The sequence below is a fragment of the Clostridium ihumii AP5 genome (assembly GCF_000612845.1).
Lineage (GTDB): Bacteria > Bacillota > Clostridia > Clostridiales > Clostridiaceae > Clostridium_J > Clostridium_J ihumii.
This window is the reverse complement of the sequence record NZ_CCAT010000087.1, coordinates 1-54,038: the sequence shown is the minus strand read 5'-3', so window position 1 is coordinate 54,038 and position 54,038 is coordinate 1. Positions and strand designations below refer to the sequence as shown.

27 protein-coding genes and 1 riboswitch are annotated in these 54,038 nt (G+C 28.1%); of the genes, 4 read left to right on the top strand and 23 right to left on the bottom strand.

Features of this window, described 5'->3' with window-relative positions; translation table 11 throughout:
- Positions 1-662: 662 nt before the first annotated feature.
- The 12 genes from BN346_RS22290 to kal all read right to left on the bottom strand — a co-directional run bounded on the left by BN346_RS22290 (position 663) and on the right by kal (position 23,610).
- Entirely contained in the window at positions 663-4,472 is a 3,810-nt protein-coding gene (locus BN346_RS22290; RefSeq protein ID WP_051540541.1) for a S8 family serine peptidase, read from the bottom strand.
- A gap of 223 nt (positions 4,473-4,695) precedes the next feature.
- Positions 4,696-8,487: a S8 family serine peptidase gene (locus BN346_RS19545; RefSeq protein WP_051540540.1), complete on the bottom strand. Its 3,792-nt coding sequence runs from the start codon at positions 8,485-8,487 to the stop codon at positions 4,696-4,698.
- A gap of 495 nt (positions 8,488-8,982) precedes the next feature.
- The gene (locus BN346_RS19540) at positions 8,983-9,516 is read right to left on the bottom strand and encodes a hypothetical protein (RefSeq protein ID WP_040330788.1); all 534 of its coding nucleotides are present in this window, start codon (positions 9,514-9,516) and stop codon (positions 8,983-8,985) included.
- Between the two features lie 616 nt (positions 9,517-10,132).
- Complete coding sequence (locus BN346_RS22285; RefSeq protein WP_051540539.1) at positions 10,133-13,372, bottom strand: S8 family serine peptidase; 3,240 nt, start codon at positions 13,370-13,372, stop codon at positions 10,133-10,135.
- Positions 13,373-14,369: 997 nt separating this feature from the next.
- Entirely contained in the window at positions 14,370-15,158 is a 789-nt protein-coding gene (gene kamE, locus BN346_RS19530) for a lysine 5,6-aminomutase subunit beta (protein WP_040330787.1), read from the bottom strand.
- Positions 15,158-16,714 carry a lysine 5,6-aminomutase subunit alpha gene (gene kamD / locus BN346_RS19525; RefSeq protein WP_040330786.1) on the bottom strand — a complete coding sequence of 519 codons (1,557 nt, stop codon included), beginning with the start codon at positions 16,712-16,714 and terminating at the stop codon, positions 15,158-15,160. Before kamD ends, kamE begins: the two co-directional genes overlap by 1 nt.
- Before the next feature lie 346 nt (positions 16,715-17,060).
- A complete protein-coding gene (gene kamC, locus BN346_RS19520) occupies positions 17,061-18,521 on the bottom strand; it encodes a lysine 5,6-aminomutase reactivase ATPase KamC (protein WP_040330785.1) in 1,461 nt (486 codons plus the stop codon).
- 2 nt (positions 18,522-18,523) lie between these two features.
- Positions 18,524-19,546, bottom strand: coding sequence for a lysine 5,6-aminomutase reactivase subunit KamB (gene kamB, locus BN346_RS19515; protein WP_040330784.1), 1,023 nt, complete (start codon positions 19,544-19,546; stop codon positions 18,524-18,526).
- A gap of 32 nt (positions 19,547-19,578) precedes the next feature.
- Positions 19,579-20,877, bottom strand: coding sequence for a lysine 2,3-aminomutase (gene kamA, locus BN346_RS19510; RefSeq protein ID WP_040330782.1), 1,299 nt, complete (start codon positions 20,875-20,877; stop codon positions 19,579-19,581).
- A 61-nt stretch (positions 20,878-20,938) separates the two neighbouring features.
- Positions 20,939-21,985, bottom strand: coding sequence for an L-erythro-3,5-diaminohexanoate dehydrogenase (gene kdd / locus BN346_RS19505; protein WP_040330781.1), 1,047 nt, complete (start codon positions 21,983-21,985; stop codon positions 20,939-20,941).
- 203 nt (positions 21,986-22,188) lie between these two features.
- On the bottom strand, positions 22,189-23,007 hold the full coding sequence (gene kce, locus BN346_RS19500; protein ID WP_040330780.1) for a 3-keto-5-aminohexanoate cleavage enzyme: 819 nt from the start codon (positions 23,005-23,007) through the stop codon (positions 22,189-22,191).
- Between the two features lie 222 nt (positions 23,008-23,229).
- A complete protein-coding gene (gene kal, locus BN346_RS19495; protein WP_040330779.1) occupies positions 23,230-23,610 on the bottom strand; it encodes a 3-aminobutyryl-CoA ammonia lyase in 381 nt (126 codons plus the stop codon).
- Positions 23,611-23,763: 153 nt separating this feature from the next.
- Positions 23,764-23,947: riboswitch (Lysine riboswitch) on the bottom strand.
- Between the two features lie 343 nt (positions 23,948-24,290).
- On the opposite strand from kal, the gene BN346_RS19490 reads away from it, so the two are divergent.
- On the top strand, positions 24,291-25,244 hold the full coding sequence (locus tag BN346_RS19490) for a transposase (RefSeq protein ID WP_040330778.1): 954 nt from the start codon (positions 24,291-24,293) through the stop codon (positions 25,242-25,244).
- 245 nt (positions 25,245-25,489) lie between these two features.
- Here BN346_RS19490 and BN346_RS19485 read toward each other — a convergent pair whose 3' ends face one another.
- A complete protein-coding gene (locus BN346_RS19485) occupies positions 25,490-26,647 on the bottom strand; it encodes a DUF819 family protein (protein ID WP_040330777.1) in 1,158 nt (385 codons plus the stop codon).
- A 135-nt stretch (positions 26,648-26,782) separates the two neighbouring features.
- Positions 26,783-28,261, bottom strand: a complete 1,479-nt coding sequence (locus tag BN346_RS19480; protein ID WP_040330776.1) for a cell wall-binding repeat-containing protein — start codon at positions 28,259-28,261, stop codon at positions 26,783-26,785.
- Positions 28,262-28,711: 450 nt separating this feature from the next.
- On the opposite strand from BN346_RS19480, the gene BN346_RS20780 reads away from it, so the two are divergent.
- Positions 28,712-29,635, top strand: coding sequence for a complement C1q domain-containing protein (locus tag BN346_RS20780; protein WP_051540538.1), 924 nt, complete (start codon positions 28,712-28,714; stop codon positions 29,633-29,635).
- A 164-nt stretch (positions 29,636-29,799) separates the two neighbouring features.
- Here the strand turns inward: BN346_RS20780 and BN346_RS19470 are convergent, their stop codons facing one another.
- From BN346_RS19470 to BN346_RS20765, 8 genes are all read right to left on the bottom strand, one after another.
- Positions 29,800-32,727 (bottom strand): cell wall-binding repeat-containing protein, encoded by a 2,928-nt coding sequence (locus BN346_RS19470; RefSeq protein ID WP_040330775.1) that lies wholly within the window; start codon positions 32,725-32,727, stop codon positions 29,800-29,802.
- 246 nt (positions 32,728-32,973) lie between these two features.
- Positions 32,974-33,186 (bottom strand): hypothetical protein, encoded by a 213-nt coding sequence (locus BN346_RS19465; RefSeq protein ID WP_040330774.1) that lies wholly within the window; start codon positions 33,184-33,186, stop codon positions 32,974-32,976.
- A 1,025-nt stretch (positions 33,187-34,211) separates the two neighbouring features.
- Positions 34,212-36,482, bottom strand: a complete 2,271-nt coding sequence (locus BN346_RS20775) for a cell wall-binding repeat-containing protein (RefSeq protein WP_051540537.1) — start codon at positions 36,480-36,482, stop codon at positions 34,212-34,214.
- 337 nt (positions 36,483-36,819) lie between these two features.
- Entirely contained in the window at positions 36,820-41,133 is a 4,314-nt protein-coding gene (locus BN346_RS20770; RefSeq protein WP_051540536.1) for a cell wall-binding repeat-containing protein, read from the bottom strand.
- Between the two features lie 406 nt (positions 41,134-41,539).
- Positions 41,540-42,784 carry a hypothetical protein gene (locus BN346_RS21825; RefSeq protein ID WP_040330773.1) on the bottom strand — a complete coding sequence of 415 codons (1,245 nt, stop codon included), beginning with the start codon at positions 42,782-42,784 and terminating at the stop codon, positions 41,540-41,542.
- 126 nt (positions 42,785-42,910) lie between these two features.
- A complete protein-coding gene (locus BN346_RS22280) occupies positions 42,911-43,042 on the bottom strand; it encodes a hypothetical protein (protein WP_278245526.1) in 132 nt (43 codons plus the stop codon).
- A 634-nt stretch (positions 43,043-43,676) separates the two neighbouring features.
- The gene (locus BN346_RS19445) at positions 43,677-44,975 is read right to left on the bottom strand and encodes a hypothetical protein (protein ID WP_040330772.1); all 1,299 of its coding nucleotides are present in this window, start codon (positions 44,973-44,975) and stop codon (positions 43,677-43,679) included.
- An 845-nt stretch (positions 44,976-45,820) separates the two neighbouring features.
- Positions 45,821-47,896: a cell wall-binding repeat-containing protein gene (locus BN346_RS20765; protein WP_051540535.1), complete on the bottom strand. Its 2,076-nt coding sequence runs from the start codon at positions 47,894-47,896 to the stop codon at positions 45,821-45,823.
- A 175-nt stretch (positions 47,897-48,071) separates the two neighbouring features.
- On the opposite strand from BN346_RS20765, the gene BN346_RS20760 reads away from it, so the two are divergent.
- Complete coding sequence (locus BN346_RS20760) at positions 48,072-49,715, top strand: cell wall-binding repeat-containing protein (protein ID WP_051540534.1); 1,644 nt, start codon at positions 48,072-48,074, stop codon at positions 49,713-49,715.
- 55 nt (positions 49,716-49,770) lie between these two features.
- Here BN346_RS20760 and BN346_RS20755 read toward each other — a convergent pair whose 3' ends face one another.
- Positions 49,771-51,537 (bottom strand): cell wall-binding repeat-containing protein, encoded by a 1,767-nt coding sequence (locus BN346_RS20755; RefSeq protein WP_051540533.1) that lies wholly within the window; start codon positions 51,535-51,537, stop codon positions 49,771-49,773.
- 614 nt (positions 51,538-52,151) lie between these two features.
- On the opposite strand from BN346_RS20755, the gene BN346_RS20750 reads away from it, so the two are divergent.
- Positions 52,152-53,783, top strand: a complete 1,632-nt coding sequence (locus tag BN346_RS20750) for a cell wall-binding repeat-containing protein (protein ID WP_051540532.1) — start codon at positions 52,152-52,154, stop codon at positions 53,781-53,783.
- Positions 53,784-54,038 lie beyond the last annotated feature (255 nt).

The following is a 54,038-nucleotide window of genomic DNA, read 5'->3' as shown; positions in this document are numbered from 1 at the left end:
ACTTTACCAATTGACAGTTAACAATGGACATTTGACAATTATTGATGATATTATTCATAATACCTTTATTGGCACATTTAAATAGGTAGAATGAATTCCACACCCTACAAAAATTTTAATAAATATGTGGCACATCAATCTCTTTCCCCTTTGTAGCTGAGACTTTAGTCTTGGCGGTCTTCAATATAGCTACAATACTTAAAATACCACCGTGTAACAGCAAGGTTGAAACCTCGCCTACAGAGGTTAGGACAAGTTCTCTCTTACACCTTCGTAGCTGAGGTTTTAACCTTGGTGATCTTTGATTTGAATATAAATACTTAAAAACAATATATCCTAATAACGTTTGGCAAGAATAAATTCTCACCTACAAATTTAGTAATTACATTTAAAAACAGCAATACTTAGAAATTCAATTTTAATATTAACTTTAAGATTTCTCATTTGATATTTGAACAATTTCATTTTTCAGTTTGAAACCCTATATTAACTCCTAAAAAATATAATTTCAAGAATTTTCTTTTATTTTATACTAATTATATAATTTTTACCTAATATATGTAAGGTGTTTTAACTTTTAAATTTATTTATCTAAAAACATTCAAACTATTAATCATATAAAACATATAAAAAAAGGCACTAAAATGTGCCTTTTTCATTTCTTATTTACATACTTCTAAATTTATTACTGTAGAATTTTCCATAGCATCTACAGCTTTTACTTCTATAACATCTCCAACATTTACATCTGTAAGTTCTATTTCAAAGTCATATTTATTTTTCTCTGGTTTTGTAATAGTATTATATTCCTCTTTATGATATGCTTTTCCATTTACATAAAATGTATATCCAAAACCTAAATCTGCTACATTTCCTTTTAAATTTATCTTTCCATTATTTAATTTGATTTTTCCATCCTTAATATTTGTCTCTTCTAAATTTATAATTGGAGCTGAACTATCACATCTGATTTTTATTCCATGATCATATATAACTTTATTATCATAATCTACAGCTTTAAATCTCATGTTATAATAACCAGTTTCTAATTCTAATTTAGTAGCAAATGAAACATTTCCCTTTTCATCTATATTTAAATTTATTTTTTTCCCATCTAATGTCATCTCTTTTATTGGTCTATTAATAGTTCCACTTACTGTGTACTCATTAGCATTTAACTCAACCAATCCTTTTTTATCAAGTTTAGGGTCATCAAAAGTTATTCCTGCTGGTTCTACATGTCCAAGTAGAATTGTTGATTGTGTACCACCTAAGTTTCTAGCGTTATCAAACAAACCTACTTCAATTAAATTCACTTTATTATCCTCTAGACCTTTAACAGTCTTATAATATAATCCAGAATTTTTATCATATTGTACTGGTGCTTTTGTTGATTCTTCATCAACCTTTCCATTTACCATAATTGTAACTGTATTCATCATATTTACACCTGAATAATCATCATTTGCTGTAAAGTAAACTATAGCTTCATCTTTACCTGTTTGTTTAATATTAGTTATTTCTGCTGTTGGTGCTACTGTATCAATTTTAACTGGCATATCAATAACTTGTTCCTTAGCAGTTTCATAGTCAACTTTCAATTTAACTCTATATGTGTATTCTCCATCATTAACCTTTTCATAATTACCTTTTTCTTTATTATAAACCATTCCATCCCATGCAAGAGAAGTTACACCTTCAGGTACATATTGATTCTTACCTAATAATCTTTTTCTAACACTACCGCCATTACCTAAATCTCTAATAACTTTTCCATCCTTATCTATAACTTCTGCGGATGTTTGTTTTGAGTTTCTTAATGAATACAAACCTGGATAAATACTATCGTTTAATTTATCATTATTTGGACTTATTGCTATTGCATTTTTATCAACGATTATAGAACCATCTTTATTTGTACCAGTTAAGCCCAAAATTTCATCTTTGTTATTGATTCCTGTAAGTGCTAAATTTTCAATTAATACACCTGGATACATTCCTTTTTCTTTCAATATATCTATAAATACATGTTTATTACTATCCCAAGCATTGTTAGTAGTGATACTCTCCTTACCCCAATCTCCATAAAAGCCCATGTATGGAATAGATAAAGAAGGTGCATTACTATCTTTTGACTCTAATTTAATAAAGCCTTCAATAAACTGTTCAGTATCAAAATCTCCTATATTTAGTGTTACATCAAATTTAGCCTCTCCCTTAGCTGGAACTTTCACAGTGTCAGAGCTAAATTGCAATTTAGCTTCTTTATCAGTTAATTCTCTATCATGAATCATAACTCCAACATCCTTAGCTTGAGTCATGATTCCACCTATTGTTCCAAGAGTATATACTGCATCTTTATCTCCATGATTTTTTAAATCTATTGTAAATGTAACTTTTTTATCTTTTATTTCTCTAAGTGCAACAGATGACTCACCCTTATGTGTTGCTGTTACTCTGTTTCTAACTGCATTTTCTGTTTGAATAATTCCAGCTCCTTGTCTTCTTGGAGAATATGGCATATTATCTTTCTTATCTATTTTCACCTCAGCAGTATTCATTGCCAGTTCCTTTGCATATTCAGAAAGTTCCCTACCTTTCATTTCTGGTGCATATTCTTTTATTGATTGAGCTATAAGTGTCATGGCACCAGCAACATGTGGTGTTGCCATTGATGTTCCCCCAATAGTTCCATGATGTCCTTTATTAAATGTAGAGAATATATTTCCACCTGGTGCTGAAATTTGAGGTTTAAATTCTAGACTTGGTGATGGACCCCATGCTGAAAAATCAGACATCTCTCCACCAATTTCACTTGGAAGAAGTTCATTCATAGTCATTTGTCCATTAAATATCACTTTTCCATTATGCTTAAGTATCTCTTTACCACTTTTATTTGATATTGATACTACTGGAATTTTTACTGGTGAACCTTCCGTTGTTATTCCTTGAACTCCACCTTCTCCATCTTTGTTATATATAATTACACCAATAGCACCTTTAGCTTGTGCATTTGTTGCTTTTTCTCCAAATGTCAATCCACCTCTTTTAATTAATGCAATTTTTCCTTTCACATTATTCAAGTCTTTTGGATTTCCTAAACCGCCATCTACTATTTCATAATTTTTATTGTATATATTTTGTATTTTATAATTTACACATGCAGCATCCCCATTGTCTTTAAAGCTTATAGGAAGTATAACATTACCCTTATCATCTTTAACTTCAAATTGATTTTGAACATAACCATCATTTTCAACACTTGCAACCATAAATGCATCTCTTGGAAGTCCTGGATCACCTGATGTTGATTGGTCATTTAAAGTTCCTATATTATATGGATTAGTTGAAGAAGATTCATTACCTGCTGACTTAGCTACTATAACTCCTGCATCTGTTGCTCTTTTTATAGCATCTTGAACTGGATCTAAGTCATTTCTAAATCCATTTGGAGAACCTAAACTCATATTTATAACATCCGCATTTAATGCAACTGAGTCTTCTATTGCAGCTAATATATCATCATCATATGCTCCACCAGCAGGTCCATTTGAAAATACTTTCATTAAAAGTATTTGTGCTTCTGGTGCAACACCTTGTACTGCTTTATTTTCATCTACTAATTTTTCATCACCATTAGCTCCAACAATACCTGAAACGTGAGAACCATGGGGTTGAACTGGATCATCTAAATCCCTAACTTCACCATTTTTATCTACATAATTATATGCAAATGGTACTTTTTCTGTAAAATATGTTTTTACATTAGTGTCTATATTTAAAGCTCCACTACCCTTAATTGATTCTATATCACTTTCTTTCAATTTTAATCTACTAGAATCTTTAGGATTTCTTAAATCTTCATGACTTGGATCTATACCACTATCAATTACAGCAACAACCATACCTTCGCCTTTTAAGCTATACTTAGACCAAGTTTCATATACCTTTGTCATTTTTTTAGCAGATTTCATATCTAAATCATATTTTGTTGCTTCTATAACATTTTTAACACCATCAATAGCTTCAATTTCCTTTATATCTTTTCTCTTGGCTTCTATACTAAATCCATTAAACATATTAGTATAACTATGTCTTAAAGATATACCTTGAATATTTTCAACTGCTGCTCTAATAGGAGCTTGATTAGCTTCAACAATTGCAGATTCTTTTGCACTTACCTTATTGCCTTTTCCAACTAAATCTTGAGCTGCTAATCCGTCTACTTGAACTATCAATCTTATAACTTCTTCCTGATTTTCTTTTTCTTCTTTATTTAATAATTCATTGGGCTTAAATCCTTCTTGAAAATTTTTCAAAATCTTTTCTTTGCTTTCTACTGATAATGGCATATTCAAAAGTTTATTTGTCTCCTCTGCCATAGCTATATTAGGCACTGACCCTACTGCAACTGAGGTTAATAATGCTAAACTCATAAGCTTTGCAAATCTTTTTTTTAGATTATTTTCCAAATTAATGCCCCCCTTTTTTATAAAAAACTAAAATTAATTTTTAGATTTTAAGTTTTAATTCATATATAATTAAATATTTTGCACAACGCAAAACCTTAATCAATATTATACATTAATGTATAATTATGTAAATCCATTTTAGAATTTTATTACAGTTTATTAATGATTTATATATATTGTTTACAAATATAAAAGGAGGTTTCCACCTCCTTTATATTTATTTTTATTCTACTATTTGAATTTTTAATAATTCTGTATTTCCCATTCCATCAACAGCCTTAAGTTCTATAAACTCCCCAGCTTTTACATCATTAAAATCTAATGAAAAATTAAATTTATTCTTTTCCGGTCCTACAGGTGTTGAGAAATCCATATTTTTATATAGCTCTCCATTCACATAGAATTTATATCCCCATAAGTTATCAGATACATTTCCTTTTAGTGTAAGTTTGCTACCATCCATTTTAACTGTACCATCAACTAATTCTGGTTCAACTACATTTATAACAGGTTTTTCACTGTCACAATAAATTTTATATCCATGATTAATTAATACTTTGTTATCATAATCAACTGCTTTTACATTAACTATTGTTATTCCTTGTTTCAAGTTTAATTCCTTAGAGAATTTAACTACTCCATCTTCTCCAACAACTAGTGGAATTCTTTCATCATTTATTACTAATTCTTTAATAGGCCTATTCATAGTACCACTTACAACATATTTATCTTCATTTATTTCTATTTGTCCAGCCTCAAATGTTTTATCATCGAATTTTATAGCTACAGGTTCAATTTTTCCTACTGGCACCACTACTTGAGTTCCACCTAAGTTTTTAGCATAGTCAAATGCACCTATTTCTATTTGATTTAATTTATCATTAAGCAGTCCTTTTACAGTTTTATAATATGTGCCAGTTTTTTCATCATATGAAGCTTTTTGTTTTGTTGCTTCTTCATTTAATTTTCCATTTAAGAATATTGGGAAATTAGCATTTGAATTAACACCTGCAAAATCATCTGTTACTGTAAAATAAACTTTAACTGTATCATTAGCTACAGTTTCAAATTTGTTAACTTCAACATTTGGACCAACTGTATCTACTTTTACTGGCATATCTACAACTTGCTCTTTTGCATCATTGTAGTCTATTTTCATTTTAACTCTATAAGTGTAATTTCCATCTTTAACATTTTCAAAATTACCTTTTTCTTTATTAAATACTGTTCCATCCCATGCAAGTTCTGATATTGAATCTGGAATTTTGTTTGCATCTGAACTACTTATTATTTTCTTTTTGTGTTCAGTTACATTACCTATATTTCTAATAGTTTTACCATTTTCATCAAGAATTTCTGCTGATATTTTTTTAGCATTTCTCATTAAATATAATCCAGGGAAAACATCATCGTTTGCTTTATCTCCATTTGGACTTATTGCTATTTTTCCGCCCTCATATTTATTGCTACCATCTTCATTTTTACCAGTAACACCTAATATATCTTCTTGATTTTCAACATGAGTTAATGCTAGGTTTTCTACTAATACATCTTTATACTGTCCTATTTCTTTTAATACTTCAACTAAAACATGTTTATTATCATCCCATGCATTATTAGTTGTCATATTTTCTTTTGACCAATCTCCGTAGAATCCCATATATGGAACTGTTAATGAAGGTATTTTGCTATCACTTGAAGTAAGTTTAATATATCCTTCTAGATATTGTTCCTTTTCTAGTTTGCTTCCAACATTTAGTGTTACATCTACTTTAGTTTCACCTTTTGCTGGAACTGTGATTTTATCTGTACTAAATGTTAAATTAGCTTCATCACTACTTAATTCCTTATCATGAATCATTGTTCCATTAACTTTATCTTGAGTTAGTACTCCACCAAGACCTGCTATTTCGTACTTAGCTTCTTCATTTCCATGATTTTTAATATTTAAAGTAAATGTAGCTTTATCGCCTTTTATTTCCTTAAGTTCAACAGCCGCTTGACCATTATTAGTTACTGTAACTTTATTTCTCACTGCATCTTCTACTTGAGTAAGTCCTGCTCCTTGTCTTCTTGGTGAGAATGGTATATTATTATTCTTCTTATCTATTTCAACTTTAGCTGTATTCATTATTATTTGTTTTGCATAATCTATTTTTTCTCTACCTGAAAGTTCTGGGGCATACTCTTTTATTCCTTGTAATAAAAGTGTCATAACTCCAGATGTATGAGGCGCTGACATAGATGTTCCACTCATAACTCCGTGACTACCAGCATTTAAAGTTGAATAAATTTGTCCACCTGGAGCTGCTATTTGTGGCTTAAATTCAAGACTTGGTGATGGACCCCAAGATGTAAAGTCAGAGTAATCTCCTGAGTGCACATTTTCACTTAAAGCATTTTTAACTTCACCATTAAACAACACTTTATTTTGTGATTTTAATATTTTGGCACCTGTAGAATTACCTACAAACAATGCTGGTATTTTTATATTTGGATCTTGTGCCATACTTATTAAAGTTTCATCACCATCATTGTTATAGATAATAACTCCAATTGCACCCTTAGCTTGAGCATTTAATATTTTATCTATAAATGATAATCCACCTCTTTTAATAAGTGCTACTTTACCCTTTACATTGCCTAATTCTTCTGGTTTTCCAATTCCACCATTCACTATTTCATAATTTTTATTATATATACTTTTGTAATCTACTTGATGTTCTGCAAAAACGCCTTCTGAAGCAAGTGTACCCTTTGCATCTTTAAATGACATTTTTTGATTAGCTACATGTGTATTTTCATAACTTGCAACCATTAAAGCATCTTTAGATGTTGCTGGATTACCTACTGTAATTTGATCATTTAATTCACCTATTCCATATGGATCTGTTGAATTTGATTCATTACCTGCTGAAACTACAACCATAACTCCAGCATCTGTTGCTCTTGTTATTGCTTCTTGCACTGGATCTACATCATTTCTAAATCCAGCTGGTGAACCTAAACTCATATTTATAACATCAGCACCTAATGCAACCGCATCATCTATTGCCGCTAATTCATCATCACTATAACAATATTTTCCTAATGGTCCATTAGAGAACACCTTCATTGCTAATAATTGTGTTTGTGGTGCTACACCTTTTATTGCATCATTATTTTCTAGTAATTTTTCATCACCATCAGCTCCAACAATACCTGCTACGTGAGCTCCATGAGGTGCTTTTGAATCTCTTAAATCTACTATTTCATTATTATTATCTGCGTAATTATATCCAAATGGAATTTTTTCTGTAAAATATGTGTCTGCATCTTTATTTGCTTTTAAAACACCACTGTCTTTTATAGTTTTTATATTATTTTCATTTAACTTTAATTTACTAGTATCCTTTGGATTTGCAAAATCTTTATGTTTATAATCTATTCCTGTGTCTACTATTGCAACTACCATACCTTCGCCTTTTAAGCTATGATTTTTCCAAACATCTTCTACTTGAGTAAGTTTTTTGGCTTTATTCATATCCTCAGTGTATTTGCTAGCTTGTCTAACACTTTTTACACCATCTATTGCTTTTATATTTTCTATATCCTTTATCTTTGCATCTACACTAAAGCCATTAAAAACATTTGTATAACTATGTCTTACAGATATACCTTCAAGACTTTCAACTGCTGCTCTAATAGGTGCTTGATCTGTTTCTACCATACTAGCTTCTTTGCCAGTTGCTCTTTTACCTTTTCCCACCAAATCCTGTGCAGTTTTACCTTCACACTCAACAATTAATCTTACGGAATCTTCTTGATTCTCCTTATTTTTTATAATTTGATTTTCAGGTAAATTTTCCTTAAAGTTTTTAAGTATTTTTTCCTTACTCTCAGCTGTTAATGGCATATTTAAAAGTTTGCTTGTCTCTTCTGCCTTTGCCATACTTGGAAATGATCCAACAGTAACTGATGTTAAAAGTGCTAATGACATAATTTTAGCAAATTTTTTCTTTAAACTATTATTCATATAACATATCCCCCTATTTTGTTGAAATATTCAGTTTTATTGCATGCTTTTTTATTTTATCAAACTTGTAGTACATGATTTCAATCTCAAAGTTAAAGTAATATCTTTATTGAATCAAAATTCAAAAGTTATAATTTATTTCTATTTATATATTTAAAATTAATTAAGAATTAACAATGGTGGTGAATATCACCGGGGATTGAAATCCCCGCTACAATGTTTTATTTGCACTTCAGATAAAACTAATATAATATTTATCCATAAAACGTTCATCTTGGAGAATAAATTCCCCATCATAATATTCTTACTAACCATAGTTTTGATAGTATATATAACTATTACTTTGTATATCTTATAAAACTTAGTTTTTATGAACTTCTATTTTTAGATATTAAGAACAAGGTGAGTAATATTTACCATCACTTTTCATTTTTCACTCTTACTTCTTACTTTGGAATACTATCTTTACTTACAAGTTCGTATTTAACTCAATTTTTATTTGTATTCAACAACATTACTTTCTACATATTCAAATAGTATGTCACCCTCCATAACAGGTTGCACTGGACTATTTGTTACTACAATTTTTGCCCCAAAATTATCTCCAACTTTCCACATTTTTACATACTTATCTGTACTTTTTTCAGTAAATTTCTTTTGATTAGAAACATCATAATCTACAACTGTTATTTCTTCTTTGTCATAAGTTATTTTTTTTAATGATGTAACTATTTTTTTATTCTCATTTTTCTCATATTCTATAATAAAAACTTCATCTTCTTTATGATTTTCAACATTTTTTATAAAATCATCTATTAAACTCATATTTATTACTTCTTCATTGTATCCTTCTTTTACTTTTACTAAATAATTCTTAGATGCCACATTTTTCAACTCATATTCTTCCTGTTCTACTGTCCTTGGATTATTAGTAAAAGAACTTTTACCATAATAAATACCACCTATTAGTAACAGCACTATAACTCCTCCTGTTATCCAAATTAAGATTTTTTTCTTATTTTGTTCCAATGTAATTCCCCCTAAATAACAAAATGCTTATATTTTTAAGTTGTTTATAAATAAATTATTAAATAATTTATTTAATTCGCATTTACTCAATTATTTTAAGTAAAAATTTTCTTAACTAATTTATCATCATATTATATATTGTATTTATATTTTTAATTTCTATATTAAATAGATTTAAAGGCAATTATATCTAAATATTGTATTTAATTACTATATATATTTAATATATTACTCTACTTTTTTTATATACTAAATATATAAACTTTAAATTTCCTTTAATAATTCTTTAATATTAAATATCATTGTTTACAATTTTCATAAGTATATATTTTATTGCTAATTTAATTTACACTTATAAATAATGTAAATTCATCATTACTTCCTTTACATTTTCAACTAACAAATATAAAAAAATCCCCATATACCAGTAACTAAATGCTAGTAACTAAGCCTTTTAATACAATTTTAATGTAAATTGTCTTTTAAAACCTAATTCTACAAATTACTACATATGGGGATTTTACTATTTATTTAAGTTTAGTTTTTTCTATTAATATTATTCTAATATTATTCACATTTTCTTTTTTTTGTTCATTGATTTATAGTAATATTCACTCTATTTTACATTAATCTTCATTGTAGTTCCGCCTAAATTATTTGCATAATCAAATCCACCAATTATTATTTCATTTTCCTTGTCTTTATCCAAGCCTGTTAGAACTTTGCTATACAAGCCTGTTTTTTCATCGTAATTTGTTTCTGATTCTGTATCTTTCATGTTTAATTGACCATTTATCATAATTGGGAATTTTGCATCTTCTCGTATTCCAGACTCATCATCGCCAGCTTTAAAGTATACTTTAACATTACCATCATCTAACTTTTCACATTTTTCAAAACTAAACCATGGTGATGAAGTATCTACCTTTACTGGTATATCTACTATTTGTTCCTTAGCATCTTCAAAGTCAATTTTCATCTTTAATCTATAAGTGTATTGTCCATTTGGTGCAGTTGTATATCTTCCTGTTGAACTCTTAAATATTTTTCCATCCCATGCTAGATCCTTCATAGGTGTTGGTATCTTTCCTTGTTCTATAGCTATCATATTTTTTCTAAAATCTTTTGCTGAACCAACACTTCTTACAACTGTTCCCTTTGAGTCTAATACTTCTGCTGTTATAGTTTTAGCATTTCTCATTAAATATATAGCTGGGAAAATTATATCATTTACTCTGTCTCCATTTGGACTTATAGATATTTTACTACCATTATAGATATTAGTTTTATCAGGATTTTGACCTGTAACACCTAGTATATTTAGAGATTCTTTACCTAATCTTCTAGTTGTACTTAATGCTAAATTTTCAACTAAAACTTTAGGATATTCACCTGAATTCTTAACTGCTTCTACAAATGGATGTTTACTCTCATCCCATGCATTATTAGTCATCATACTTTCATTATCCCATTCTCCATAAAAACCTATATATGGCATTGTTAAAGAAGGATTATTGTTCTTTTTAGAATTTAATTTTATAAATCCTTCTAAATATCTATCTTTTGATACATTATCTCCTACATTTAAAGTTACTTCTATAGTCTTTTCTTGTTTTGCTGGAACTTTTATACTATTCTTATCAAATGATATACTAGCATCATCCTTAGAAAGTGATATATCTTTTATCATTTTTCCATGTTCATTACTTATATCTTGTGTTAAAACACCACCTATACTCTCTAATTCATATTCAACTTCTTCATCGCCATAATTATGAATATTTAGAGTAAATTTCTTTTCTTTTCCATCTATCTCTTTAAGTTCTGCACCAGCTTTTCCGTTGCTAGTTACTATAACTTTATTTCTAACTGCATCCTCTAATTGTACAAGTCCTGCACCTTGTCTTCTTGGTGAATATGGTATATTTGTATTTTTATCTATCTTTATAGCTGAAGTATTCATCATTATATTTTTTGCATACTCTATAAGTTCTCTTCCTTGCAATTCTGGTGCATATCCTTTAATAGCTTGAATTAATAGTGCCATTGATCCAGAAACGTGAGGAGCTGACATAGATGTTCCACTCATAACTCCATGCTGACCTTGATTTAATGTTGAGTATATTTGTCCACCAGGGGCAGCTACTTGTGGTTTAAATTCTAAGCTTGGTGATGGTCCCCAAGATGTAAACTCTGAATATTGTGAACTACTTGGATTTTCACTACTACCTAATTTTGTTTCTCCATTAAAGTATATTGGATTAGATTTTAAATAATTTAAAACTTTAGTACCTACTGAATTTGATACAAATATGGCTGGTATTTTTATACTATCATCAGTTGCCATATTTATAAGTGTTTCATCATTATCTCCATTATAAATTATTACTCCAATAGCACCTTTTGATTGAGCATTCTTTATTTTATCAGTAAAACCTATTTCTCCTCTTTTTATAAGAGCTACTTTTCCTCTTACATTTTCTAATTCCTCTGTTTTTCCTAGTCCACCATCTGCTATTTCCTTATCTTTATTATATATACCTTCAATATCTACTTGATGCTCTTTAAATGCTCCTTCTACTATAACATTACCTGATTTATCTTTAAAATTTATAACCTTATCAATTATTGTACTATTTTCATAACTTGCTACCATAAGAGCATCTTTTGCTAATGCTGGATTGCTAGCTGTTATTTGATCATTTAAGGAACCTAATCCATATGGCTCTGTTGAATATCCACTATTTCCAGCTGAAACTACAACCATAACTCCTGCATTGGTAGCTCTTGTTATTGCATCTTCAACTGGATCTGAATCATTCCTAAATCCAGATGGTGCACCTAAACTCATATTTATAACATCAGCTCCTAATGCAACTGCATCATCAATAGCTGCTAGTTGATCATCTGCATAAGTATATTGTCCATTTTTGCCATTTGAAAATACTTTCATAGCAAGCAATTGAACATTTGGTGCAACTCCTTTTACAGCCTTATTATCTGATATTTTACTATCATCACCATTTGCACCAATGATTCCAGAAACATGCGCTCCATGAGGTGCTTTTGCATCTCTTGTATCAACTATGTCATTATTCTTATCTGCATAGTTATATCCAAAAGGTACTTTATCACTAAAGTAAGTTTGAGAATTTCTATCTGCCTTTAAAACACCAGACTTCTTAATTCCCTCTAACTTTTCTTTATTTAATTTTAATTTTGAAGCATCTTGTGGGATACTAAAGTCTTCATGTTTATAATCAATTCCTGTATCTACTACAGCTACAACCATGCCTTCACCCTTTAAGCTATATTTTTGCCATACATCTTCTATTTGAGTAAGCTTTTTAGCATTGTTTATATTTTCTATATATCTTTGAACTTCTGTAACTTTTTTTACACCTGGTATTTCTTCAATTTTTGAAATATCTTCCCTTTTAACTTCTGCACTAAAGCCGTTAAAAACATTTGTATAACTATGTCTTACTTCTACACCTTCAATATTACTTACTGCATCAACAATTGGTTTTTGTGCATCTTCTATGCTTATTTTTGCTTGTTCTGTAATAGTCTTACCATCCGTACTCATCTCTTGAGCAGATTTTCCTTCTACTTCTACAATTACTCTAATAACTTCTTCTTGATTAACTTTCTCTTCAAAAGTGTTATCTAATTTTGATAAATATGAACCATAATCATTTAGTATCTTTTCTTTTGCTTCAACTGTTAAAGGCATATTTAGAAGTTTATCTACTTCCTGTGCTTTTGCAACGTTAGGAACACCACCTAATGTTAATGATGCTATAAGTGTTAATGTCATAATTTTAGAAAAAGTCTTTCTTAAATTTTTTTTCATAAATAATCCCCCTTAAATATTAACTAGAGTTTAATGCAATATATATATTGCATTAGAAATTAAGTAATACTTTTCTGCATCATTTTTCTTTAATGTTTTTTTATTTTATAGTTATATAGAAGCAACAATTTTTTAGTTGAAGTATAAATTATAAATTTATTTTATAATATACATTTTTCTCACCCCTACACAAATGAAACAAATATTTTTATTTCTGTTACAATTTATTATACTTTTTAAATAACTATATTCAATGCTTTTTTCTTGCAATTATTAGATATTTTACAAATAAAAGTAATAACATTTCTTAATTGAATATTTGTCAATTTTTTTTAAGAAATATAGATATATTAAATTGAATTTAATATTTGTTCTATTTTCTTAAATTTTTAAGATGTTTTTTTAGTAATACAATAATTTCATTTTTTTCTACTTTTCATAAACCTTAATATTTATTTTATTTAAGTAAATTTACTAAGCATAAATAATTTATTTATATATGCATATTTCTTATATTATTCAACATAAATCTTCATCTGAAAACTATTTCATTTACTTTTGCCCTAAGTATAAAACCTTTACACTTATAAACTTTATATTAATTATAAATTTAAATTTATATTATTTAACTAAATCTAAATTCAACTTTATATACTATTAAATTTACACATGAAAATTGATAAATTCACCTAAATTTACTTCATATTATTAAATATATAACACCTATATTTTATGTTTTATAATTTATTTTCGAATGTAAAAAAGTTTTTTTATCTTTTTAAATTTAAATTTACTTATATAGTAAAATAATCTTTGTTAATATTTTATTCAAATTTAGTTCTATTTTTTATTATTGTTGTATCATTTTTATATAAATCGCTCTTATTTTGTATAAGTCTATATTTTTTAGCCTGCATTGTTACAATTTTTTATACTTCTATGAATCAAAAAAAGCAAAGAACATATTTTTTAGTTCTTTGCCTTTTATATATTTAATTTATATTAAGCCTCTTTCTACTATTTCAGTTACTGCAAAACTTGCTACATCATCTGCATATTTTCCTGGACCAAATCCAGCATCATATCCAAGTTCTTTTGCAAGTTCATGAGTAATTCTTGGACCTCCACATATTAATATAACTTTGTCTCTTAATCCTTCTGCTTCTAAAAGTTCTACAAGATTTGTTAAGTTTTTAATGTGAATATCCTTTTGTGTTACTGTTTGAGATACTAATAGTACATCTGCTTTTAATTCAATTGCTTTCTTTATGAATTCTTCATTTTCAACTTGGCTTCCAAGATTATATGCTTCAATCATTCCATATCTTTCAAGTCCATAATGTCCAGCAAAACCTTTCATGTTCATAATAGCATCTATTCCAACTGTATGAGCATCAGTTCCTGTACTTGCCCCTACTATTACAACTTTTCTCTTTATGTGTTCTTTTATATATTCACTTACTTCTGCCATATCCATAGTGTCAACTTCAACAGTTTGAACATGAATTTCTTCATAGTTTACTGTATGAACTAAAGAACCATAAACTACATAAAAAGTGTATTCTTTATCTAATGGTTCATGATGTGCAACGTTAGGATTTTCAAGTCCCATTGATTTTGCAAGTTGAACAGCAGCCTCAACACCTCTTTCATCATCTTGAACTGGAAGTGTAAAACTTACTTGAACTTTACCATCATTCATTGTATCTCCATATGGTTTTAATTTAGTTAAATCAAGAGTTTTATCAAAGTCTTTATTTTCAGTTGAATATAATCCGCCACTCATTATCTTGCACCTCCTAACATTAATTCTATGAATGGGTTAAAGTATTGTTCATCTTTTTCAACAACACCTTGAAGTCCCTTTCCTCCATTAAGAGGTCTTTTTATGCCTGCAAATTTTCCTTGTTCTATTGTACTAAATAGTCCTTCTTTTTCTATTTCATGTAATAAATCTGCTGCTTTAGTTAATACTTCTGCAGCTCTCTTATCCATTATTCCGCCATCTTTAAATCTTATTTCATCGCCTAAATCTTTCATTGTATTAAAAATATATTGAGCATTTTCTATTGATAAAGCTCTATCACTCATAAATGGAGTGTGTATTGCTTCTGTTAACATTCCAAGTAAGTGAAGTTTTTGTCCTGTTAGTATAGTAACTATGTTAAATAAAGCATCTTGAACATGACCTTTAAATATATTACCAGTCATAAATTTAGTTGGTGGCATATATTTTAATGGTGCTTTAGGGAATATTTCTCTTGCCATTTGTGCTTGTGCAAGTTCATATAAGAATCCATTTTCAACATTTGGATTTATTTCAAAAGCATGTCCAAGTCCCATTTGTTCTTCTGGAAGTCCAGCAAATAATGCAAATTGTTCATTTATAAATTGTGAAGCTAAAACTGTATGTGCTTCTTCAACTGCATCTGCTGTTGTTAGGTAGTTATCTTCTCCTGTATTTATTATAACTCCTGCATATCCATTTATTATTCTTGAGAAGTATTGGTCTACTATTGTTCTTTGCATATTTATATCTCTAAATAATATTCCATACAATGCATCATTAAGCATTACATCAAGTCTTTCTAATGCTCCCATTGCTGCAATTTCAGGCATACAAAGTCCAGAACAATAGTTACATAATCTTATGTATCTTCCAAGCTCTTCACCAACTTCATCTAGTGCTTCTCTCATAAGTCTAAAGTTTTCTTGTGTTGCAAATGTTCCTCCGAAACCTTCAGTTGTAATTCCATATGGAACATAGTCTAAAAGACTTTGTCCTGTTGTTCTTATAACTGCTATGATATCTGCACCTTGTTTTGCGGCTGCCCTTGCTTGTGTTATATCTTCATATATATTTCCTGTTGCTACTATTACATATAAATAAGGACCCTTTTTATCTCCAAACTCATCTAAATAAGTTTCTCTTTTTCCTCTATTAACTTTTATTTTTTCAACATATTCCTTAGCAACTTTATTTATCTCCATTTTAACTTCAAAGTCATCATGCATAGGTATTTTAGTTAAATCCAATTCACCTTTTGAAACTTTTTCAGCGATTTCTTGTGGAGTAAGACCAGTTTTAATCATAGCATTACCTATAAATCTAGCTGCTCCTATTCCTAATCCATTATTATTTTTTATATTATCAACAACTACATTTGGTAGTGGTACTCCAAACTCGTCTACATTGTCTATTCCTAAAAGTCTACAAACAGTTCTCTCAACTGCAACTGTTGTATGTCTATCTATAAACTCTTGAGTCTCTTTTGCTATGTTTCTAGCTGATTCCCTAGCGCTATTAACAAGAGCTTGATCTAAACTTAATTTACTTTCCATCATGCCATACCCCCTACTTTAATTTAACAGATAATAGATAATAAAAACTAAATAATTAATATAAAAAAACAAACCTAATTTCCATTTAATCTTAAAATTTTTACCTAACATTTTAATACTCTAATCTATCTTTACACATTTACTTAAACTAAATGTTAATCTTGTTTATTTTTTTAATATATATCACTTAATTTAAATCATCTATTATCTATAAATAATCTATTTAAAATAACCCCTACAAGAAGATAACTTATATCTTTTATCTTTCTTGAATTTTTAAAGCTTTTAGTCACTATATATAGTATAATTCTATATTTGTCACTTTTTATAAACTTATTAATGTGTTCTACTTATAATACTCTTTAGCTATGTCTACAATTTCATTATCTAACCCTAAAAGCATAGCTATATTAAGCGCATCCTTAGGAACTTTGTTTTCCCTGGATACTTTTTCTATTCTATATTCCATGTGTTCTTGTATTATTTCTACTGATTTAGTTTTATTTAAATCAATTTTAAACTTTAAATTATTAAAGTTCATATTTTTAAGTCCTACAACTTGGTAATGTTCCATATTTTCTTCAACTACACCATCATAATGTGTTGAAATTAAGCTTATGCTATTCATTTTATTTAAATATAGTGCTACTGATTTTACTAAATAAAATCCTTCTTTAGGATTTGTCCCTCTTGCAAATTCATCCAAGGCTATAAACCCATCACCTCGTTTTGCACACTCAACAACTTCCTTTAGTTTTATAATTTCAGCTCCAAAAGTACTTAATCCCTTTGAAATTGACTGCATATCATCTGATATAAAATGTATAAAATCCAAAATTGGAAAACATGCTTCCTTTGCAAAGACGAAAAATCCCATTTGACCTAATAATAAATTTAAAACTATAGTTTTTAGAGTAACACTTTTTCCACCCATGTTAGCTCCAGTTATCACCGTAGTCCCTTTCTTTAAATCTATAGTTTGACTAGTAAAAACTTTGTTCTGTTTTGACAATATAGATTTAACTTCTGGATTGAATGCATCTACAAACTTAATCTCCATATTATTTATTATTTTAGGCCTAACCGCATTATATTTAATTGCCATCATAGCTTTAGCTATAATAAAATCTAGTTTTCCTATGCATTCCATGTTTTTCAAAATAGACTTCCCATAGTTACAAATTTTTGATGTTAGAGTTCTTCTTATTTTTAATTCTTCATTTTCTTCTTCTATAACTATAAGTAACCTATCTTCTTTTAATCTAGCTATTGTCTCTTCATCAGAAGATCCAAATATTCTTTTTTCTATTTCACTTTTTCTTTTTCTTATATCTTTTAATTCTTCTGAATAACTGTCGTATATATAAAATGTTGATAATCTCTTATTGTCTGGATCCAAAATCTCCAAAACATCATTTAATTGGTCAAGATTTAATTCTTCGATTCCTAAATTCAAACTATCAACTATGATTTTTAAATCTTCAACTATCATTGAAAAATATTTTATTTCATATAATTCAACTTCATCTAAAACTTCATTATTCATAGCTCTTTTAATTGAATTTTTGATGTCTTTAACTCTCATTAATAGTCTTAATATCTTTTTAAAATCATTGTCATTATTTTTTATAGAATTAATAACTTTCTCTAAATTATCAAAGCCTTCTATTAAAATATCTTTTTCACATCTTTTATAGGTTTTTATTTTTTTCTTTTCTTCTATTCCATAAAAAGTTATGGTTTGAAGTTCTTCCATAAGGAAATTAAAGCCTATTTGACTTCTTTGCTCATTATCTAAAAACTTCATAACTATATACCTCCAACTACATCAAAAACTGGTATATCAATTTTTTCTTTCAAGGCTTTTACAAATTTAACCTTATCAAATTCATACCCATATGGCGACTTTGGATTTGTAGTAACACATAGAACTTTTATTGATTTTAAAACTTTGATACATCCACCTTGCTTTGTAAATTTATATAACGTTTCCTTTGATATAAACAGTTTTGTTCCATCTTCACAAAGAAAAATAACATTTTTATACATAGGTGTTAATTTCATAATATCTTCTATTAAGCTTTCAGTAAAAACGCCTTTTATACATACATACACTGAATTTTCGTCTAAAAGCGATACAATTTCCTTAGCTGCATCTAAGGATGTTTTAACATCTAAAGTTTTAAAACTTAAGTCCTTATATATAACACCAACTCTTACATTTTTTAGCTCTTCCTCACATATTCTTAAAACTTCCTTATCTGTTTCATGGGGCAAACTCAAAAGTTTTACCGTATGTGCTGTTTCTTCTACAACATTTAACATGCTTCTTGAAAGTGCTGCACCAGTAGATAAAATAGTAGCTTTTGTTATTGTGGGAGATGCAAAAGTTTTTCTATTTAATGCGCCGTCAACAATTACAAGATTACACCCTAAGTTTAGAAGTTCATTTTTTATATCAGCCATATAAGAGTTTACTGAAGGACCACCTAAGTCAACATATCCATCACTTAAAGCTCTACATATAACAATTTCTCCCATTGGAGTATTAATATTAGTAGTTTTTAGAATTTCCTTTGTAATATCACTATTAAGTAAACATTCTTTAGCTGTTGCTATAATTGTGTTTTTCTCAATATATATTCGTGGTTTTTCAGTTGCTGTTACTCTGTCCAGTTCTTCTCCATCTCGCCCTATTGAAGTAAGCCCTAGGGAATATTTTCCCCTAGACTTATTCAATATTTCATTTAATGTAGTGGTCTTACCTACATTTTTATTCATGCCGATAATGGATAAACTATCATAGTCTTTAATTAAGTCTAAAATCTCCATATTTTAAAGCAGAATAAATTATTCTGTAGCTTCTATTTTTCCTTTACCGCTGCAGCTTCACAGCATGAACCACATTCTGAACTGCAACTACTGTGTCTTTTATTTCTTTCAAGACCAACTGGTTCCATAGCCATTGCTTGTCCGTTTAATAATCCAGCAACTCCAACTTTATGAACCTCTTTTTCACCTCTACAAACTTCACAGTGACACTCTGATACATATTCTGTTGGTTGTGTATAAGTTGTTATAACACCTTCAAAGTTTCTTAAGATTACTTTTTCTGGGCTTTCAGATATAACATAGTTTGGCATAACTGGAGTTTTTCCACCGCCACCAGGAGCATCAACAACAAATGTTGGTATGCAGAATCCTGAAGTATGTCCTCTTAAGCCTTCTATTATTTCTATTCCTTTAGATACTGGTGTTCTAAAGTGTTCTAATCCCATTGATAAATCACATTGGTAAATATAGTATGGTCTTACTCTTATCTTAACTAATTCATTAACTAATTTTTTCATTACATGTACGCAATCATTAACGCCTCTTAATAAAACACTTTGGTTTCCTAATGGAATTCCTGCATCAGCAAGCATTGCACATGCTCTTGAAGATTCTTCTGTTATTTCATTTGGATGATTAAAGTGAGTGTTTAACCATACTGGATGATATTTTTTAAGCATTCCTACAAGTTCTGGAGTAATTCTTTGTGGTAAAACTACAGGAGTTCTTGAACCAAGTCTTACTATTTCAACATGAGGAATCTCTCTTAATTTTTTAATGATATACTCTAAAACATCATCATCAACTAATAAACAATCTCCACCAGATAATAAAACATCTCTAACTTCAGGTGTATTTCTTATATACTCGATAGCTTTATCAATTCTTTCCATTGGCATAGCATTATCGCTTTGTCCTGCAAATCTTCTTCTTGTGCAGTGTCTGCAGTACATTGAACACATATCAGTTATTAGTAATAATACTCTGTCTGGATATCTATGTGTTAATCCTGGAACTGGTGAATCTGTATCTTCGTGTAGTGGATCCTCTAAATCAGCACTAGCTTTATGTAATTCCAACGCTGTTGGTATTGCTTGTTTTCTGATTGGATCATGTGGATCATTTGGATCTATTAATGATAGATAATAAGGAGTTATAGCCATTCTTAATGTTTTTAAACATTGTCTAGCTCCTTCTTCTTCTTCTTCAGTTAAAGGTATATATTTTTTTAATTCTTCAACTGTTTCTATTCTATTTTTAACTTGCCATCTCCAGTCATTCCATTGTGCGTCCGTAACATCTTTAAATAATTCAGCTCTTCTATTTACCATGATTTTTGTACCCCCGTTTTTAACTAAAATTTACATATCCCCGTTTTTTAGTTTTTTTATATTAATTAGCATATAGCTCTTTAAACATATTTCTTAAATTTTCATTTTCTCTTAATTCTTGTAATGTTATTTCTGCATGACCTTTAGTGTATCCATTACCAACCATCATAGTTACATCTTTGCCTACACCTTCAGCTCCTAATGCAGCTTTTGCAAAACCTGTTGCCATTGAGAAGAAGTACACAGTTCCTTCATCTCTAACTGGAAGTATTGTTGACATTTCAGTATTTTGTACATTTACGCAGTTAAATGATACATCAACTTCTTTTCCATTATTATTAGCTAATGCTTTTTCCATTACATCAACTGGTTTTGTTGCATCGCCTATAACTATTTTTAATGTTGGACCGAAAGCTAATTTTTCAAGTCTAGTTGCTTCTTTTTCATCTCTAACTATTGCTATTACTGTTCCTGTTGGTCCTACTCTTTTAACAGCTTCATAACAACAAAGCATTCCTGATTTTCCTGCTCCACCTAGTATTAATACACTTTCACATGGTTTTACAAGTTTAGCAACTTGAGCTGGTGCTCCTGCTACGTCTAATGCAGCTAATGCTAATGTTTCTTCCATATCATTTGGAAGTTTTGCATATATTCCACTTTCAAATAAAACAGCTTTTCCTTTTATAGCAACTCTATCTATTTCTGGTTTTATGTCTATAATTTCATCTATTCTTAATGGTGTTAATGATAATGAAACTAAAGTAGCTATTTTATCTCCAACTTTTAAATCTATGTTTCCTTCTAATGCTTCACCTATTTTTTCAATAGTTCCTATTAACATTCCGCCTGAACCTGTAACTGGGTTTTGCATTTTTCCTCTTTCAGAAACAATTTCTATTATTTTAGCTTTTACTTTTTCTATATCATGTCCTGCTTCTTCTTCTATTTGAGTAAAACTTGCAGAATCAATATTTAATGCTTGAACATCTATTAATATTTCATTATCATAGATATTCATATCATTATCTACTTTTATTGCTGGTTGTGGTAAAACACCTTTTGGTTCTATAACTCTGTGTGTGCCGTATTTACATCCTTTTTTCATAACTGTACCCCTTTCAAATCTCTGTTACATTTTTTTCTAATTATCTTCACATAACATAAAATATATCCGTAATTTATACAAAATAATTCTAAATAAAAGTTTTTAATTTCTCATATAGTTCAAAATAATCTAATGGCTTATTAAATTTTTAATATTTATCCCCTAATATTAAATTTAATAACATCTCCAATTAAACTTTTGCTCTATATAAGTCCTAGTATTTCTCTTGCTTCCCTAGGTGTTGCTATTTCTCTTCCTAATTCTTTTGCAATTTTAGCTACTTTTTCAACTAATACTGCATTAGACTCAGCTAAAACACCTTTAGAAATATATACATTATCCTCAAATCCAACTCTAACGTGTCCCCCTGCTAAAATTGACATTGTAGCTAATGTAAATTCATTTCTTCCAATTCCTGAAACAGTATAAGTACTTCCACATGGAATACTATCTTTCATGAACAAGAAATCTCTCATATCTGCACTAATTCCGCCATTAACTCCCATTACAAAGTTAAAATGCATTGGTTTCTTTATAAAGCCTTTTTTCTCAAGTCTTATAGCCATGTCTATCATGCCCTTATCAAAAACTTCAATTTCTGGCTTAACATTAAGTTCTATCATTTTAGTTCCAAATTCTTTAATTGTATTTTCTGTGTTAACGAATATCTCGTCTCCACCAAAATTACAAGTTCCACAATCTAAAGTTGCCATCTCTGGTTTTAAATCAACTGGTTGAAGTCTTTCTGCATTTGACATCCCTACAGCCCCACCTGTAGATGGTTGTACTATTACATCACCACAACGCTTTTTAATTTCCTTCATGCAAGCTTCAAATCTATACTTACTTTGTGTTGGTGTTCCATCATCTTCTCTAACATGAAGATGAATTACACTTGCACCAGCTTTATATGCTTTATATGCTTCTTCACCTATTTCTTCAACAGTATAAGGAACATTTGGATTATTTTCTTTAGTTACCTCTGCACCGCATATAGCTGCAGTTATAATTAATTTTTCCATAACTTTCCCCTTTTCTATTTCAAATTAATTATATTGTTAAAAATTTAACAAATCCATCTTAAATTATTATTCTATTTATTAGCTCTACTTTATAAAATGTTAATAAAAAGAATTTTTTTCTATAAGTTCTATTGATTTTGTCTTGGTATATTGTATTTATAACTTGATTTTTATAATATGCAAAATAAGCTGTAATTTAAAATTTGATTTTATTTCTAGAGTCTATTTTCTTTTTTTATCTTTTGGTACTACACAAGTACCACTTGCTCTACAAACAACTATTGGTTCTTCTAATACATCACAAGCTGAATCGTTTACGTCTGGTCTTGGAACTATAACTTTTCTAGCTTCAAAAACCATTTTCCTTGAAGTATTTCCTACTTTTACGATTTCTCCAACAGCTTCGATATAATCCCCTGCATAAACTGGTGCTAAAAATTCTACGCTATCATAAGCTTTGAATAATCCCTCATCACCATCATTTTGGATTAATAATTCTGTTGCTACATCTCCAAATAATTGTAACATACGTGCTCCATCAACTAAGTTTCCACCGTAATGAGCATCATGTGCACTCATTCTTAATCTAATTAAAGATTTCATTAGTATCCCCTCCCCTATTGGTATTTCTAATTTTGGTCATAAAAAAAGATACTGAAATTTTCAGCACCTACGCATATAGAGTATTATGTTTTATCAATTAAACATTAAGCTTCTTAATACTCTATGAATGTAATGAAAATTTCTTAAACTCACTACATAAACAGCGCATCATAAAAAAACTTATGACAGTGATAGAAATATTCCTCTCTACCCCCAAGAATATGTTCAAGGCCAAACATACTCTTTCGGCAAATAATCCCTTCATAAAATACCGTCAGGTGTCCCCTTACCTTTCACATGTACTTACTATCCTATTATTTGCTCCTCTATTCATGTTTAATATTTGCTTATATTTTGCTTATACACAGAAGCATTTTCGGCTTCCTAAATATATTATAATATCCATTTTTTTAAAAATCAACAACGTTTTCAGAAAATTTTATTTTATTTTGATAATTCATAATTTAAGTAAAATTCCATTAGAAAATACGACAAAATATTACTTATAATTCCTTATTTGTAATTATATTTATATAACTTTCAAAATCATATTTTATTTCATCTTAAATTTTAAAAATACTATTCTTCTAATTGACATCAATTATCATTTTTCATGTTTAAATAAAATCCCATTGTCAATATTTATAAATAAGTATAAATATAAAAAAGGAGCGATTGTTTTGTCACGTCAAGCAAGAGTAACAGATTTAAATGGAATATATCATATAGTAATCCATGAATCAAAATCAAAACCATTATTTCCATCAGAATCAGATAAAGAAATGATGATGGAAAAAATAAGAGAAAGTCAAATAAAATATCAATTTAAAATCTATGCATATTGCTTAATGGACACCCATGCACACTTCATAATAGACTCCAATGGAGAAAAAATCAGCACAATAATGAAAAGTATAGGACTTAGGTATGTAAAATACTATAATCCTAAATATGACACAAACGGACCACTACTAAAAGAAAGATTTTTTAGTGAAGTAATAAATACGGATGAATATTTACTAAAAGCATCACTATACATACATGCTAATCCAAAAGACATATTTGGATACAGTGAAATGCCTGAAACATATAGATTTTCAAGCATGCGTTGTTACCTCGGAAATGAAGATGAATTTGGAATATTAGATACAGACTTTATACTAAGTATATTATCAATAAACTCTAGATATGCAGTAGAATCATACGTAAAACTATTCAAACACACATTAATACAAAAAGTATCACACTTTAAAGAATTAGATCTATCAACCACACTAACAATCAACAACAGAAAAATAGAAATAAAAATAAACGATAAGAAATTTGGAATAACAAGAAAAATACTAAAAAGAAACTTTGATGTAGAACAAATAATAAACTTCGTAGAAAAAGAAACAGGAATAACAAGAAGTTCATTCCTAACAAAAGCAGATCATGGAGTAAAAACACCAAAAGCACTATTCATACTACTAACAGGAATATACACAGAAAAAACAACCTATGAAATTGGACATATACTAGAAGACATGTCCATAGAAGAAGTAAATGCCCTAAGCAATGAAGGCATTCACTTAGTACTACATGAAGATAAATACAAAAACATAATTGAAAAATTTTATAGTGAAAATAAATAGCAAAAAAATTTCACAACTAAAATAACGCTAAAAAATTTTCAAAAAATAGACATACTCTAATTACCTTTTCTGAAAGTGTACAAGCTATGCTAAATAACATATTAATCTCTCTAAAATTCATTTTCCCCTTAAAAATTACCCCTATTAAAGGTGACAGTCATCTAATATTCATCTAATATTGATTAATATTGATGACTGTCACCTTTAAATTATGACTGTCACTTTTAAATTAATGACTGTCACCTTTAAAGTAGAGATAGTATTTTGGCAACTAAAAGGCCTCCCCCTGTTCCTAGTACATATCCCATTAACGACATTAGCACTCCAATTGGTATTAGTGCTTCGTTATATGAAGCTGCTAATATTGGAGCAGATGCTAATCCTCCTATGTTTGATAAGCTAGCGATTCCACAAGTAAATAAATCTAATCTAAATACTTTTGCTATTAGTATTAATAATGCTCCATGTATTAAAAGTATTATAGTTCCTGATATTATATATATTGGAGCACCAGATATTTCTGTGAAATTTGCTTTTGATGCTATTAATGCCACAATTATATAAAGCATTAAATTTGCAAGTTCAGATGAGCTAGGTATTTTGGATATGGGTGTCATTGCAATTATTACTCCAATTAATGTTACCAATAGAATTGCTACGGTATTTCCTTGTATTATTTGATTTTCAGGAATAAGTTGACCAATTTTTGTAGCTATAGATGCTACACTTAAACTCATTCCTAGCATAAATATTAAATTTGTAAATGTTACTTCACCTTTTTTGTTATTATTTTTCATCGGATTATAACCTATATTATCTATAGATTTTGTATCTGCTTTTGTCCATTTATTAAACTTTGGTGCAAAAGATACCATCCATAGTAAAAGCATTACCCATAATGAGTAATTTACTGAATCCATAAGTAATGTATAACCTAAAAGTGAATCAGGGATACTTAGTGCATTTTGTACTGCAAGCATATTGCCTGTCCCACCTAACCAAGTTCCTGCTAATGCTCCAAATGCTTTCCATGCATTAGGTTCATAATAATTTTTAAATATAGAATATGTTAATATAAATGCTATAACTATTGTTGTTGCTGAAATTAGAAATGCAAATATCATCTTAGGTCCAAGTTTTATAATTTCTCTTATGTCACATTTTAACAGCATTAAAAATATCATCGCTAATAATAAATTATCCTTAACATTTAAATAAATAGATTGTATTTCTAAATTATCTTCCCATAATCCTAATGTTGAAAGTATCATTATTAAAAAATAAATTAATACTATTGAAGGTATATACTTAAAAATTTTAGATTTACTTTCACTTGTTATCATAATTACTATTGCTGAAAAAAATATTAAAAAGCTAATATACCCAGCTGCTGATTTAATCAAACTCATCGCCTCCAATATATTTAATTGTTTACCCTTTAAATATAATCAAGTTCTTTATGTTTTATTCTATTTAAATTTCAATTACTTACATAAAAAAAGACTTAATAGAATTTAGCATCTATTAAGTCTTTAAAATTATCTTATATCTATTACCCTAAATGGATCTTTTACTGCAACTGTTAATGTAACCTTATTTCCATATCCTTCTAAAGTTCCAGTATATGTGTATGTTCCAACTTTTCCAGTATCTATAGTAGTACTATTCCATTTTACCGCTACATCCTTCACACTTCCATCTGTCATTGTCGCTTTTACTGTTGTTGGAAATGTAAATTTATCACCTTTAGTTATCACTGTGTTAATATTATCTACTTTAGCTATATTAGCTATAACTTTAACTGTTAATGTAACATCATGTCCCATTGCTACACCTGTATACTTTTTAGTTCCAATTTCACTTGTATCTAGCTTACTTTCATTCCATTTAACTTCAATCTCTTTTTTGCTATTATCAGCTAAAATGGCCGTAACTGTTTCTGGTAATTTGGCTTCTGATTTATGCTTAACTTCAATGGATTTGTCCTGTACTTTAGAAACTTCACCATATCTCATTTCAACTTTTAAAACATCAAGTATATTATCACCAACAATCGCTTGTCCACCTAATGCATATATTTCTTTAGACATTTTTCCTACAATATATTGATATGTAACTTCTGGTACATAATTGCTTTCAGTTAATATAACTGGTGATTCATTTATTGCAGCCAATGAACTTCCTGCTAATGCATCAGGATAATTTCTACCAGTTGATAAATATATTTTATTATAATCTATATAAGTATCAAATCTTTTCATAACAGCAACATTAGTTTCATATCTATCAATACCAAATACTCTTTCACTATTTGGGAATTTGCTCATTACAGCATTATTAACTACTCCCTCACCACCGACAATGTAACTCTTTTTTATACTATTTTCATTTATAAAAGTACTTACTTCTGCTGGTAGATTATCCGTAGCTGTTAATATTATAGGCATTCCCATACTTGCAGCAATTGAACTTATTGATAATGCATCTGCATAATTGTATCCATATGCAACTGCAACTCCATTCTTAACACCAATTTCTTTAGCTACATTAATTGCAGTTTCATATCTATCTTTACCTTCTATTCTCTCTACTTTTCGACCAAATTTACTTAGTTCTTCAGAAATACTTTCACTTACAACTCCTGAACCACCTACAATAATCACCTTTTTAGGGTTTAATCTCTTTATTTCATCTTTAACTACTTCTGGCAAACTATTTGTTTCTGTTAAAAGAATTGGCGCTTCATTTTTTTTAGCTAATGGTGTAGCACTTAGCGCATCTGGAAAATCTCTTCCAGAAGTTAAAATAACAGTATTACTTCCATTTTTCCATCCTTTTTGAGATATTGCTACAGCGGTATCATATCTATTTCCAGTATCTCCGCCTGATAACCTCTCTGTCACTGAGTTCTCTATCTTAGATTTTTTACTTGCAGCATAAGTAACATTTATTCCACTAGCACTTATAACCATTGATAATGCTAACGCTACTAATAAACTTTGCTTTTTATTTATCATATTATCTCCTTCATTATAAACATGCACAAAGTATTTAAGTTTTAACACTTAGAGTTTCTATATTTTTTATATTAATTAGTAAAATTAACTCAATAAGTATTAACTAAACAAACTTAATTTATAGTTATACTTGGTCCATCTTATATCTTCATTCAATAGTAATTTAAATTTAAATTTTAAAAGTTAAATCTAAATTTGATTTTATATTTTCATATAATAATATTAATTATACAAAACTTCCCTATATTTATCGTATATAGTTATATATATTTTATCATTTTTTATTGTTTTTACAAAATGTTTTTATATTTTGCTTTAAAATTTATATTTTTATATTTAATTTTTCTTTTTAAAAGAATATGTAACAATTTGTTTTTTCAAGTCATAGTATATATAGAAAACATTAGAAAATAATGTTAAAGAATGTTAAACCATAGGAGGAGATTACGTATGAGTTTTAAATCACCTATAGATTTAAGTAGCTTAGATTGCAATACAAGACAAAAAATAGAAGCTGTTATGAATTTTATTAATTCTCAACAAAACAATGATTCTTGTGATAATTCTAACTTAGATGACAATACAAATAACTGTGAATATACTGACGATTGTTATCAAAGTGATTGTGATAATGACTATTGTTATGAAGATGATGGATGTCACTGTGGTGACATAGACCCTAATTGTGGTGGTTGTGCTTGCCCTGACAATCTTGTAGGTCCTAGAGGCCCTCAAGGTATTCCTGGACCTCAAGGTCCTCGTGGTCCTGTTGGCCCTCAAGGTCCTCAAGGTCCTAGAGGTTTAAGAGGTCCTAAGGGTTGCCCTGGTCCATGTGGTCCATGTGGTAACTGTGGTGCTTGTGGTGCTACTGGTCCTACTGGTCCTCGCGGTCCTCAAGGTCCTCAAGGTATACAAGGACCAGCTGGAAGAGTTCCTGCTGGATATGGAATATCTTTAGGTGCTGCTGAAGGTACTACTGGTCAAACAGTTGCAGCTAATAGTCCTATATCATTTAATAGAGTTATAACTTCAACTAGAAATGCTCAAGTTAACACTCCAACTAATCAAATTAGAATAAAAGAGCCTGGTTTATACTATGCTTCTTGGAATGTAAGTAACTTAAGTAATTGCCAAACAGCAGTAGGTTTATCTGTAGATAATTGTGTTATGGGTTCAAGTTGTTCAAGTGTTCCTGGTTCTGCAGTATCTGGATCAACATTATTTAGATCAAATGGATGTACTGTAGTTCAATTAAAGAACCTTGGCTCTGGTCCATTACTAATAGGTTGTTGCAATAATGGATGTTGTTCTACAAATTGTTCACAAACTATACCTTATGCTGCTAATATAACTATTTTTAGAGTTTCATGCTAATTATTTATAAGTGTCAATTCAAAAACTTGGATACTATTAAACGTGAAACTAGCTTTATATTGTAAATTATAACTTATTTTACAATATAATTTATTAAATAAATATTTTAGCTATTTCTAATTTAATCAAATAAAAAAGGTAGTTCATTTTGAACTACCTTTTTTTTAATTTATTATAATTAGTGCATCATTATCTGAAGATGGCTCTATTTTTCTTCTAAACTTAACTTCATATGGTTCCATTTCTAAGCTTCCAGAATAAATTCCTGTTACCTTTAATGTATAAATAACACTTGCTTCTATCGGTTCATCTAATTCTAATAAAACCTGACTACCTAATGATTTTACACTATTTACGTTTATAATTTCTTCATTTTGATAAGTTAATGAGTAATTGCTAGGAGTTTTTTCTCCACCGTCCATTAAATCACTGAATACTATATTTAAAGTTGAATAATTATCTTTCTCATCTTTTCTTGCTATAATTTTTTCTACTCTAGGTCTAATATTCGTTATATTAATTAAAGATTCATTTGGTAATATACTTACACCCGCAATATTTTTTAGATTTTTAACGTTCAATATATAATCCCCATTTTTATTTATTTCATCCGTTACAAGTGTTACATATCCGCCCATATTAGTACTTGTATATTTTGCAGACTTTATCTTAACATAATCTGATTCATCACTACTATTAAATAACATATAATTAGATACTAATTGTACACTACTACTATCCATCTTTTCATCAAATTCTATAATTATAGTTTTATTTCTTCCTTCTGAATCTTGTAGTATGGGTTTAGTCATACTTGGCCTAGATATTACACCTGTTTCTAGTGATATTTTTGTTGTTTCTATTTCTACTCCTGTAGAATCTTTTATTCCTTTAACTTGAAGTGTATATAATCCCTCTTCAGTTAATGTCTTACTTGTCACTGTTGCAATTTTAGTAATTTCGTTATATTCTGCACTTTCCATTTGTATGACAACATTATTCTCAGAAACTAATGAATAGTTTTTAAGATTTTTAACATCTTTTTCATTCATTGGTCTATCAAATTCGATTCTTATAATAAAATTATTTTTCCCGATTTTTCCTGGGTTATCATATGGCACTGGTGTAATTATCAATGGTCTATTTAAATTTAATACTAATTTACTTTCATATTGTTCCATAACATTTCCAATGGTATCTTTAACACCTTTTATTGTCATAGTACAAGTTCCATCTAAAATTACATTTTGTAATACAATTCTAACACTATCTTTGTTTAATGTGTCAAACTGTATTTCTCTAATCATATTTGCATCTGTTTTTCCTGTTGAATCTTTTATTACATAATTTGTTTTTGTTGTAGCTGTCTTTTCATCCATTCTTTTACTAAATGTAATATCTACAAATTTTACATTTTCATCAGATGTATTAGTAATTTCAAAATGTTTTACAACTGGTTTTGTAGTATCCTTTAAACTAATAGTCTTTGAATATGGCTCCATTATATTATTTGATAAATCTCTAATACCCTTAATTTCTAACTTATAATTTGAAGTATCATTAACACTTGGTGTAATTAAATGAATTTCTTCAGGATTTGTACTACTATATTCAGCTCTATATATAGTTAAAATATTGCCCTCTTTATCTGTTATTCTAAAATTAGTTTTATCTAATGCATCTTCTTCCTTTATAGCTTCATTAAATTTTACAGTAATTTTCTTTTTAACACTATTTGCTCCAGTTCCATCAACAATATCTAATACACTAACTGCTGATACTTTAGGCTTAACCTTATCTGTAACCTTATCCGTTACTTGTATATTCTTTCTGTTAAAACTTATTTGTATATTTTCTCCAACTACATTGCTAATTCTACCTTCTAAATGACTTATTTTGCTTTCAGTTAAATCACTTTTAAAAGTAAGTTGAACCTTATCATAACCATCTATACATTTAGCATCTATAATAGTTGTTCCTAAAATCTCATAATTTTCTTTATCTGATGCTGGCGTTTCCTTAACTATTCCATCAAATTCTAATATTATACTTCTTTTATCTTGAATAGTTAATGCTTTAACTTTAGTTGCTATTCTATCATCAAATATTTTAGAGTATTGAAGTAATATATCATTTGATACTGCTCCACCAACTCCAATAACTCCATTGGAAGTTATTCCTTTTAAATATTGTGATTGAGACGAGTTTACTTTATCTGAAACTAATATTAATGGCGATGACTTTTTAGCTGCAAGAGGTCCTGTTGTAAGTGCATCTACAGTTCCTGGTGGTGTACCTTGCGCTACATAACAATTTTCATATTCTAGATAGAAATTAAATTTTTGGAGTACTTTTAAGTTAGTGTCATATCTATCTTTCCCATAAACCCTTTCAACTCTTGGAAGCTCATTTACTACTTTATCATTTATGGTCTTATCTGATGCTATGACATAAGTTGCATCAGGATTTTTATTCAATATCCATTGCTTAACATTTGGAGTTATAGTCTTTTGGGATGCTAGTAGCATAGGCATGTTATTTAGTGCTGCTAAAGGTGCTGCTGATAAAGCATCTGCTCCTTGTGTACTTTCTTCACCAGATATAAGCATAACATCTGTTATATTTACAAATCTACTTAGTTCATTTGCTATTGCAATTGAAGTTTCATATCTATCTTTACCACCAAGCCTAGTAACCTTAATTCCCATAGATTTTATTTCATTTTCAACATTTTTATTTACTACTCCAGCTCCACCTGATATGTAAACATTATTTACTTTTAACCTTTTTAATTCATTTTTAGTTGCCACTGGAAGTTTGCTTGTTGTTGTTAAGAGTATTGGTCCATCAACAGCTTTAGAAAGTGGTGTACTACAAAGTGCATCTGAAAATCCTTCTCCATTTGCTATTATTGCTGTATTAGCCTTGTCCCATCCTTCTTGACTAACTTTAGCTGATGTTTCATATCTGTCTTTACCATATATTTTTTTCACTTCAGTTCCAATGTCAACCGCTCCAAATGTCGGTGTAGAATTGGCTATTATACCAATACTTAAAATTACTGAAGAAACTATTTTTGCTATTTTTTTCACATCATACTCCTCCCTTTTATTTTATAAACTATGCTTATTTTGTCTTTAATATTGCTTAAATTTTTAAATATGTTTTATCTTATAATTTAATTACAATATCTACATTATAATACATAAAAATATAAAATTTCATTTTAAATTTTCTTTTTTTGTATCATTATCACTTATTTTATCGTATTATTAATTTAAAAATTTACATAAATCTAAGCATTTACAGCACTTTTATAAGTTTTTAGTCAATGTAAATTATACCAAAAAAAATATAATAATAACTAAAATCTGTGCAAATATAGCACCCTTAACTTGTATAGGTAATAGTTTAAATTTATTTTTTAAACTTTTTACTTTATTAAATATCCAATCTTTTGTAGTATTATCAAACTTTCCAAGGAAAGCTCCACAATTTTCACAATAACTGTTTGCCTTATTCATCTTACATTTACACTTTATACATATCATAAGAAAATCCCCCATTTTAAACCCTAAATATAATAAAACCATAACTGTAGTGCTGTAAATGATTAAACGTTTTCAGACAATTCTATTATATCACCAAATATATGTAAATTTAAGGTTATTATATTTAATGTAGTTTTTGTGTAATATTTTGCAAAATAAGAAAAGCTTGTTATTCCCATATAACAAGCTTTTCACAGAATGGATTAAAAATAATTTAATTTTTTCAAATCGATTCGGGTCAACTGATATAAACCCGCATTTTAAATTCATTATTATTATAATCCTTTTATCACACTTATTCAATACAATTTTCTAAATATTTTAAAATATAAAGCTAAAATTTTATTTTTTGTATTTATTTTAATTTTTTAGAAAGTTTTCTATATTTTTTCATGTATGAACATTGTAACTTTAATTTAACTTTAAGCTTTCTGCCACAGTTCTTTTATTGTTATACACTATAAAATTATTGTTTTTGTTCTTTTTTGTAAAATAATTTTTTATTTTTTTATTTATATCTTATATTTTTCTAAATTATTTTTTATGCATGTATATATATTTGCTTAATTAAGTACAAAAATTCTTCAATATTGAAAAAAATTTTTTTATAAATTTCATTTTATATGCTTCAAATTCACTTGTTAATAAACTTAAACCTTAGTTTTTACATAATATATTAAAGTAAAAAATTAATGCCCTATTAAATAAGGCATTAATTTTCGAGATTCAATTTTAGTGAAGTTTCCTTCCAATACGTCTCTGTATTAGTAAAGTTATTTTAGTGTTAGTTTGGGTTTATTTGTAAATTTATTTTATACATTTATAATATCATATCTCCTATTAGTTGTTAGTCGAATTATGTACTATCAATATTATTATTTTCCTTTTTTATTTGAGTTTTTAATTGCTTTTTTTACAAAGTTTATTTCACAATTCTTTTGAACTTAATTGTAAAAAATATATTATCATATTAAATTAAAAAGGATTATGAATACATTGAAAACATATCCATAATCCTTTATATATTATTGTACTATCTCAAATTCTACAGTAGTTGGATCCATTTGGTATCCACCTTTATTTCTTATTCCACTTACATTTAAACTATGTTTTCCAATATTAACATTGCTTAAATATAATGTTACTGTTGATTTACTTCCATCATAACTATATCTTGCATCTTCTATATTAGTATTTAAAATACCTCCACCTGCATAGCTAAGTGAATAATTAAGAATATCAGCTGCATCTCCACTATTTAATTCTTGATTAAATGTAAGAATTACTTGTCTTCTTGTTAAATCCGTATCTCTTCTTACATATGGAGTTTCAGTTATTTTTGGTTTTTCAACAATTAAATTTCTAAGTTCTAGTGGTGTTCTCGCTAAGTTATTTCCTGATAAATCAGCTATTCCTGCAATCTCTAAAGTATAGTCTCCATCATATTTTAAGTTTATAACTTCAACAACTACTCTATCTCTAGAATCTTCATCAAAATCAATAGAACCAACTGCTCCATTTATTGGTTTTCCTTGTGCATCCAATAATGTATAATTTCTTTGTTGAGTAGCACTTATTTTATCTAGCTTCTTATTAAAGATAATATCTATTTTCTTACTATTATAATAAGTACCAGCCCTAGCATTATACTCTATAACTTTAAGTGATCCAGTATCAAATATATCTAAGTATTCACTAAATGGTTCCATAGTATTTTCTGCAAGGTCTCTTATTCCTGAAATCTCAACAAGATATCTTCCAGCATAATCTAAACTTTCAGTATATAAAGTAGCTTGATCTTCATTTTCTACATCAAACTTAACATCTTTTATTGTTACATATGTTCCATCAGTTCTTCTTATTTTATAGTTTGAAATTCTTCTAACATCTGCTTCTAATACTTTTTCTGAGAATCTAACAAGAATTTTGTTTCCACCCTCATCTACAGTATCTAATGTTTCTACACTTGTAACCCTTGGTCTATCTAAGTCTGTAACATTGTCTACTATATTTGTGTTTCCCTTGTTAAATACTACATCCATATTTATACCTAATATGTTTTTAGCTTCTCCTTCAAAATTTAAAAGAGCGCTCTTATCTAAATCATATTTAAGTCTTAAAACCACTGTTCTATAATTTGGTTGTATTGTTGCTGATTGAACCATACTTCCACAAATTATATAATTTTCTATTTTAGAAGCTTGATAACCATTAAGTACTCCATTAAAATCAACAGTTATTCTTCTTTTATCATTTATTGTAACTTTACTTATTCCTGTGGCTATTTCAGAATTTAAAACTCTTCCAACTTGAAATACAGTATCATTAGCAACTTGTCCACCTATAGCAACAAGCTTAGATGGTGCATATTTTTGTAAAAAGTTTTGTAAGCTTGGTTCAACTCCATCATTTATTAAAACTAAAGGATTCCCTTCCTTTGCAGCAATAGGTCCTGATGTTAATGCATCTATAACCGCTGCTTGTTCTCCTTTTGCTAAATATACTTTTTCAAAATCAATATAATTAGCAAACTCTTCTAATATCTGAAGATTAGTTTCATATCTATTTCTTCCATATATTCTTTTTGAGTTTGATGCTTGTTTATATACTGTGTCTGATAATACACCTGAACCACCAATTACATATGAAACATGTATATGATTACTCTTAATCCAATTTATTGCTGAAGTGGTCAAAGATGATTTTTTACTTAATATAATTGGCATTTTAGCTTCTCCTGCTATAGGTGCTATAGACAATGCATCCACACCTTGAGAAACCTCTTCTCCAGATGCAATTACAACATCTTTTATTGCTGTATTTCTTTTTATTTCATTTGCTACAGCTACAGATGTTTCATATCTATCTCTTCCAGCAAGTCTTGTAACAGTTAATCCCATACTTTTCAGTTGTGATTCTATACCTGAACTTACAACTCCACTTCCACCAACTATGTATGCTTTTCTAGCTCCAAGTCTTTCTATTTCCCTTTTAGTTGTTGTAGGCATGGAATTTGTTTCTGTTAAAAGTAATGGTGCATCTACAATTCTTGATAATGGTGCACTACAAAGTGCATCTGCAAAGCCATAACCATTTGCTATAATTACATAATTACTGTATCCCCAACCATCCTTACTAACTTCAACTGCTGTTTCAAATCTATTTCTACCATAAAGCTTTTTTAATGACAAAAGGTCATTATTTGCTGCAAAAACTTCTGTTGATGTAAAAATAAAACTAAAAACCATCATAATTGTTAGTAAAATACTAGGCATACGTTTTAGTTTTTTACTCATATCCGCTCTCCCTTCAAATAAAATTCTTAATTTGAAATATAATTTTTAATTTAATTTGAACTACATAAATCATTAACATTTTAAGATTTGTTCCATTTTGTCAAATAATTACCATAATAAATAATAACACATATTTCTAATGAAATAAAATAAGCATTACTTTTTACATTAAAAATTCTTTACATGTCATCATTATATTATTATATTCGATAATTATTATGATCTAATGTTTTATAAAATTACATATAAATATTATCGAATATAATAATGCATTATTAATACTTACTTCATGGAAAATAAATCAAAAAAAGCTAGCAAATAATGCTAGCTTTTCTTATTAAGGAGTATCTGTACTTTCTTCTAAATTATTAACATTAATTATTAAAACTGAACCTGGCTTTTTAGAATGAATTAAAGTTCCAATATTATCTGTAATCAAATTATATGCATTCCTTTCATTTGCTTGCATTGGATAGTATCCTGTAGTTGCACTTATTGTAGAATTTACTATCATAAAGCTGTGGAATGCATCTAAATTTCCACCTGCTAATGTTAATTTAACTTTATTTTCATCTATTTTTTCTGAACTACTTGTTGGGAAATTTATTAATCTCTCATTTCCCCTATTTATTTTTATTGTGTTCATCCATCCATTCTTTACAACATTTGTATCAACTGGTGATGTAAATGTAAATATAAGATATTTTTCACTACTATTATATTCATAATCTATACTACTTATCTCAACATCAGATGTGGCATTTATATTTTCAATACTATATGCCAATTTATTATCTTGGATAATATCAATATTTGTATCTGGTTTAATTTGCCATCCCCTAGTATCCTTTATATATCCTTTTGAAGTACTACTTAGAGTTTTCAATTTTAAATCTTCATTCATTATAAAATTTAAAAACTCATCTCTACTTGCATTTTTAGATTCTGTTGAAGCTAAATTTAAATCAAATTTTATTGTTATCTCCTTAGCTGGCACATTAGCTGGGTTAACACTTTCTATTATAGGATATTTAGTTAAAGAGCTTCCATTACTATTCATATTCATAGAATTTGCAAAGTAATTTTTAACTGTTTCACTATCAACATTATCGCTAAACTTTAATTCTAAGCTAGATGTACTAGCGTTAAATTTTGCGTTTTGTAATACTACTTCCATGTTATCTCTTAATTTAACCCTATCTATAGGCACTGAATTTAACATATTGCCACTTCCATTTTTTGAATATACGTCTTTTATAATCATATTACCTTCTACAGAATTCCCTATACCACCTAAATTTATGCTATTTTTCTTAAATGAAAGTTTTCCTATATTCTCATCTTTTGAATTATACTCTATATCCTTTTGATTTATTCTATTATCAGTGCCCTTATAACTATATTCTATGTCTACAGTTGATCCATAAATATTAGGTTGTTCACTAAACCATATATTATATCCAAGCTCTCCATTAGTCTCTCTATATGGATCATTTTGTGATATATATCCTATATATATATTTTTTCTTTTTACTTCTACAGATGTTGGTATATCTTTGTCTTTTAATTCGTTTCCATCCTTATTAGCATTAAAGCTAACACCATTTTCATCCTTAAAACTTTTTCCAGGTCCAGCTATTACTTTAAATCCACTTCCTGCTATAAGTTGATTGAATCCTTTAACATTATTTACATTATCAATTATTTCCACATTATCTTTTGTAAATTTATAAGTTATACTTTCTTTATCATACACTGTTTCTTCTAAATCATTTAACTGATTAGTTCCTAATTTTACATTTGATACTTTTCCAGTGTAATCTAAATATTTAATTTCAGATTCAAAATCAAATGTTTGTTGTAATGTAGTAAGCTCATCCATACTTGTATCCTTTAGTTTAACTGGTTCACTAAATCTTAGATTCAACTCAACAATATTATGATTACCTGAATTATCTTTTAATGTTGCTTCTATTAATTTAGGAGATGTATTATCTCTAACTGTTACATTCGCAACATTTTCAGCTAATATAGCTCCACTTTGCGCTTTAACATCCTTAATCACCAATGTTTGATCTGCAAGTCCTGTTATTGTGTTTCCCTTATTTACATAACCATTTCCAAAGATAACTTTTGCAACTTTTTGGTCAGATACATTCGTTTCTGGATTAGTTACAAGCATTACATCAGATGCTTTTTCTGCAATTCCTTCAATAGAGAAATTATCAACACTAGGTCTAAATATTTTTTCATTAAAATAAACTAAATATTCATTTATACCTGGTTTATTATCTGTGTTTAACTCAACAACCTTGTCTACTTTAAATCCTTCATAAATAGGCTTTATATGAATATCTCTGTCAACATACTGATCTTCAACTTGTTTATTGTCTTTAAAGTCTGTAGCATTTTTTATTGTAAGTTTATATGTTGTTCCATCTGGATAATCTGTGTCCACTAATCTATGAATCTTTAAAGCATTGTAGCTTATTGTTATCATACTTTTATTTGTTTCATTTAAAAGTAATTCTGAAGTAGTATTAAATTCTTCTGCGGGTTTATTACCTAAAAGCCCACCTTTTATTGTTATAGTAGGCTTAGTTTTTAATGGCTCACTAAATATTATCTTAACAACACCATTTACACTATCATACATTGTACTTATTACTTCTGGATTTAAGTTGTCATGTAATTCTATTGCACCATCATATGGTACAAAATCAGCCCCATCATTAGTTCTTACACTACTTGTAACCACAACTCTATATTTCCCGTTAAAATTCTTGTCATTATTAAATTCTCTTTTTACAGTCAATGTTCTCTTATCTGGAGAAAATGTTCCATATAATTCATCTCCACTAGTTATTTGACTGTTCTTATCATGTCCAGTCCCCTCAGAAGTAATTTTTAAATTGCTTTTCAATATTTTACCATTAGCATCTACAACTGTTGCTTGATCTACTGGTGATGCAAATGTTATTGTAAATTCTTTAGCATTTTTAATTTTAACTTCTTCAACTTTTCTTTCTTCACCTGGCTTTACAAGTCTTAAACTACTTGCATGTCTTATCATCTCTAAATTTCTATAATCTGTTCCACCATATACTATAACTTGAACTGTTTTTCCAATACACTGTAATTCATTAAGTTTCTCTCTTTTTAAAATAACTTTATCTCTAGTTTCTAAAAACTCAACATTATTATCTTCAGTGACTTTTTTCCCATCTATAGTTATAACAGGAAAATTCTTTATTGGTTTTGTAAATGAAATTGAAAGATTTCCATATACATCATCATAAATTACATTTTTCACCTGTGGTCTAACAGTATCTCTTATCTGTAATTCAATTACATAAGGTTCTACTGGATAACCTTTTTCAGTTCTTATTTTATCTGTAACTCTTATAGTATAAGTTCCATTAAATATTTTTTCTGTACTTAAATCTCTAGTTATTACTAACTTTTTATTATTCTCTTCAAGTCTTGCACTAAACTCATCAAGACCTGTAATTTCTCCCTCAACAGAGTTATCTCTTGCTGTAATTTCTATTGCATCTTTTCTTAATTTTCCATTTTGAATTACTGAATCTTTATCTATTGAACTTCCAAAATAAATTTCTATCTGTTGACAATTTAAGTAATCAACATAAGATACTTCTGTTTCATTTACTTCCTTAAAGTTTAATGCTTTAATAACTCCTTCAATAGAATTTATACTAACTCCTCCACCAACTTGAGTTATTGATTTAGCGTTTCTTGGTTTTAAGTATTCTTCTTGCCATACATCTAATTTGTCTCCAACTAACATCACTGGTGAATTTTGCTTAGCTGCAATTGGACCTGCTGCAAGTGCATCTACAAGTTCACTTGTTTTTGCGGCTCCATCTTTAGCTAGATATATATTATATAATTCTGTTTGATTAAAGAAGTGTTCTAATACTCTAGCATTTGTCTTCCATCTATTTACACCATATATTCTTTGAGGATTTTTTAAGTTACTTTCAAGATATCTTGAAATAACTCCTTCTCCTCCAATTATGTAGCTTTTTTTTATGCTTTTACTATTTATCCACTTTTCAGCGCTACCTAACTCATCTATAGATGATAATATGATTGGCATATTTCTAATTGCAGCTGGTGAAGCTACAGATAGTGCATCTGCCAAACCATTGTATCCATTAACTACTGCTACTTCACTCACACTCTTAATTTTATCTATTTCTTTTGCTACATTAAGTGAAGTTTCATATCTAGTTTGACCATAGATTCTATAAACATTATATCCTATTTTCTTAAGCTCACTTACAACATTATCAGAAACAACGCCTTTCCCTCCAACAATGTATATATTACTAGCTTTTAATCTTTTAATCTCTGACTTTGTAACATCTGTTAACCTGTCTTTTTCAGTTAAAAGAATAGGTGCTTCTTTTAACTTAGCAAAAGGTGTAGCTGAAAGTGCATCAGCAATTGACTCACCATTTACTAATACTATATTACTGCTTTGTTCGAATCCATATTCACTAACCTCAGTAGCAGTTTCAAATCGAGTATTTCCAACTAATACATTTTTATCTATAGCATATGCAGTAGTTGATATAATCATCATAGAACAAACAGCTACCATTAGTGATTTCCATCTTGTTTTCATATAATCCCCCCATCTTTAATAGATTAATAATTATTATGTATAATTAAATACAATTTTTATCAAATATTAGACTATATAAAATTATCGTCTAATATTGAATAAATTTTAGCTTAATACTTAACTTTATTCCATTTTACATTTTACAACATATTCCAAACAAAATTAACCCCCCTTGACCCATTTTACTTTCTATAACTAAATTATATTTTCATATAATAGAACATAATATTAAAATTCTCTTTTTCTTTAATCTGTAATTGATGTGTTTTGTAATCCAAAATCCATTGTGATATATTTCCTTTTTATTTTGTATAAACTCAGCTTATATAAATATAATTTCAAATAAAAAAATGAAGCCTTACCCAGACTTCATTTTTAAATCCCAACGGAATACTATTATCTAAACTCAATTTATAGTTTCTGTTGCATTATGTCTTTTTTCATTTTTGTTATCTTCTTTATTTTCTTCTTTTATTGTTGCTTTTTCTTTATCTTCTTTGTTTTCTTCCTCTTTTATTGTTGCTTTTTCTTTATCTTCTTTATTTTCGTCCTCTTTTATTGTTGCTTTTTCTTTATCTTCTTTATTTTCTTCCTCTTTTATTGTTGCTTTTTCTTTATCTTCTTTATTTTCTTCCTCTTTTATTGTTGCTTTCTCTTTATCTTCTTTATTTTCGTCCTCTTTTATTGTTGCTTTCTCTTTATCTTCTTTGTTTTCTTCCTCTTTTATTGTTGCTTTTTCTTCACTGTAATTTTCTTTTATCATTGCTTTATCTTTGCATTTTTCTTTAGCTTTGTTTTCTTCTTTCTTATTTTTCTTTAAATCTTTTTCTTCTTTATTTTTATCAATTATTTCTGTTTTTTCTTTAGTTTTTATTTCTATATTTGAACCGTCTTCTTTATCTTTAATTTTTAATTGTTGTTTCTTCTTTTGACATTCACCATCACATTTATCCTTACAATCTTTTTTTGAATTTTCTTTGCATTTATCTATGCAACGCTTTTCTGCATCTTTTCTTGGATCATCTTTGCATTTTTCTTTACATTTTTCTTTGCATTTTTTTTCAGCTTCTTCATTACATTTATCATTACATTGTTTTTTATATTCCCGATTCTCTTTATCTTCTTTTTTCTTTTCTGGATTTTTATCTTCTAATATGTTAGATGTTCTTTTAGTATTTTCTGAAGAAATATCTGTTTTAAAGCTTTCAATCTGTGCTCCTTTAGATGATCTAATCATTTCGTTTACTATTATTTGATATTCACCATTAAATGGTGTTCCATCAGCTTTTGTTATAACTAATTTTGTTCCATCTTCAGATAAAATTGCTTTTAAATCACACTTTTTATCTTCACCTTTTAAAATTATTTTAATATTTTCTCCTATTAATCGTCCATCTTTATATAATATGTAATCCTTATCAACCTTATCTGTAAACACTACTTCTATTTCTTTATCACTCTTAAACTTAGCTGAACTTACTTTAAAACCTTCACTATTATTTACATTCATCATATAAATAACTTCTATGGCATTTTGTCCTTTTAATGTACCTAAATTATTGCTATCTTGTGCTGCAAAAACTATTGTATTGCTACTTAAAACTACGCTCATAGCTACTGTCATTGCTTTAATTAAATCATGTTTTCTCATTGCTTTATATCCTCCCTTTCTGTAAAACAATACTATTTTAGCTTTCCAAAATATCAAATATTTATTCATTCCCAATTATATTTTCTATTTAATCAATTTTTCTTCACCTCTCCGTAGTTAGGAAACCTATGTAGCTAAGACTTTAGTATTAGTAGTCTCCAACTTGGCATAATTTTCTTTTTTCTTCATAGCTGATGTTTTAACCTTGGCGATGTTTGATATATCTACAACATTAAAAATAATATCGTGTAACAGCAAGGTTGAAACCTCGCCTACTTTATCAATTGACAGTTGACAATGTACATTTGACAGTTATTTGTAATATTATTCATTTCATTCATAATACCCTTATTTGCATATTTAAATTGGTAGAATAAATTCCACCCTACAGAAAAATATTTGAATAAATATACGGCACAAGTTTTCTTTTACCCCTTCGTAGCTGAGACTTTAGTCTTGGCGGTCTTCAATATGGATATAAAATTCAAAATAACATCGTGTAACAGCAAGGTTAAAACCTCGCCTACTTTATCAATTGACAGTTGACAATGGACATTTGACAGTTATTTATAATATTATTCATTTCATTCATAATACTCTTATTTGCATATTTAAATTGGTAGAATAAATTCCACCCTACAGAAAAATATTTGAATAAATATACGGCACAAGTTTTCTTTTACCCCTTCGTAGCTGAGATTTTAGTCTTGGCTATCTTTAATATGGTTACAAAATTTAAAATAACATCATGTAATTGCAAGGTTGAAACCTGGCCTACAAGAATTGACACTACATATTTATTGACACATTAACACCATTTTGAAAAAATTAATTCTCATTTCATATTTAAAATTAAACTCCATAAAAAAAGAGAGAACATTAAATTCTCTCTTTATCCTACTGATATTGACACTACATCTTTAATTTTCATATAATTTATAAACTCATCTGAAAATGAATTTTCATCCCATATAGCTATTACTGCATGTTCTAAAAATTTAAAATATAAATTTAATTGTTTTTTTATTCCCGTAGGTAATTCTAAATTTATTTTTGCTTCTTTAAATCCTATATACCCTTCATACTTTTCCTCAGTATCTTCAAATTCAACTTTTTCATTTCCTATTGCTACGAAATATTTATCTTGTTCCTTTGATACTGTTAATGCTTTATATATAAAATTCATTGGCATATCTTCAAAACAAATCTTAAACTCATTTACATTACAATTAAAATTAATTTCCTCAACAATTTTTTTCATATCTAATCCAAATATGGATTTCATAATATGATGTTCTTTTTTTATATAATATTTTTCAAACTCAATTTCTAATTTATCATCACTAACTAAATAGTTGTATTGCTTTTCCATATATCCTTTATTAAATTTAATGCTAATCTTTCTACTTAAATCTAAGCTTTGAGAACTTTCAAATTTTATTTCAAATTCTGTATTAACCTTACCTTGTTTTATATCCTTTACCTTGCTCATAAATTTAAGCAATTCGTCATCATACTCTAGTAAGCTTATATCAAATATATCAAAAAAATCCTTTTCTAAGATATTTTTATCAATAGGCTCATTAAATCTTATAATCATAACTTTAGTTAAAATATTGTAACTAGCCTCTTCTATTTGTATCTTCAGATTTTCATGAACTATATCTTCTTCTACAATCTCTTCTAAAAATTCTTTATTCTCTTCTAAATTATTTTCACTATATGTTTTAGCAATTTGTGATTGATACTGTTCTATTATATTAAAATTATATTCTTTCGTTTCAATTAATTCATCATTTTCATTTTTTAAACTTTCATCAATAATTTCTTCTAATTCACTTTTATTAATATTTATTTCTTCATTTATTGGATTTTTATTTTCTTCATCTATTACCTCATCCACAAATTCATCTATATCTGTGTAAAGATTATTTCCACTTTCTTCAACTAATTCTTCTATCTCATCTACTTCACATTCTATATTTTCATCTATTTTAATAGATTCTTTTAATCTATTGTTATTTAAACTTATCTCAACTTCATTGTCATTTTTCTTAAAAACAAGAATAATATTTTCACCTTCATATCGAAACTTTTTAAAAGAAAAATCTTTACCTGAAAAACCAATTTCTATTCCTTCATCTAAACCTACTTTTGATTCTTTTATAATGTCTTTCAAATCAAAATACATAAAATGTCACGCCCCTTTCTAATAGGTTACTATTATGTTCCTAAATTTATCGCATTTTACCTATATTTAGATTATAAACTATAATTTCATAATATTATAAACTATTTATTACAAAAATCATAAAATTTACTATAAAATTAGAATATTTTTTTATTTTTCTACAAATTATTCATCATAAATGGATATTATTAATTTCATTCATATTATTTTTATTTTCATATTTAAATAGTTGGAATGAATTACACCCTACAGAAAAAAATCTGAATAAATATATGGCACATCAACATCCTACCCCTCCGTAGCTGAGACTTCAGTCTTGGCGGTCTTCAATATGGATATAAAATTCAAAATGACATCGTGTAACAGCAAGGTTAAAACCTCGCCTACAGGAGTTGGGACAAATTCTCTTTTACTCCTTTGTAGCTGAGACTTTAGTCTTGGCGGTCTTTGATATGGCTATACTCTAAAAAAAACACCGTGTAACAGCAATGTTAAAACCTCGCCTACTTTATCAGTTGACAGTTGACAATGGCCATGTGACAGTTATTGATGATATTATTCATTCCATTCATAATACCTTTATTGGCATATTTAAATGGGTGGAATGAATTCCACCCTACAGAAAAATATTTAAATAAATATATGGCACATTAACCTCTTTCCCCTATGTAGCTGAGATTTTAATCTTGGCGGTCTTCAATATGGCTACAACATTCAATATAACATCGTGCAATCGCAAAGTTAAAACCTCGCCTACAAGAATTGGAACAAACTTTCTTTTACCCTCCGTAGCTGAGACTTCAGTCTTGGCGGTTTATAATGATAATATAAAACTTAACCCTTGTTTACATTTCATTATAAATTAAATTTTCACCTAAATATTTTATTCCATTACAATTTGGAAATGTTTGCTCAAATTTATTTCTTATGTGATTTTCATTAAAAATCTCGCTTTTCATATTAAAAAACTCATGTGAAATATGATTTTCATTATTATTAGAATATATATATGTAGGGTCATCCCAAGTTACATCTAGATTGTACCATTCTCCATCATCAAGCTTAACTATATTCCATGCATGACCTTCACCATTAACAACATTCCCTGTTACAAATTTGCACTCAATTCCAACTCTATTTAAAAGCTCATATGTAGCTTTTGCATATCCATCACAAACACCTACACCATTGATTAAAATACCATAAGCACTGTGACTTTCTGGTGCTGCTTGTCCACTTTCATATCCTGCAACATCATACTCTGCATGACTTACTATGTAATCATGAATTGCAAGTTCCTTTTCAATATCACTCATATCCTCTTTTATAATTGACGTTACTATTTCCTCTACTTTATTTTTTACAGCATTTTTTTCATATATCATCGTTTCCTTATCTAATTCATATAAAAAAGTTATTTTCATTATTCTTTCTTGGCTATCTTGATACCCTGAAATTCCTGCCTTTGCACCTGAATATGCATAGTTTATATCTGGATTCGCAACTAATATATCATTAATAACTTCTAGATTATACTCTTTATTATTATAATTTTTTATATCTAAAGTTAAATTTTCATCAAATTCTCCTAATGAATTTTTTATTGCATCATAAAATTCATCTAATGAGTTTATTTCTATGGCATCATTTTTTTCTATGTATACAGTTTTAACATTTGCAACAAATTCTTTAGTTTCTTTTATTTTTCCCTTTGTTAATGTAGCTGTAAGTATCACCTTTACATCATTCTCTGTGTTAGGTCTTTTAACTTTCCCATTTGCACTTATTACACTTTCATCACTTGATTTCCACTCTATGTCCACATCATTTTCACCCTTAATAGGCAAATTTAAATCATAAATAACCTTTGATAAATCTCCTAAATCAAGATTTTCTTTTGCTCCATTTACTGCATCTAAATCTTTATTTTCATTGTACACGAAGCTTTGAACTACCCCATCTGACATAATAGTTTCTCCACCAAGTGCTATTAATGATGTATTTGAATCAATTTTACTATCTATTATATTAGCTGTATTAATATCTATTGAATTATTATTTAAAACTATAGGTGCATTGCTATATCCAGCTAAAATAGATGTTGTAAGTGAATCTACTAAATGTTCATTTTGTCCGTTAGCAATATAAATTCTTGATAATTTATCTTTATATAATTTTTTTATAACTTCCCTATTTGTATCATATCTATTTGCACCAGCTATACGTTCCCCATTTAATTTAGAAACTAACTGATTTGATATTATACCTTCACCGCCAATAACATAAACACTTTTTGCTTTACTTGAAGCATCTACAAGTTCTTTACTTATTTCATCTTTACTTTCTGTTAAAATTATAGGCATCCCATATCTTGCAGAATAAGATGATATAGATAATGCATCTGCAATACCACTACCAGACACAACAAAAGCTTCGTTCACCTCTCCACCAAACTTTTGAAAAGTATCTAATATATTTCTTGCAGTTTCATATCTATTATTTCCACCAAGTCTATTTACTTTTATATTATTAGCTCTTAATTTTTCTTCAACTTTATCTGAAATAACACCTTTTCCTGTAGAAATATAAACTTCTTTTATATTATTTCTTTTTAAACTTTCTAAAGTTTTATCATTTAATTTATCTTTTGAATCATTTAAAAGAATAGGTGCTCTAAGTTTATATGCAAGTGGTGCAACTGTTAGTGAATCTACTAAATTTTCATTGAATGCTGGAGCTAAAATTGCTACACCTGACTTTTCTTTCAAGTTATTAAAATAATCTTCACCAACTTTAATAGCAGTTTCAACTCTATCTTTTCCATATATTCTTTCAATATTATTAGTGTCTGCTAAAACTTTACTATTTAAACTAATAAGCATAACTATCAAAATAACTATACTTCTCTTATATTTTCCCATATAAATATCAACTCCCTTAATTAAATTATCGAATAAAAATCACATTAATAAAACTAATTCATTATTATAAACCATATGTAATATTTTGTATTCAATTTGTAATACACTATTTTCCATTTATACTATACTTATACATGAACTAATAATTATTTTATTTATAAAGGAGTTTAATGGTATGAAAAAGAAAATTTTTATTTTAACCCTAGGCTTACTATGCCTGACTTCTTCAGTAGCTTTTGCTAGCTCATCAGAAAAAAGAATTTATGGAGATAGTAAATATGAAACTTCTGCTAAAATTTCTTCTTATGGATTTGAAAAATCTAAATATGCGATTTTAGTTAACGGTGAAGACTTTGCTGATGGATTAAGTGCATCTCCTCTTGCTAAAAAATATGATGCGCCACTATTAATAACACCATCTCAAAAAATAGACAACTCTATAAAAAGTGAACTTCAAAGACTTGAAGTTAAAAATGTAATTATTGTTGGTGGTAATGGTGCTGTTTCAAATAGCGTTGAAGATGAAATCAAATCTTTAGGAATTAGTACAACAAGAATTTCTGGAAAAGACAGATATGATACAAGTCTTGAAGTAGCAAAAGAAATAGGTTGCTCTAATGGTGCATTTATTGCAGTTGGAGATAATTATGCAGATGCTTTAAGTGCTTCTAGCATTGCTGGCATAAAACAAATGCCTATTCTTTTAACACCTAAAGATAAGTTACCAGATAAGACCTATAGTTTTATTAAAGAAAATAATGCTAATAAAAACTATATTTTAGGTAGTCCTCTCATTATAAGTGAAAATATAGATTATTCCCTAAAAAATACACTTAGAATATATGGTATTGATCGTTATTCAACAAATCTTAGCATAATCGATGAATTCTCAGATGTACTAGATATCTCTAATACTTATATAGCATCTGGTCAAAACTTTCACGATGCTTTATGTGTCTCTTCATTAGCTAGTAAAAATAATGGTGCTGTTATTCTTGGACCAATAAAATCATTAGATTGTTCTAACTTTTTAACTTACAATAATGATAAAATTAAAAATTTGATAATTGTTGGAGATGAAAATGTTATTGATGAGAATTCTATAGGCAATTTGTGTAATACTAAAAGTATCAAAGATTTCTCTTCTGAAGAACTTATGAATATATTAACTGAAGGTTGTATGTTTTATCGCAATCGTGGTGAATATAGTGACTCAAACAATGGGGTATATTGCAAAGATAATCCTGCATACTTCAATTATAAATTATTAACTCCTTATGAAACAAAAGAAAAATTACTAAATGTTTTTGGTTCATATTTTTCTCATGATTTTTTATCTAAATTTAAATTTAATAAAATTGATAATAATGATTATATAGAACTTCCTCAAGTAAAACCTATTACTGATAATTATTTTTCAACATTTTTATTAGTTAATAATATTGATTATATTTCTGATAAATATTGTGTTGCTTCTATTTGGTCAAACAATGACTTAAAATACAGTTTTACACCTGTTATTTTTACTGTTGAGGGTTCTAAACTTAAAATTGATAAAGTTCTAAATGCTGAATCTTATTATGATTTATATGATATATTTATTTCATTCTTTGATAAAATTCAAGCTTTAGATAAAGAAACTGCTCTATCTTCATTAAATAAACTTTCTTCTTATGTAATAATTGATTCAGCAGATAAGAACTATATAGAAGATATTAGGACTGATCTAAATTCATTTAATGGTACTAAAGATCAATTTAAATCTTATGTTGAAAATATGAAAAATAAATTTATTAAATCTTACAATGAAAAAAATTAGCACTTGTTAAATTTAAATCCCATACTCTAACTTAAGAGTATGGGACTTTTTTATATTATCTAATTGATGGATTAGCTAATATAACATTTCCATTTTGAGGTTGTTCATTTATTACGAATTCTAATTTATTAACACCACTTAAATTTATATTCAAATTAACCTTTGCTGCAGTTCCATTAAATTCTACTAATCTTTTAGATTCTCCGTCACATAATATTTCTATTTTGCACGCATTACCTGAGCTTACTCCAAGTATTCCATTTAAAATAGTATATCTTCCATCTAAATTAAATGAATATCTCTTTTCACAATTATCAAATTGGAATCCATTTGGATAAACATCCTCACCAATTTGTATGCCAGTATTAACCTTGTAATATTCGCCACAGTAAGGTTTTAAAACATCACTTAAATATCCACTATTAAATGCAAAGTCATCACTAACTTTTCTAATTTTAAATTGATCATAATCTACAACAGTATTAGCTAATACTATTTTTCCTAGCTCTGGTGCATTATGAATAACAAATTTAAGTTCTTTTACACCTTTTGTCTCGATATTGTAATTAATTGGTAAGTCCCCATCTTTAAGCTCGAACACACCTTCTGATACATTGTCACAGAACACTTCTACCTTGCATGCTTTTCCATTACTAGCGCCAATTAGTCCACTAACAACATTAAAGTTTTTATTTAAATCAAAAGTGTATTCTTTTAATTTATTTTCAAATATATATCCCTTAGAGTATCTTTTTCCTCCTAACATTATGTTTCCATTAACTTTATAATTACCATTATTACAATTAGGTAAAATTTTATCACTCATAAAAAGTATTTCATTAAGACCTAATTCTTTTAATGTTGAATCACTAACAACTGATTGTCCTCCAAGTATAATTGGCTGCTCAACTCCTGGTCTTTCTACGGTACTAATCAAATTGTTTGATATTAAATTTTTAGTACTTTGTTTAACATTAGGTGCTGTTAATATTATTGGTGATTTCTTTCTATTTGCAACTCCTGCTCCAGATAATGCATCTGGAAATGCCTCTCCTGTTGCAACGTATGGAATTCTTAAATCTAATGAATTCTTAAATTTATTTATTACATTTTCATTAGTCTCATATCTATCTTTACCTTGAATTCTTTCTGAATTTGGAAACTCATTAAAAACTTTTTCACTAACTACACCAGTTCCTCCAACCACATAAGTTTTTTCTATTTTATTTTTGCTTATATAATCTTTAATATCGTTAGTTAAATTATTTTTTGGTGTTAATATTATAGGACTTTTATTAACACTTGCTACTGTTGAAATTGAAAGTGCATCCGCAAATCCTTCTCCTGTTGCTACAAAAAGTTTACCTTCATTTCCAACATCATTTGCAACCTTTATAGATGTTTCATATCTATTTTCTCCACCTAATCTTCCAACAGCAATATTGTTATTTTTTAATGCTAATTCAACTTCTTGTGATACAGCACCATCTCCACCAATAATATAAGCACATTGGACTTCTAATCTTGATAATTCATCAATAACTTGTTGTGGCAAATAATCCTTTGTTGTTAAAAGAATTGGCGCCTCATATTTTTTAGCTAGTGGTCCTGCCGTTATTGCATCTGGAAAGTTTTCTCCCGAAACAATAATTGCATATTTAGATTTCTCCCAACCCTCTTTTGAAGCTTCTACAGCAGTTTCATATCTTCCATTTCCCCATAACCTTTTACATCTAATCGTTCCCTCAGCATGTACACTAGTTGTTAATAAAGTACATGCCATAGCAAACGCAGCAGTAAATATCAATCTCTTGTTTATCATTTTCTTCCCCTCCTACAAGTTAAATATTAACATATATACATGCACTTTTTAACAATAAAATCCTTTTATTTACAAATAATTAAAAGTATACATTTACTCCATAAAATATTCTAGCAATAAAATAGCACCGTGTAATTGCAAGGTTAAAACCTCGCCTACTTTGCCAATTGACAGTTGACAATGGACATTTGACAGTTATTTATATTATTATTCATTTCATTCATAATACCATTATTGGCACATTTAAATGGTTGGAATGAATTCCACCCTACAGAAAAATATTTAAATAAATATATGGCACATTAATCTCTTTCCCCTCCGTAGCTGAGACTTTAGTCTTGGCGGTCTTCGATATCGCTCCAATATTAAAAATAACACCGTGTAACAGCAAGGTTAAAACCTCGCCTACAGAGTTTGGGACAAATTTTCTTTTCCCCCTCCGTAGCTGAGATTTCAATCTTGGCGGTCTTCGATATGGATATACGCTACAACTTCAAACAATATCATTATTGTAAAAATTTGTATTATATTTGTAATAAAGTATTGTTCTATATGTACTATGATTATATATATTGAAGTACATCATATTTTTTTATTTAAAGGGGATGATATTTATGAAAAAAAAGATTTTACTTTTAACTTTGGGGATATTGTGCTTAACTTCTTCTATTGCATTTGCTAAACCTAAAACAGAAAGAATTTATGGAAACACTAAATATGAAACTTCTGCAAAAATTTCTTCTTACGGTTGGGAAAATTCTAAATACGCAGTTTTAGTAAGTGGTGAAGATTTTGCTGATGCTTTAAGTGCTTCTCCTCTTGCTAAAAAGTACAATGCTCCATTACTTTTAACAACTCCTAAAGAGTTAGACAAATCTATAAAGGATGAACTTAAAAGACTAAATGTTGAAACTGTCATTATTGTTGGCGGTGAAGGTGCTATTTCCAATGAAGTTGAAAATGTCATTAAATCATTAGGCATAAATACAACTAGACTTGCTGGTAAAAATAGATATGATACAAGCCTTGAAGTTGCAAAAAAACTTGACACTTCTAATGGTGTTTTTCTAGCAACTGGCTATAACTATGCGGATTCATTGAGTGCTTCTAGTATAGCTGGTATAAAACAGATGCCTATACTTTTAACACCTGAAAATGAATTACCTAAAAACATAAGTGATTTTCTAAATAACAGTAACCATCATTTTTCTTATATATTAGGTGGACCTAGTGTTATAAGCGAAGCTATTGATGCTTCTGTTCCTAATCCATATAGAATTTATGGTGATGATCGCTATGAAACTAATTATGATATATTAAATACATTTATAAATAATATAGATAGTGAAAAAGTTTATATGGCTTCTGGCATGAATTATCATGATGCTTTATGCTTATCTGCTTTAGCTAGTAAAACTAATAGTTGTGTTTTTCTAGCAAATAATAAACCATCAAATAAATTAGATGATTTATTAAATTATTGGGGTGGCTCAATAAAAGATGTTATTGTAATAGGTGATGAAAATACTGTAAACAATGATTGCTTAAATCTTTTAAGTAATATAAATAACATGAAAGATTTTTCTTCTGATGAATTCTTAAATAAATTAAATAATGGTTGTAAATTTTATAACGATTTAAATTTCTTAGATTTTAATAAAAAAGTGCCTATACCTGGAAGTGATTTATATTCAAATTATAGATTAAAAGCACCTTATGAAACTAAAGAAAAACTTTTAAATGAACTTTCAAAATATTTTTCTCGTGCTTATTTGTCAAATCTTAAATTTAATAAAATAAATAATGAGGATTACTTAGAATTTTATCAAACTGAACCTAAATATTCTTCGGATTTTTTAGTTGTAAATAATTTTAATTATATATCTGATAAAGTTTGTGTCGCTTCTATATGGACACAACTTCATGGATCTTTCTCATCAATACCAATAACTTTTATAATTGAAGACAACGAATTAAAAATTGATAATTTTTCTCATGGTGATAAATTTTATGAAATAAATATAGTGTTTAATAAATTCTTTGATGAAATTAAAAAGCAAAACAAGTCTGATGCTTTAATATCAATAGATAAATTTAAATCATATATTGGCAACTTTTTAGATTATCAAGATTATATTTCAAAAATAGAAACTTCAATTAAAAACTTTAATGGCCCTGACGATGAATTTAGTGCCTTTGTTGAAAATCTACGAGTTGACTTCATTAAATTTTACAATGCTCATTAACTTTACCCATTAATAAAAAATAACCTCACTTATAAATTATAAGTATGAGGTTATTTTTTATTTGAAATCAATTATTTAAATTTTACTTGGAAAAAATTTTTATATTTATCCACAAAAAAGCAATATATCTATAAACAATGTGGATAATAATTCTGAATATGTGGACAAATCTAACCCATTACCCCTTCGTATCCGAAATTGGCACAAATTTTCTTTTCATCTCCGTAGCTGAAACTTCAGTCTTAGCGGTCTTTG

Coding starts and splice junctions, on each gene's coding strand:
- BN346_RS20775 (WP_051540537.1), bottom strand. CDS start 36,482: ATGAGTAAAAAACTAAAACGTATGCCTAGTATTTTACTAACAATTATG.
- BN346_RS20755 (WP_051540533.1), bottom strand. CDS start 51,537: ATGATAAACAAGAGATTGATATTTACTGCTGCGTTTGCTATGGCATGT.
- BN346_RS19545 (WP_051540540.1), bottom strand. CDS start 8,487: ATGAATAATAGTTTAAAGAAAAAATTTGCTAAAATTATGTCATTAGCA.
- kce (WP_040330780.1), bottom strand. CDS start 23,007: ATGGAAAAATTAATTATAACTGCAGCTATATGCGGTGCAGAGGTAACT.
- BN346_RS20780 (WP_051540538.1), top strand. CDS start 28,712: ATGAGTTTTAAATCACCTATAGATTTAAGTAGCTTAGATTGCAATACA.
- kamB (WP_040330784.1), bottom strand. CDS start 19,546: ATGGAGATTTTAGACTTAATTAAAGACTATGATAGTTTATCCATTATC.
- BN346_RS20750 (WP_051540532.1), top strand. CDS start 52,152: ATGAAAAAAAAGATTTTACTTTTAACTTTGGGGATATTGTGCTTAACT.
- kamA (WP_040330782.1), bottom strand. CDS start 20,877: ATGGTAAATAGAAGAGCTGAATTATTTAAAGATGTTACGGACGCACAA.
- BN346_RS20770 (WP_051540536.1), bottom strand. CDS start 41,133: ATGAAAACAAGATGGAAATCACTAATGGTAGCTGTTTGTTCTATGATG.
- BN346_RS20760 (WP_051540534.1), top strand. CDS start 48,072: ATGAAAAAGAAAATTTTTATTTTAACCCTAGGCTTACTATGCCTGACT.
- kamD (WP_040330786.1), bottom strand. CDS start 16,714: ATGGAAAGTAAATTAAGTTTAGATCAAGCTCTTGTTAATAGCGCTAGG.
- kal (WP_040330779.1), bottom strand. CDS start 23,610: ATGAAATCTTTAATTAGATTAAGAATGAGTGCACATGATGCTCATTAC.
- BN346_RS20765 (WP_051540535.1), bottom strand. CDS start 47,896: ATGGGAAAATATAAGAGAAGTATAGTTATTTTGATAGTTATGCTTATT.
- kdd (WP_040330781.1), bottom strand. CDS start 21,985: ATGAAAAAAGGATGTAAATACGGCACACACAGAGTTATAGAACCAAAA.
- kamC (WP_040330785.1), bottom strand. CDS start 18,521: ATGAAGTTTTTAGATAATGAGCAAAGAAGTCAAATAGGCTTTAATTTC.
- BN346_RS21825 (WP_040330773.1), bottom strand. CDS start 42,784: ATGAGAAAACATGATTTAATTAAAGCAATGACAGTAGCTATGAGCGTA.
- BN346_RS22285 (WP_051540539.1), bottom strand. CDS start 13,372: ATGAAAAAAAATTTAAGAAAGACTTTTTCTAAAATTATGACATTAACA.
- kamE (WP_040330787.1), bottom strand. CDS start 15,158: ATGAGTGGCGGATTATATTCAACTGAAAATAAAGACTTTGATAAAACT.
- BN346_RS19465 (WP_040330774.1), bottom strand. CDS start 33,186: ATGATATGTATAAAGTGTAAATGTAAGATGAATAAGGCAAACAGTTAT.
- BN346_RS19445 (WP_040330772.1), bottom strand. CDS start 44,975: ATGTATTTTGATTTGAAAGACATTATAAAAGAATCAAAAGTAGGTTTA.
- BN346_RS19480 (WP_040330776.1), bottom strand. CDS start 28,261: ATGATAAATAAAAAGCAAAGTTTATTAGTAGCGTTAGCATTATCAATG.